The 57,671-nt window shown below is 69.9% G+C and carries 37 protein-coding genes and 2 riboswitches (2 of these 39 only partly in view); of the genes, 26 read left to right on the top strand and 11 right to left on the bottom strand.

Annotated elements, in window-relative coordinates; translation table 11 throughout:
- Window positions 1-443, bottom strand: partial view of a M23 family metallopeptidase gene (locus tag ACTJKF_RS09175; protein ID WP_440623242.1) — the 5' end (the start) only. Its footprint begins 823 nt before the window's first position; the window shows 443 of its 1,266 coding nt (coding positions 1-443); its start codon is at window positions 441-443; the stop codon falls past the left edge of the window.
- 341 nt (window positions 444-784) lie between these two features.
- Complete coding sequence (locus ACTJKF_RS09170; RefSeq protein WP_440623241.1) at window positions 785-1,438, bottom strand: TetR family transcriptional regulator; 654 nt, start codon at window positions 1,436-1,438, stop codon at window positions 785-787.
- Window positions 1,439-1,588: 150 nt separating this feature from the next.
- Here ACTJKF_RS09170 and ACTJKF_RS09165 point away from each other — a divergent pair, with 150 nt between their 5' ends.
- The 7 genes from ACTJKF_RS09165 to ACTJKF_RS09135 all read left to right on the top strand — a co-directional run bounded on the left by ACTJKF_RS09165 (window position 1,589) and on the right by ACTJKF_RS09135 (window position 13,113).
- Complete coding sequence (locus ACTJKF_RS09165; RefSeq protein WP_440623240.1) at window positions 1,589-2,776, top strand: MexX/AxyX family multidrug efflux RND transporter periplasmic adaptor subunit; 1,188 nt, start codon at window positions 1,589-1,591, stop codon at window positions 2,774-2,776.
- 19 nt (window positions 2,777-2,795) lie between these two features.
- Window positions 2,796-5,933: a multidrug efflux RND transporter permease subunit gene (locus ACTJKF_RS09160; RefSeq protein WP_440623239.1), complete on the top strand. Its 3,138-nt coding sequence runs from the start codon at window positions 2,796-2,798 to the stop codon at window positions 5,931-5,933.
- Window positions 5,933-7,402, top strand: a complete 1,470-nt coding sequence (locus tag ACTJKF_RS09155; RefSeq protein WP_440623238.1) for an efflux transporter outer membrane subunit — start codon at window positions 5,933-5,935, stop codon at window positions 7,400-7,402. Before ACTJKF_RS09160 ends, ACTJKF_RS09155 begins: the two co-directional genes overlap by 1 nt.
- A gap of 824 nt (window positions 7,403-8,226) precedes the next feature.
- Window positions 8,227-8,739, top strand: coding sequence for a fimbrial protein (locus ACTJKF_RS09150; protein WP_440623237.1), 513 nt, complete (start codon window positions 8,227-8,229; stop codon window positions 8,737-8,739).
- A gap of 122 nt (window positions 8,740-8,861) precedes the next feature.
- A complete protein-coding gene (locus ACTJKF_RS09145; RefSeq protein WP_440623317.1) occupies window positions 8,862-11,315 on the top strand; it encodes a fimbria/pilus outer membrane usher protein in 2,454 nt (817 codons plus the stop codon).
- Window positions 11,316-11,332: 17 nt separating this feature from the next.
- A complete protein-coding gene (locus tag ACTJKF_RS09140) occupies window positions 11,333-12,085 on the top strand; it encodes a fimbrial biogenesis chaperone (protein WP_440623236.1) in 753 nt (250 codons plus the stop codon).
- The gene (locus ACTJKF_RS09135; protein WP_440623235.1) at window positions 12,082-13,113 is read left to right on the top strand and encodes a fimbrial protein; all 1,032 of its coding nucleotides are present in this window, start codon (window positions 12,082-12,084) and stop codon (window positions 13,111-13,113) included. The genes ACTJKF_RS09140 and ACTJKF_RS09135 overlap by 4 nt, the downstream gene beginning before the upstream one ends.
- 94 nt (window positions 13,114-13,207) lie before the next feature.
- Here the strand turns inward: ACTJKF_RS09135 and ACTJKF_RS09130 are convergent, their stop codons facing one another.
- A complete protein-coding gene (locus ACTJKF_RS09130) occupies window positions 13,208-13,345 on the bottom strand; it encodes an HHHH-motif protein (RefSeq protein ID WP_014897078.1) in 138 nt (45 codons plus the stop codon).
- 46 nt (window positions 13,346-13,391) lie between these two features.
- Window positions 13,392-13,646, bottom strand: a complete 255-nt coding sequence (locus ACTJKF_RS09125; protein ID WP_440623234.1) for a hypothetical protein — start codon at window positions 13,644-13,646, stop codon at window positions 13,392-13,394.
- Between the two features lie 406 nt (window positions 13,647-14,052).
- Here ACTJKF_RS09125 and ACTJKF_RS09120 point away from each other — a divergent pair, with 406 nt between their 5' ends.
- From ACTJKF_RS09120 to ACTJKF_RS09090, 7 genes are all read left to right on the top strand, one after another.
- A complete protein-coding gene (locus ACTJKF_RS09120; RefSeq protein ID WP_440623233.1) occupies window positions 14,053-14,721 on the top strand; it encodes an RNA polymerase factor sigma-70 in 669 nt (222 codons plus the stop codon).
- A gap of 120 nt (window positions 14,722-14,841) precedes the next feature.
- Window positions 14,842-15,084 (top strand): MbtH family protein, encoded by a 243-nt coding sequence (locus tag ACTJKF_RS09115; RefSeq protein WP_440623232.1) that lies wholly within the window; start codon window positions 14,842-14,844, stop codon window positions 15,082-15,084.
- A 45-nt stretch (window positions 15,085-15,129) separates the two neighbouring features.
- Entirely contained in the window at window positions 15,130-16,149 is a 1,020-nt protein-coding gene (locus ACTJKF_RS09110; protein ID WP_440623231.1) for a TauD/TfdA family dioxygenase, read from the top strand.
- Window positions 16,139-17,002, top strand: a complete 864-nt coding sequence (locus tag ACTJKF_RS09105; RefSeq protein ID WP_440623230.1) for an ABC transporter ATP-binding protein — start codon at window positions 16,139-16,141, stop codon at window positions 17,000-17,002. The genes ACTJKF_RS09110 and ACTJKF_RS09105 overlap by 11 nt, the downstream gene beginning before the upstream one ends.
- Window positions 16,999-19,092 carry a Fe(3+)-hydroxamate ABC transporter permease FhuB gene (gene fhuB / locus ACTJKF_RS09100; protein ID WP_440623229.1) on the top strand — a complete coding sequence of 698 codons (2,094 nt, stop codon included), beginning with the start codon at window positions 16,999-17,001 and terminating at the stop codon, window positions 19,090-19,092. The genes ACTJKF_RS09105 and fhuB overlap by 4 nt, the downstream gene beginning before the upstream one ends.
- Window positions 19,089-19,889 carry a siderophore-iron reductase FhuF gene (fhuF, locus tag ACTJKF_RS09095; protein ID WP_440623228.1) on the top strand — a complete coding sequence of 267 codons (801 nt, stop codon included), beginning with the start codon at window positions 19,089-19,091 and terminating at the stop codon, window positions 19,887-19,889. Before fhuB ends, fhuF begins: the two co-directional genes overlap by 4 nt.
- 14 nt (window positions 19,890-19,903) lie before the next feature.
- Window positions 19,904-20,950, top strand: coding sequence for an ABC transporter substrate-binding protein (locus ACTJKF_RS09090; protein ID WP_440623316.1), 1,047 nt, complete (start codon window positions 19,904-19,906; stop codon window positions 20,948-20,950).
- A gap of 35 nt (window positions 20,951-20,985) precedes the next feature.
- On the opposite strand, the gene ACTJKF_RS09085 is transcribed toward ACTJKF_RS09090, so the two are convergent.
- Complete coding sequence (locus ACTJKF_RS09085) at window positions 20,986-22,719, bottom strand: cyclic peptide export ABC transporter (RefSeq protein ID WP_440623227.1); 1,734 nt, start codon at window positions 22,717-22,719, stop codon at window positions 20,986-20,988.
- Between the two features lie 273 nt (window positions 22,720-22,992).
- Between ACTJKF_RS09085 and ACTJKF_RS09080 the strand changes: the two genes are divergently transcribed.
- From ACTJKF_RS09080 to ACTJKF_RS09045, 8 genes are all read left to right on the top strand, one after another.
- Entirely contained in the window at window positions 22,993-32,709 is a 9,717-nt protein-coding gene (locus ACTJKF_RS09080) for an amino acid adenylation domain-containing protein (protein WP_440623226.1), read from the top strand.
- Window positions 32,710-32,718: 9 nt separating this feature from the next.
- Window positions 32,719-37,734 (top strand): amino acid adenylation domain-containing protein, encoded by a 5,016-nt coding sequence (locus ACTJKF_RS09075; RefSeq protein ID WP_440623225.1) that lies wholly within the window; start codon window positions 32,719-32,721, stop codon window positions 37,732-37,734.
- 205 nt (window positions 37,735-37,939) lie between these two features.
- The gene (locus tag ACTJKF_RS09070) at window positions 37,940-39,316 is read left to right on the top strand and encodes a lysine N(6)-hydroxylase/L-ornithine N(5)-oxygenase family protein (protein WP_440623224.1); all 1,377 of its coding nucleotides are present in this window, start codon (window positions 37,940-37,942) and stop codon (window positions 39,314-39,316) included.
- A gap of 46 nt (window positions 39,317-39,362) precedes the next feature.
- The gene (locus ACTJKF_RS09065) at window positions 39,363-41,615 is read left to right on the top strand and encodes a TonB-dependent siderophore receptor (RefSeq protein ID WP_440623223.1); all 2,253 of its coding nucleotides are present in this window, start codon (window positions 39,363-39,365) and stop codon (window positions 41,613-41,615) included.
- An 87-nt stretch (window positions 41,616-41,702) separates the two neighbouring features.
- Window positions 41,703-42,542, top strand: coding sequence for a formyltransferase family protein (locus ACTJKF_RS09060; protein ID WP_440623222.1), 840 nt, complete (start codon window positions 41,703-41,705; stop codon window positions 42,540-42,542).
- Entirely contained in the window at window positions 42,542-43,570 is a 1,029-nt protein-coding gene (locus ACTJKF_RS09055; protein ID WP_440623221.1) for a GNAT family N-acetyltransferase, read from the top strand. Before ACTJKF_RS09060 ends, ACTJKF_RS09055 begins: the two co-directional genes overlap by 1 nt.
- A 270-nt stretch (window positions 43,571-43,840) precedes the next feature.
- The gene (gene vapB / locus ACTJKF_RS09050; protein ID WP_440623220.1) at window positions 43,841-44,107 is read left to right on the top strand and encodes a type II toxin-antitoxin system VapB family antitoxin; all 267 of its coding nucleotides are present in this window, start codon (window positions 43,841-43,843) and stop codon (window positions 44,105-44,107) included.
- The gene (locus ACTJKF_RS09045) at window positions 44,104-44,526 is read left to right on the top strand and encodes a PIN domain-containing protein (protein ID WP_440623219.1); all 423 of its coding nucleotides are present in this window, start codon (window positions 44,104-44,106) and stop codon (window positions 44,524-44,526) included. Before vapB ends, ACTJKF_RS09045 begins: the two co-directional genes overlap by 4 nt.
- A 42-nt stretch (window positions 44,527-44,568) precedes the next feature.
- On the opposite strand, the gene ACTJKF_RS09040 is transcribed toward ACTJKF_RS09045, so the two are convergent.
- Window positions 44,569-45,474 (bottom strand): nucleotidyl transferase AbiEii/AbiGii toxin family protein, encoded by a 906-nt coding sequence (locus ACTJKF_RS09040; protein WP_440623218.1) that lies wholly within the window; start codon window positions 45,472-45,474, stop codon window positions 44,569-44,571.
- Complete coding sequence (locus ACTJKF_RS09035; RefSeq protein WP_440623217.1) at window positions 45,443-46,513, bottom strand: type IV toxin-antitoxin system AbiEi family antitoxin; 1,071 nt, start codon at window positions 46,511-46,513, stop codon at window positions 45,443-45,445. Before ACTJKF_RS09035 ends, ACTJKF_RS09040 begins: the two co-directional genes overlap by 32 nt.
- Window positions 46,514-46,869: 356 nt before the next feature.
- Here ACTJKF_RS09035 and ACTJKF_RS09030 point away from each other — a divergent pair, with 356 nt between their 5' ends.
- Window positions 46,870-48,033 carry a M20 aminoacylase family protein gene (locus ACTJKF_RS09030; RefSeq protein WP_440623216.1) on the top strand — a complete coding sequence of 388 codons (1,164 nt, stop codon included), beginning with the start codon at window positions 46,870-46,872 and terminating at the stop codon, window positions 48,031-48,033.
- 57 nt (window positions 48,034-48,090) lie between these two features.
- Here ACTJKF_RS09030 and ACTJKF_RS09025 read toward each other — a convergent pair whose 3' ends face one another.
- The 4 genes from ACTJKF_RS09025 to cobA are packed head-to-tail and all read right to left on the bottom strand — an operon-like array spanning window position 48,091 to window position 51,219.
- On the bottom strand, window positions 48,091-49,395 hold the full coding sequence (locus tag ACTJKF_RS09025) for a cobyrinate a,c-diamide synthase (protein ID WP_440623215.1): 1,305 nt from the start codon (window positions 49,393-49,395) through the stop codon (window positions 48,091-48,093).
- A 3-nt stretch (window positions 49,396-49,398) separates the two neighbouring features.
- Complete coding sequence (gene cobO, locus ACTJKF_RS09020; protein ID WP_440623214.1) at window positions 49,399-50,001, bottom strand: cob(I)yrinic acid a,c-diamide adenosyltransferase; 603 nt, start codon at window positions 49,999-50,001, stop codon at window positions 49,399-49,401.
- A gap of 34 nt (window positions 50,002-50,035) precedes the next feature.
- Window positions 50,036-50,410 (bottom strand): cobalamin biosynthesis protein, encoded by a 375-nt coding sequence (locus tag ACTJKF_RS09015; protein ID WP_440623213.1) that lies wholly within the window; start codon window positions 50,408-50,410, stop codon window positions 50,036-50,038.
- Window positions 50,410-51,219: a uroporphyrinogen-III C-methyltransferase gene (cobA, locus tag ACTJKF_RS09010; RefSeq protein WP_440623212.1), complete on the bottom strand. Its 810-nt coding sequence runs from the start codon at window positions 51,217-51,219 to the stop codon at window positions 50,410-50,412. Before cobA ends, ACTJKF_RS09015 begins: the two co-directional genes overlap by 1 nt.
- Before the next feature lie 110 nt (window positions 51,220-51,329).
- Window positions 51,330-51,565, bottom strand: a riboswitch (cobalamin riboswitch).
- Between the two features lie 125 nt (window positions 51,566-51,690).
- Window positions 51,691-51,954: riboswitch (cobalamin riboswitch) on the top strand.
- 185 nt (window positions 51,955-52,139) lie between these two features.
- Between cobA and ACTJKF_RS09005 the strand changes: the two genes are divergently transcribed.
- The 3 genes in view from ACTJKF_RS09005 to cobN are tightly spaced (at most 25 nt apart) and all read left to right on the top strand, a layout consistent with a single transcriptional unit that may run on beyond the window.
- A complete protein-coding gene (locus ACTJKF_RS09005; RefSeq protein ID WP_440623211.1) occupies window positions 52,140-53,198 on the top strand; it encodes a HoxN/HupN/NixA family nickel/cobalt transporter in 1,059 nt (352 codons plus the stop codon).
- 25 nt (window positions 53,199-53,223) lie between these two features.
- Complete coding sequence (cobW, locus tag ACTJKF_RS09000; RefSeq protein ID WP_440623210.1) at window positions 53,224-54,312, top strand: cobalamin biosynthesis protein CobW; 1,089 nt, start codon at window positions 53,224-53,226, stop codon at window positions 54,310-54,312.
- A gap of 6 nt (window positions 54,313-54,318) precedes the next feature.
- Window positions 54,319-57,671, top strand: the 5' portion of a protein-coding gene (cobN, locus tag ACTJKF_RS08995; RefSeq protein ID WP_440623209.1) for a cobaltochelatase subunit CobN. The gene runs 466 nt beyond the window's last position; the window shows 3,353 of its 3,819 coding nt (coding positions 1-3,353); it begins with the start codon at window positions 54,319-54,321; its stop codon lies off the right edge, out of view.

Raw genomic sequence — 57,671 nt, 5'->3', positions numbered from 1 at the left:
ACGTCGAGACGGTTCAGCGTATCGGACAGCGTGAGCTCGATGTCGCCCGCGCGCATCCCGTGCTGGTGTTCGGGCGCAGCGAACTGGAACAGGCTCGCGTAGCCCAGCATGTCGTTGCGGTGCGCGCTGAGCGGCGCGAACAGGCCCGGCTGCGGGTTGCGATCGCCGCGCTCATTGAGTTCGTTGCGCTCGCCGAGCGTGCGCGCGAGTTCGCTCGTCACGAAATGCTGCGCGGTGGGAAACGGCGTATCGGACAGCACGCGCTGCGGCAGCGCGGCCGTGCCCGAATCGACGGCGCCCGGCAGTTGCGACACGGCCGGCAGCGCGGCGGCCAGACCGAAGGCGGCGAGGGCGCCGAGCACGGCGGCCGGCACGAGCGCGCGCACGAGGCGCTGCGCGCGGCCGGGCGCGAAAGCATCAGGGGTTGCGGCAGACTTGACCAAAGGTGTCCACATCCAGGAAAGCGGTTCAAAGAGGTGTGGGCAGGAGCCATCGGCGGCACATCCGTCGAGGAGCGACGGGGCGGGCGACGGGCGTGCAACAAAACAGGCCCCGCCAGGGGCCTGTGTCGTTTCCGTTCGACCCAACTCGCGGGCAGGCCCGCTTCGAACGGCGGCGTGAACTTGCCGGGTCGAACCCGGATTATCACGAAGACGCTAAAGAAAGATGACAGCGTCAGTCTACCGATGTTCCGCGAAACGTTAAAAATTTTAAAGAGGGTCGGCGCACTCGTTTCGCACTGCGGTAAATCGGGTTAAATCAGCATTTATTGCGCGACATTTCGTCAGACAGGCAATTTTTGCGCACGTCCGCGCGCACGCAACGCAGGGGAAGTTCTGACCGCGTCGAACCCGGCGTCGAGCATCGCTTCCGCGTCGTTCCACCGATTGCCGCGCAAGCGGTTGGTCCAGATCATCGACGCGAACACGCCTTCGAGCAGCGACACGAGATACACCGCGGCGAGGTGCACGTCGAGCTCGGCGGCGAGTTCGCCGGCCGCGATAGCGCGGCGCAGCAGTGCCTTCGTGATGCGCAGCATCTGCAGCTCCAGCAGCATCCGGCGCCGTTGCAGCGCGCCGTTCTCCTCGCTCTGCTCGCACTTCGTATAGAGGATCACGAGCACGCGCTGCATCGCGCCCGGCTCGCCGCATTGCTGCAGGTAGTGTGACGCCGCGCGGCGCAGCGTCGCGAACGCGGGCAGGTGGTCGACCGCGTCGAACCCTTCCGACGTGCGCGCGAACGCACGGTCACACAGCGCGAGACACACTTCCATCTTGTTGCGGTAGTGGCCGTACACGGCGCCTCGCGACATCCCGGCGGCCTCGGCGAGGTCCGCCATCGCGGTTTGCGCGACGCCTTTTTCGAGCAGCACGAGCTCGGCGGCGTCGAGGATCCGGTGCTTGATGGCGAGCGATTCTTCCCGGGTCTTGCGGGCCATGACGTGAATTTCCTTACAGTTCGCTGTCGCTTTATTGAGACAGTATGACGGGCAGCTTGCAAACGCATTTAATTAATCAGTCGTGACTGATTATAATCGGCCACCCTGAGCCGCCGCATTGTATCGGCGGCGAACGATCCGAGGTCACACATGAATAACAAACGCTCCCTGGGGCGCCGCCTTCGGCTGGCGCCGTTCGCGCTCGCGGCCGTGCTGGCCGTGACCGGATGCGGAAAGGGCGAACAAGACAAGGCGCCGGAGGCCGTTCAGAACGCGACGGTCGTGACGGTGCGGCCGACGGCCGTGCCGATGACCGTCGAATTGCCGGGCCGGCTCGACGCGTACCGGCAGGCGGAAGTGCGCGCGCGGGTCGCGGGCATCGTGACCGCGCGGACTTACGACGAAGGGCAGGAAGTGAAGCAGGGCGCGGTGCTGTTCCGCATCGATCCCGCACCGCTGAAGGCCGCGCGCGACGCCGCGCAGGGCGCGCTCGCGAAGGCGCAGGCCGCCGCGCTCGCGGCGAGCGACAAGCGCCGCCGTTACGACGACCTGGTGCGCGATCGCGCGGTCAGCGAGCGCGATCACACCGAGGCCGTCGCCGGCGACACGCAGGCGAAGGCCGACGTCGCGTCCGCGAAGGCCGAACTCGCCCGCGCACAACTGCAGCTCGACTATGCGACCGTCACCGCACCGATCGCGGGGCGCGCGCGGCGGGCGCTCGTCACCGAAGGCGCACTCGTCGGCCAGGACCAGGCGACGCCGCTCACGACCGTCGAGCAGCTCGATCCGATCTACGTGAATTTCTCGCAGCCGGCGGCCGACGTCGACGCGTTGCGCCGCGCGGTGAAGAGCGGGCGCGCGACGGGCATCGCGCAGCACGACGTCACGGTGACGCTGCTGCGCGCCGACGGCACCGCGTATCCGCTGAAGGGCAAGCTGCTGTTCAGCGATCTCGCGGTCGACCCGACCACCGACACGGTCGCGATGCGCGCGCTGTTTCCGAACCCCGAGCGCGAGCTGCTGCCCGGCGCGTATGTGCGGATCGCGCTCGACGCGGCGGTCGACCAGCGCGCGATCCTCGTGCCGCGCGATGCGCTGCTGCGCACCGCCGATCGCACGTCGGTGCGCGTGGTCGGCACGAACGGCAAGGTGAAGGACGTCGAAGTCGTCGCCGACCGGATGAGCGGCCGCGACTGGCGCATCACGCGCGGCCTCGCCGGCGGCGAGCGCGTGATCGTCGACAACGCCGCGCAGTTCGCGCCCGATACCGCCGTCAAGCCCGTCGAGCAGGCAACGCCGACGAAGGCCGCGTCACCGGCGGCCGCCCGTCAAACCTGACCGGTTCACCTAGACCAACATGGCACGCTTCTTCATCGATCGCCCCGTCTTCGCGTGGGTGATCGCACTCTTCATCATGCTCGGCGGCGCGTTCGCGATTCGCGCGCTGCCGGTTGCGCAGTACCCGGACATCGCACCGCCCGTCGTCAGCATCTATGCGACCTATCCGGGCGCGTCCGCGCAGGTCGTCGAGGAATCGGTGACCGCGCTGATCGAGCGCGAGATGAACGGCGCGCCGGGGCTGCTGTATACGTCCGCGACGAGCAGCGCCGGGATGGCATCGCTCTACCTGACGTTCAAGCAGGGCGTCAACGCCGATCTCGCGGCCGTCGAAGTGCAGAACCGGCTGAAGACGGTCGAGGCGCGGCTGCCCGAACCGGTGCGGCGCGACGGCATCCAGGTCGAGAAGGCCGCGGACAATATCCAGCTCGTCGTGTCGCTGACGTCGGACGACGGCCGGATGAGCGCCGTGCAGCTCGGCGAATATGCGTCGGCGAACGTGGTGCAGGCGCTGCGCCGCGTCGACGGGGTCGGCCGGGTGCAGTTCTGGGGCGCCGAGTATGCGATGCGGATCTGGCCCGACCCGGTGAAGATGGCCGGGCATGGCCTCACCGCATCGGACATCGCGACGGCCGTGCGCGCGCATAACGCGCGCGTGACGGTCGGCGACATCGGTCGCGGCGCGGTGCCGGACAGCGCGCCGATCGCGGCGACGGTGTTCGCCGATGCGCCGCTGAAAACGCCGGCCGATTTCGGCGCGATCGCGCTGCGCACGCAGCCGGACGGCGCCGCGCTCTATCTGCGCGATGTCGCGCGCGTCGAATTCGGCGGCAACGACTACAACTATCCGTCGTACGTGAACGGCAAGATCGCGACCGGCATGGGCATCAAGCTCGCGCCGGGCTCGAACGCGGTAGCCACCGAGATGCGCGTGCGCGCGGCGATGGACGAGCTGTCCGCGTATTTCCCGCCCGGCGTGAAGTATCAGATTCCGTACGAGACGTCGTCGTTCGTGCGCGTATCGATGAACAAGGTCGTCACGACGCTGATCGAGGCCGGCGTGCTGGTGTTCCTCGTGATGTTCCTGTTCATGCAGAACCTGCGCGCGACGCTGATTCCCACGCTCGTCGTGCCGGTCGCGCTCGCGGGCACGTTCGGCGTGATGTACGCGGCCGGCTTCTCGATCAACGTGCTGACGATGTTCGGGATGGTGCTCGCGATCGGCATCCTGGTCGACGATGCGATCGTCGTCGTCGAGAACGTCGAGCGGCTGATGGTCGAGGAGGGGCTCGGGCCCTACGATGCGACCGTCAAGGCGATGACGCAGATCAGCGGCGCGATCGTCGGCATCACGGTCGTGCTGACGTCGGTGTTCGTGCCGATGGCGTTCTTCGGCGGCGCGGTGGGCAACATCTACCGGCAGTTCGCGCTGGCGCTCGCGGTGTCGATCGGCTTCTCGGCGTTCCTCGCATTGTCGCTGACGCCCGCGCTGTGCGCGACGCTGCTCAAGCCGGTGTCCGGCGACCATCACGAGAAGCGTGGCTTTTTCGGCGGGTTCAACCGCTTCGTCGCGCGTTCGACACAGCGGTATGCGACGCGCGTCGGCGCGATGCTGAAGAAACCGCTGCGCTGGCTCGTCGTGTACGGCGTGCTGACCGCGGCCGCCGCGCTGATGCTCACGCAACTGCCGACCGCGTTCCTGCCCGACGAGGACCAGGGCAACTTCATGGTGATGGTGATCCGGCCGCAGGGCACGCCGCTCGCGGAAACGATGCAGAGCGTGCGGGAGGTCGAATCGACTATTCGGCACGACGAGCCGGCCGCGTACACGTTCGCGCTCGGCGGCTTCAACCTGTACGGCGAAGGGCCGAATGGCGGGATGATCTTCGTCACGCTGAAGAACTGGAAGGAACGCAAGGCCGAGCGGGACCACGTGCAGTCGATCGTCGCGCGCATCAACGCACACTTTGCGGGCACGGCGAACACCACGGTGTTCGCGATGAACTCGCCGGCGCTGCCCGATCTCGGCTCGACGAGCGGCTTCGACTTCCGGCTGCAGAACCGCGGCGGGCTCGACTACGCGGCATTCAGCGCCGCGCGCGAGCAGCTGCTTGCCGCAGGCGGCAAGGATCCGGCACTGACCGACGTGATGTTCGCCGGCACGCAGGACGCGCCGCAGCTGAAGCTCGACATCGATCGCGCGAAGGCGTCGGCGCTCGGCGTGTCGATGGACGAGATCAACACGACGCTCGCGGTGATGTTCGGCTCCGACTATCTCGGCGACTTCATGCACGGCACGCAGGTGCGCCGCGTGGTCGTGCAGGCCGACGGGCCGCACCGGCTCGATCCGGACGACGTAAAGAAGCTGCGCGTGCGCAACGCGCGCGGCGAGATGGTGCCGCTCGCGGCGTTCGCGACGCTGCACTGGACGCTCGGGCCGCCGCAGCTCACGCGCTACAACGGCTATCCGTCGTTCACGATCAACGGCTCGGCCGCGCCGGGGCACAGCAGCGGCGAAGCGATGACCGCGATCGAGCGGCTCGCCGCGAAGCTGCCGGCCGGCATCGGCCATTCGTGGTCGGGGCAGTCGTTCGAGGAGCGGCTGTCGGGCGCGCAGGCGCCGATGCTGTTCGCGCTGTCGGTGCTCGTCGTGTTCCTCGCGCTCGCGGCGCTGTACGAAAGCTGGTCGATCCCGTTCGCGGTGATGCTGGTGGTGCCGCTCGGCGTAATCGGTGCGGTGCTCGGCGTCACGCTGCGCGCGATGCCGAACGACATCTATTTCAAGGTGGGGCTGATCGCGACGATCGGGTTGTCCGCGAAAAACGCGATCCTGATCGTCGAAGTCGCGAAGGACCTGGTCGCGCAGCGCATGCCGCTCGTCGACGCCGCGCTCGAGGCCGCGCGGCTGCGGCTGCGGCCGATCGTGATGACGTCGCTCGCGTTCGGCGTCGGCGTGCTGCCGCTCGCGTTCGCGTCGGGCGCCGCGTCCGGCGCGCAGATGGCGATCGGCACCGGCGTGCTCGGCGGCGTGATCACGGCGACGGTGCTCGCGGTGTTCCTCGTCCCGCTGTTTTTCGTGATCGTCGACCGCCTGTTCGACGTCGGCCCGCGCCGGCGCGGCGGCACGCGGCCGGCGACGATGGAGGGTTCGCAGTGATGTTTGCGTTGAATGCACGCGCCGTGCCGAGGGGTCGAATCGCGCTGGCCGCCGCACTCGGGTTCGCGCTTGCGGGCTGCTCGCTCGCGCCGCGTTACGAGCGGCCGGCGGCGCCGGTGCCGGCCAGCTATGCGCCGGTCGATGGCGGGACGGAGCAGGGTGTCGAACCGGCTGCGTTTGCGTCCGCCGATGCCGCGCGGCTCGACGACTGGCGCACGTATTTCACCGATCCGGCGCTGCAGGCATGGATCGACGCGGCGCTCGCGAACAACCGCGACCTGCGGATCGCGGCCGGCCGGCTCGACGAAGCGCGCGCGCTGTACGGCGTGCAGCGTGCGGACCTGATGCCGGCGGTCGACGCGAACCTCGGCTACGAGCGCACCCGCCAGTACGATCCGGTCGTGCGCGAAAGCGCGGTGAGCGGGCTGTATCGCGCGGGCGCCGGCATCAGCGCATACGAGCTCGATCTGTTCGGCCGCGTGCGCAACCTGTCCGATGCGGCGCTCGCCGAATATTTCGCGACGTCAGACGCGCAGCGCACGGTGCGCATCGGCGTGATTGCCGAAGTGGCCGGCGCGTACGTGTCGGAGCGTTCGTTGCACGCGCAACTGGCGCTCGCTCAGCGCACGCTCGATGCGCGCGAGCGCATCGCGTCGCTCACGCAGCGCCGCCATGCGGCCGGCACGAGCGATGCGATCGAGCTGCGCTCGGCCGAGATGCTCGTTGCATCGGCGCGGGCATCGCAGGCCGCGCTGCAGCGCGAACATGCGCAGGCGGTGCGCGCGCTGCAATTGCTCGCCGGCGATTTCGCGCGCACCGTGCCGGCCGACGGCACCGCGCTCGACATGCTCGCGATCGCGCCGGTGGCGCCCGGCGCGCCGAGCGCGTTGCTCGAACGGCGGCCGGACATCCGGCAGGCCGAGTCGCGGCTCAAGGCCGCGAACGCGCAGATCGGCGCCGCGCGTGCGGCGTTTTTCCCGCGCATCGCGCTGACGACCGACTACGGTTCGGTCAGCGACGCGTTTTCGACCCTGTTCGCAAGCGGCACGAGCGTGTGGACGTTCGCGCCGCGCATCACGCTGCCGCTCTTCGCGGGCGGCCGCAATCGCGCGAACCTCGACGTCGCGAACGCGCGCAAGCACATCGCGGTCGCCGAATATGAGAAGGCCGTGCAGACCGCGTTCCGCGAAGTGGCCGACGCATTCGCGGCGCGCGACTGGATCGAGCGCCAGCTCGCCGCACAGCAGGACGTGTACGCGGCCGACGGCGCGCGGCTGAAGCTCGCCGAGCGTCGCTATGCGGGCGGCGTCGCGACCTATCTCGAACTGCTCGACGCGCAGCGCAGCACGTACGAGTCGGGGCAGGAACTGATCCGTCTCAAGGCGCTGAAGCTCGCGAACGCGATTGCGCTGTATCGCGCGCTCGGCGGAGGCTGGACGCCGGCTGCGGCGGGGGAGGCTGCAGCGTGATGGCTTAGCCGGGCCCCGCTACGTGGTGGCGNCCACCCCGGTCGGCATGGCTTCTGCCGGGCCGCTGGCCGTGCTGGACGATGCGTGCATGTGCGCGTCGTCGCCCCCCTGTTTTTCCTCCCGCTGTCGAGCCGAAGGGCCAGCTTCTACGCTTCGACCCGACACGCATCCCGGCGACCAATCGCGTCGCCGATGGCCGCGGAGCCGGCCTGGTTTCCTCCTTGTTCGATTCGATCCCGTGCGCCGGATGTCGCACGGGCGTGCGGCTTTTGCACGCGGCTTTTAAACCTGGATTGACGATTCGATTAATTCCCGTATCGGAAATAATAAGAGGCGACAAAGTGTCGCGGTAAAACGTTTGTGTGTATCGCGCAATCGTTTGCGCGAGAAATTCGATGCGTCTGAAATTGCTCGTTAATTTCCTCCCAGTTGAAAATCATTGAATGCTTTCGTTGCGGTCGGACAACGATGGCGGGATCGAGCAGAATTTTGTCTTTTCCAATGGGTGATCCGGCAAAGCCAATCCCACCAAGGAGGTGGCCGGATTATGGCAATCATGGAAAGGAAAATATCTTTAATTTTCAGTTGGTTCCATGGAAGGGAAAGGGATTGCCAATGAAAATATCCGGATTGGAAATTCTCTGGAAAGAGTGGATTTGAAAGTGCGTAAAAAATGAATTGTCATTGCCGATTTGACAATGCTTTACAGAATTCTTTCATTCCTATCTCGATAATGCGGCCTCGTGACGGACGGAAGCCAACCACACGCTGCTTTTGTATCCGCCACGTCCGCCATTCCCATTGCAATTCTCACGGAAAACGTCATGAAGAAATCCCTCCTGACCGCTGTCGCACTCGCAGCCCTGTCCACCTCGGCCTTCGCAGAGGGCACGGGCACGATCAACTTCACGGGCGAGATCGTCGCGGGCGCATGCGGCATCGATTCGGGCTCGGTCAACCAGACCGTGAACCTCGGCAAGGTGCCGACGCACACGTTCAAGCAGGCGGGCGACAAGTCCACGCCGGCCAACTTCGACATCAAGCTGACCGACTGCGACACGAGCATCGCGCAGAACGCGTACTTCACGTTCACGGGCACGTCGAGCGCCGGCCAGCCGAAGCTGCTCGCGACGATCGGCTCGGCGACCAACGTCGGCATCCGCCTGCAGGCAGCGTCGGGCGAGTACCTCGACAACGGCGCCGAGCAGAAGGCACCGACCGTGCTGCAGAACGGCACGAACGTCGCCCGCTTCGCGGCCATGTACGAAGCGACGGCAGCCGGCGTGACGCCGGGTACCGCCGACGGCGTCGCGAACTTCACGGTCCGCTACCAGTAAGCGTCCCTGCCGGAGAAGGGGTGCGCGCACCCTTTCTCCCGCCTCGTTTCCTTCCCGCTCCTTCTTCCCTGGATTTCCGGTAGCGCCGCGTGCGAATCAGACATTCCTTCCTTTGTGCCTCCGTGCTGGTCGTCGGCAGCCCGAGCCATGCGACGGAATTCAATGCGTCGTTCCTCGATATCGACGGCACGCGCAACGTCGACCTGTCGCAGTTCTCGCAGGCCGACTTCACGCTGCCGGGCGAGTACATGCTCGACGTGCAGGTCAACGACCTGTTCTACGGGCTGCAGGCCATCCAGTTCATCGCGCTCGACGCATCCGGCGCGGGCATGCCGTGCCTGCCACCGGAACTCGTCGCGCAGTTCGGGCTGAAGCCGTCGCTCGCGAAGGATTTGCCGCGCTTCCAGGGCGGACGTTGCGTCGACCTCGGCGCGATCGAGGGCGCGACCGTGCGTTACCTGAAGAGCGACGGGCGGCTCAAGATCACGATTCCGCAGGCCGCGCTCGAATTCACCGATGCGACCTACTTGCCGCCGGAGCGCTGGTCCGAGGGGATTCCGGGCGCGCTGCTCGACTATCGCGTGATTGCCAACACGAACCGCAACTTCGGTGCGGGCGGCGGGCAGACGAATTCGATCCAGGCCTACGGCACGATCGGCGCGAACTGGGACGCATGGCGCCTGCGCGGCGACTACCAGGCGCAATCGAACGTGGGCAACACGGCGTACGCGGACCGCACGTTCCGCTTCAGCCGGCTCTACGCGTTTCGCGCGTTGCCGTCGATCCAGTCGACGGTGACGTTCGGCGACGATTACCTGAGCTCGGACATTTTCGACACGTTCGCGCTGACGGGCGCGTCGATCCGCAGCGACGACCGCATGTTGCCACCGTCGCTGCGCGGCTACGCGCCGCTGATCTCGGGCGTCGCGCGCAGCAACGCGACCGTGACCGTGTCGCAGGCGGGCCGCGTGCTGTACGTGACGCGCGTGTCGCCGGGCGCATTCGCGCTGCAGAACATCAACACGAGCGTGCAGGGCACGCTCGACGTCGCGGTCGAGGAAGAGGACGGCAGCGTGCAGCGCTTCCAGGTGACGACGGCCGCCGTGCCGTTCCTCGCGCGCACCGGACAGTTCCGCTACAAGGCCGCCGTCGGCAAGCCGCGGCAGTTCGGCGGCGCCGGCATCACGCCGTTCTTCGGCTTCGGCGAAGCCGCGTATGGCTTGCCGTTCGACATCACGATTTACGGCGGCTTCATCGCCGCGTCGGGCTATACGTCGATCGCACTGGGCGTCGGCCGCGATTTCGGCACATTCGGCGCGGTATCGGCCGACGTCACGCATGCGCGCGCACGCCTGTGGTGGAACGGCACGACGCGCAACGGCAATTCGTATCGCATCAACTATTCGAAGCACTTCGACGGGCTCGACGCGGACGTGCGCTTCTTCGGCTATCGCTTCTCCGAGCGCGAGTACACCAACTTCGCGCAGTTCTCGGGCGATCCCACCGCGTATGGCCTCGCCAACAGCAAGCAGCGCTACTCGGCGACGATGTCCAAGCGCTTCGGCGACACGTCGACGTATTTTTCGTACGACCAGACGACCTACTGGGCCCGTGCGTCGGAACAGCGTGTCGGCCTCACGCTGACGCGCGCGTTCTCGATCGGCGCGCTGCGCAACCTGAACGTCAGCGTGTCGGCCTTCCGCACGCAGAGCGCGGGCGCGAGCGGCAACCAGTTCTCGGTGACCGCGACGCTGCCGATCGGCGGCCGCCACACCGTCACGTCGAACCTGACGACGGGCAGCGGCAGCACGAGCGTGAACGCGGGCTACATCTATGACGAACCGGCCGGCCGCACCTATCAGGTCAATGCGGGCGCGACCGACGGCCGCCCATCGGCGAACGCGAGCTTCCGCCAGCGCACGTCGACGTACCAGCTGACCGCGCAGGCCTCGACGCTCGCCAACGCGTATGCGGCCGCGTCGCTCGAAGTCGACGGCTCGTTCGTCGCGACGCAGTACGGCGTATCCGCGCACGCGAACGGCAACGCGGGCGATACGCGCCTGCTGGTGTCGACCGACGGCGTGCCCGACGTGCCGCTGTCCGGCACGCTCACGCATACCGACTCGCGCGGCTATGCGGTGCTCGACGGCCTCTCGCCGTACAACGTGTACGACGCCACCGTCAACGTCGAGAAGCTGCCGCTCGAAGTGCAAGTGTCGAACCCGATCCAGCGCATGGTGCTGACCGACGGTGCGATCGGCTTCGCGACGTTCTCCGCCGCGCGCGGCAGCAACCTGTACCTGACGCTGACCGACGCGGCCGGCAAGCCGCTGCCGTTCGGCGCCTCGGTGCAGGACGCGGCGAACGGCAAGGCGCTCGGCATCGTCGGCGAGGGCGGTGCGGCGTTCCTGACCCAGGTGCAGCCGAAATCGGCGCTCGCGGTGCGGGCGGGCGAACGCACGCTGTGCACGGTGGACGCACTGCCGAACCCGCTTCAACTCGAAGGCACGCCGATTCCGGTGACGTGCCAGGCGCCGGGCGAGTCGCATGCAGCGGCCGCTCGCGTCGAACGATGACTCTCACGGATCCAGCGATGAACCCAGCTTTCTCCCTTTCCTTCTTGCGTCGCACGTCGTGCGTGCTGACCGCGGCAGGCGCGTTGCTTGCCGGCGCCGGCGCCGCGCACGCGGCGATCGTGCCGGACCGCACGCGCGTGATCTTCAACGAAGGCGAACAGGCCGCGATCGTCACGATCACCAACAAGAGCACGACGTACCCGTATCTCGTGCAGTCGTGGCTCGAGGACACGCACGGCAACAAGATCACGTCGCCGCTGATGGTCGTGCCGCCGCTGCAGCGCATCGAGGCGAACGAGCGCAACGTGCTGCGGATCGCGAAGCTGCCCGGCGCCGCGCTGCCGGCCGATCGCGAATCGGTGTTCTACCTGAACATCCGCGAAGTGCCGCCGAAGACCGACACGCCGAACACGCTGCAGATCGCGTTGCATACGCAGATGAAGCTGTTCTACCGGCCGAAGGGCGTGCAGCCGGCGCGCGACGAGGACTGGACGCTGCCGATGACGCTGCGCGTCGACGCGGCCGCGCACAAGCTCGTGTTCGACAACCCGACGCCGTATCACGTGACGGTGGTCGACGTGAGCGCGGGCGCGCGGAAGACCCCGGTGCCGATCGAGCCGGTGATGGTGAACCCGATGGGCACGGCCGACGTGCCGTTCAAGGCCGCGGCGCCGTCGACGCTGTTCGTCACGCATATCGACGATTACGGCGGCCAGGTGGCGGTCGAGTATGCGTGCGACGCGGGTGCGTGCAAGAGCGTGAAGCCATGAGCGGCGCGCGACGAAATGAAAGCGCGGCAAGGATGCCCGCGTGGCTCAAGTGGTGCGTGCTCGGGCTGTTCGTCGTGCTGGCGCAACCGGTCTGGGCCGTGCGCTGCGTCGCGAATGGCGGCGGCACGATGCTGACGGAAGCGATCGGCAACGTCGCGTCCTATCCGACCGACGCACCGGACGGCTACGTGATCTGGGTGTCGCCGCCGCGCACGACGACGGGGTACTGCTACAAGGATCTCGGCGGCGACATGAAGACGTTCGGCGAGTGGATCTATTTCTACGCGAACCCCGAAAAGCAGAATCCCGCCGCATGGGGGCTCGAGATCGGCATCCGTTACCAGGGGCAGGATTATTTCGGCCGCAGCAGCCAGCCGGGCGACGGCGTGCAGACGAATACGTATGTGCAGCCTTGTGCGTTGAGCGACGCCGCGGTCAAGGCCGGACGTTGCGAGAAATTTCCGCTGAGCATCACCTATCAGGTCGTGATTCGCAAGCGCGGCAACTGGGTGCAGCCCCCGTCCGACATTTACGCCGTGTTCCAGTTCGACGGCAAGGGCGGGCTGAACTACATCAACCCCAGCTTTCGCTACAAGCTGAGCGGCCTGCGCAACCTGAAGCCGACGCCATGCTTCGTCGACGTGCTGGTGACGCCCGAACCCGGCGTCGTCAACTTCGGCCAGGTGCAGGCGGTGGCTAACGGCTTCATGCCGGCGGTGCCGCGCAAGCGCTTCTCGTTGTCGTTGACCAAGAAATGCAGCGTCGCGGTGCGGGTCGACGGCTATTTCGAAACGAGTTTTCCGGTCCGGAACGGCTTGCTGGTACCGGCGAAGGACAGCAATTTCGGGATCGGCATCGAGGACAGCCAGGGCAAGGCGATTCCGTTCAACCAGCAGTTCGCGCTCGCGCAGCTTGCGCCCAGCGTGATGAATCAAAGCGTGTTGATGGATGCGGTGCTGAAGTCGTTCGGCTCGCCCAGGATCGGGCGTTTCGATGCGACCGCAACGATCCGGTTGTTCATCTATTGACGTGACGCGCGCGTGCGCAACCGGGCGCACCGCACGCAGGACATGAAAAAAGCGCCGACATGCCGGCGCTTGTCTTCCTGACTCGCCGCGATGCTCAACGCACCCAGCGACAGACCTTGTGATGATGGTGCTCGAAGTGGCACACGCGGTGCGGATGCGCTTCGGCGATGGCCGGCACGAGCACGGCGGCGGCGACGGCGGCCGCGGTGAGGGTTTTCAGTAGCGTCTTCATGTCGAGGTCCTGTCGTTCAGTATCGGGTCACGGGAAGGGAAAGGCATTACCACTGCGGCCGTTGGTCGTCGCGGCGATCGTCGCGATGGTCGTCGCGATGGTCATCCCGGCGATCGTCATGCCCGCCGGAATGCCGAGCCTCCCAGTCGCGACGTTCCCAGTAGCGATTACCGTCCCAGTAGCGATCGCCATGCCAGCCGATCGTGACCTGGGCCGGGCCCGCCGGATACGCGACACACCCGGTCAGCATCACGCTCGACAGCGCGCCGATCATGACAGCGGATAACACGATGGATTTCATGGTTGTTCTCCCTTGGAAACAGCAACCCGATCGTACGAGCCCCCAAAATTTCACGTGGTAAGAAGTTGCTACGGCACATGACGGCCGTACGCATTTCGTCAGGTGTCTGAAAGATCATGCCGTCGCGACGCAAGCCGTGTGCGTCGCTCCAACACGCCGGGCGGCCGCCACGGTGGCGCTTCAACGCTGAATCCGAGGCCGCTTTCCGCGCTCGATGGTTTTCTTTCATGTGGAAAGCTTTGCGCACATCACGGAGCCGCCGCATCCGGCCCCGTCCGCCAAAACATCGATTCCAGCGATTAATCAGACAAATCCTGATGGTCGGAAGGGGTATCACGTAATCGTATTGAGAATGATTTGCGTTTACGTTAGATTGCGCTATCTCGGAATTGGACGGAGCAGATCGATGGCAATGGCGGAAGTGCTCGAACGACCGGCAGCAGCAACGGCAAACCCGTTCCCCGGCCGCTATCCGGACCTGCCGTCGCGCCCCGCGCCGCGTGCGCATCGCGCCGCGGAGGCCCGCGCGCAGGGCGCACTGCTCGACGTGCTGATCGCCCATCGCGCGATGCTCGTCAACGTCGCGCGCGGCTTCGTCGGCTGCGCGAGCCGCGCCGAGGACGTCGTGCACGACGTGTTCGTGAAGCTCGTCGAATTCCCGAACCAGGATGCGGTGCGCCAGCCGGTCGCGTACGTGACGCGGATGGTGCGCAACGCCTCGATCGACGCGTGCCGCCGGCAAAGCCTCGAGAACGTCTATCACACGGAAGAGGACGACGGCTTCGACGTGCCGTCGCCGGAGCCGACGCCCGAGGCCGCGCTGCTGACGCGCGACACGTTGCGCCGCGTGTGGGCCGCGCTCGACGATCTGCCGGCGCGCAGCCGCGCGGCGTTCGAGATGGTGCGGCTGCGCGAGGAGACGCTGCAGACCGCCGCGCGCGCGCTGAACGTGTCGCAAACGCTGGTGCATTTCATGGTGCGCGACGCGGAGCGGCACTGCGCGGAATGTCTCGACGCGTGCCAGCGCGGCGTCGCGTGCCCGGTGTTTCTCGGCGGCCGCGCGCGACGGCGGTAAAAAAACGCGCCGGCCAATCGTCTTCAAGACAGGAGTGGCCCATTCACCGGTTCGCCGGTTCAACCGTTGAGTCATTCGCCGCTTCGCCTCCTTCAACCGTCTCCCGCCTTTTTTCCGATCATGACGCAAGCCACGACGCCTTCCGCCGACACCGACGACCTGGTCTACACGGTCGTCATCAACGACGAAGAACAGTATTCGATCTGGCCGACGTTCCGGCCCGTGCCGGCCGGCTGGCGCGAGATCGGCGTGCGCGGCCCGAAGGCCGGCTGCCTCGCGCACATCGAGACCGTCTGGACCGACATGCGCCCGGCGAGCCTGCGCCGCGCGATGGACGGCGAGCGCGCATCCCGCGCGTCGTGATCCGCTGCGCCGCGTGTTCGGCGCGCCACCTGAAGAGGACGTTGCATGACCCTGCTTTCGTTGCCGACGCTCGACGACCTGCGGATCGAGCCGGGGCTGCCCACCGTCGTGTCGCCGCGCAGCGCCGACGGCCTGTCGATCGACGCGATCGCGCCGCTCGCACATGCAATCGCGGCCGACACGCTCGAACGAGCGGGCGGTGTGCTGTTCACGGGCTTTCACGTGCCGTCGATCGATGCGTTCCAGCAGTTCGCGGCCTCGTTCGGCGATCCGCTGATCGGTTATGAATACGCGTCGACGCCGCGCAGCCAGGTCGAAGGCGCCGTCTATACGTCGACCGAATACCCGCCGCACCGCGCGATTCCGCTGCACAACGAGCAGTCGTACACGCGCGAGTGGCCGCTGCGGATCTGGTTCCATTGCGCGCTCGCGGCACCGCAGGGCGGCGCGACGCCGATCGCGGACAGCCGCGCCGTCTATCGCGCGCTCGATCCGGCGCTGATCGCGCGCTTCGAGCAGCGCGAGCTGCTGTACGTGCGCAATTTCGGGCAGGGGCTCGACCTGCCGTGGCAACAGTCGTTCGGCACCGGCGAGCCGGCCGAGGTCGAGCGGATGTGCGCGGCGCGCGGCATCGAATGCGCATGGCGCACCGACGACGACGGCGAGCTGCTGTTGCGCACGCGCGAACGGTGTCAGGCCGTCGCGCGCCATCCGCGCACGGGCGAGTGTGTATGGTTCAACCAGGCGAACCTGTTTCACCTGTCCGCGCTCGACGACGACATGCAGGACGCGCTGGTCGACGCGGTCGGGCTCGAGAACGTGCCGCGCAACGTGTACTACGGCGACGGCGCGCCGCTCGAAGCCGACGCGCTCGCGGAAATCCGCGGCGTGCTCGATCGCCAGCGCATCGTGTTCCCGTGGCGGACGGGCGACGTGCTGATGCTCGACAACATGCTGACCGCGCATGCACGCGACCCGTTCGCCGGGCCGCGCAAGGTGGTGGTCGCGATGGCGCAGAGTTACACGGTCCCGCGCGCGACCGGACGGAGGACCGATGACGCGTAGTCCCGCCGCGCTGGCCGCGCGCGGGTTGACGGTGGGTTATCGCGACCATGTCGTGATCGACGGGCTGGACCTGTCGATCGCGGCCGGCCGCGTCACCGCGCTGTGCGGCCCGAACGGCTGCGGCAAGAGCACGCTGCTGCGCACGCTCGCGGGCCTGCAGCCCGCGCGTGCGGGCCACGTCGACGTGAACGGCCAGCCGCTCGCGTCGTTTCGCCGTCGCGCGCTCGCGCGCGAGCTCACGATGCTCGCGCAGTTCAACCAGATTCCGGCGGGGCTGACGGTGCGCGAGCTGGTCGCGTACGGGCGCTACGCGTATGGCGGCTTCCTGCGCGGGCTGTCGCGCGCCGATCATGCGGCGATCGACGAAGCGCTCGACACGAGCGGCCTCGCCGGCGACGCCGAGCGCGACGTCGGCGCGCTGTCGGGCGGCGAGCGCCAGCGCGCGTGGATCGCGATGGCGCTCGCGCAGCAGGCGCCGATCGTGCTGCTCGACGAGCCGACGACCTATCTCGACATCCATCACCAGCTCGACATCCTCGATGCGCTGCGCGCGCTGAATCGTTCGCGCGGGCTGACGATCGTCTGGGTGCTGCATGACCTGAACCAGGCGGCCGCGTACAGCGACGACATCGTGCTGATGCGTGCGGGCCGCCTCGTCGCGCAGGGCTCGCCCGACGCGATGCTGGAGCCGGCGCGGCTGCGCGCGGCGTTCGGCGTCGACATGCTGAAGCTCGCGCATCCGCAGACGGGCGCGCCGATGTGCGTGCCGGCCTACGGGCCGCCGGGCACCGGCACGGTGGATGCGTTCGAGCATGTCGTTGACCGCGCCGTTGACCCGGATATCGCCGTATGACGACGTTCGCGATGCGCAAGCGGCTCGCGGCGAGCGGGCAGGGTGCCGGCGCCGGCCGCCGTGCCGGTGCGATCGCGCTCGGCCTCGTCGTGCTGATCGCGTCGCTGGCGGTGCTGCGCGTCGCACCGGACCTGCGCGTGTGGTGGAACGCCGTGCCGGGCAGCGACGCGGCCGCGCTCGCCGGCGTGTTCCTGTTCGACCTCAACCTGCCGCGCGTCGCGGCCGCGCTCGTCGCGGGCGGCTGTCTCGGCATCGCGGGCGCGCTGTTCCAGTCGCTCACGCGTAATCCGCTCGCGTCGCCCGACCTGCTTGGCGTGACGGGCGGCGCCCAGCTTGGCCTGCTCGCGGCGATGCTGGTGCCGGCGTTGGCCGGTGTCGCGCCGGTGCCGCTGCTGTTCGTGTGCGGGCTGATCGCCGCCGCGCTCGCGCTCGTCGCGGCCGGCGGCTGGCGCGCGACGCCGCTGCGGCTCGTGCTCGCGGGCAGCGTCTGCATGCTGTTGTTCGCGGCGCTGTCGACGCTCGTGCTCGCGTTCTTCGAGCAGAACATCGCGGGCGCCGCGCTGTGGAGCAACGGCAGCCTCTATCAACCGGGCGCGACTGGGCTCACGCTCGCCGCGCGCTGGCTCGTCGCGCCGCTGGTCGCGTTGCCGTTCGTGATCCGGCCGCTGAATCCGCTCGCGCTCGGCGACGACGCGGCGGCCGCGGCCGGCGTGCGCGTCGACGCGGCGCGGCTCGCCGCGACGATCGTCGCGGTCGCGTTCACGAGCGTGGCCGTCAGCATCGCGGGCCCGCTGTCCTATGTCGGGCTCGTCGCGCCGAACCTGCTGCGCCAGGTGCGCGGCGCGCGCGCGGCTCGGCTCGGCGTGCTGGTGCCGCTGTCGGCGCTCGCGGGCGGGGCGCTCGTGCTGGTGACCGACAGCGCGGTGCTCGCGTCGGGTCTCGACGCGACGCTGTCGACCGGCGTGGCGATCGCGCTCGTCGGCACGCCGCTGATGCTCGCGATGATCCGGCGCGGCGCGGCGTGGTCGGGCGTGCTGCATGCGCAAGCCGAACGCGCGACGGGCGGCGGCTCGACACGCATCGTCGGCTGGCTCGAACGGCTCGGCTGGCCGCGGCGCATCGCGCTGTTCGTCGCGGGCGGCGTGCTCGCGGTGTTCGTCGGCGTATCGGCCGGCCCCGAATGGCTGTCGCCCGCGCGCTGGCTCGCGGCGCTGTCGGGCCACGATGCGCTCGGCCGGATGCTGATCGACCTGCGCATGCCGCGGCTCGTGTGCGCGCTCCTCGCGGGCGCGCTGCTGGCCGTGAGCGGCGTCGCGATGCAGAGTGTGGTGCGCAATCCGCTCGCGGGCCCCGAAGTGCTCGGTGTCACGCAGGGCGCGGGGCTCGTCACGTTGTTCGCGTTGTCGACGTGGCCGCTGATGGGCCACGTGACGCTCGCGGCGGCCGCCTTGATCGGCGGTGCGGTGTCGCTCGCGATCACGCTCGCGCTGAATCACCGGCATCGCTACGCACCGCTCGCGGTCGCGCTGACGGGCATCGTGATCGGCGCGCTGTGGACCACGCTCGCGCAGTGGCTGATCACGCAGGAAAGCGTGCAGCCCGCGCGCTTCGTCGTGTGGCTCGTCGGCGGCACTTACGGTCGCAGCTGGGGCGAGGTGTCGATGCTGTTGCCCTGGTGCGTGCTCGCGGTGCCCGTATTCGGATGGCTCGCGCGGCCGCTCGACATGCTCGCGCTCGGCGACGACCAGGCGGCCGCGCTGGGCCTGCCGGTCGCCGCGCTACGGCCGCTCGCGCTGACGATCGCGACGCTCGCCGCGTGCGCGGCCGTCGCGGCGGTCGGCCCGGTCGGCTTCATCGGGCTGATGGCGCCGCACGTCGCGACGATGCTCGGCGCGCGCCGGCATCGCACGCGGCTGTGGCTCGCGGCCGCATGCGGCGCGCTGATTCTCGGTGTTGCCGACCTGGCGGCCCGCACCGTCGTCGCGCCGCGCGAAGTGCCGGCCGGCGTGTTGACCGCGTTGATCGGCGCGCCATACCTGCTCGGGTTGCTGATCCTCGAGGGGCGCCGCGCCCGGCGCGCCGGGCGATGACGCCGATGCTCGACGGCGCATGCGCCACGCGTTTCTCGACGTTCGCGCCCGAGCCGTTGGCCGGGCATCTCGACGTCGTGTGGCTCGGGATGCCGGACGATGCGCCCGCGCCGGAGCGGATCGTCGTGCCGGTCAGCGCGCTGCGCGATCATCGCGCGGCCATGCTCGATGCGATGGTCCGCCACTATGGCGGCGATCCGGATCAGCATGCGCGCGCGCTGATGTCGCAATGGAGCAAGTACTACTTCGGCCGCGCGGCGCCCGCCGGCGTGGTTGCCGCACTGACGCTCGGCCGGCCGCTCGACATGGCGCCCGAGCGCACGTTCGTCGCACTCGACGACGGGATGCCGGCCGCGCTGTATTTCGCGCCGGACGCGCTCGACGCGCCGTGCGATGCACCCGCGCGCCGCTATGCGGGGCTCGTCGCGCATCTCGGCGCGGTGATCGATCTGCTCGCGGCGACGGGCCGCGTCACGCCGCGCGTGCTGTGGAGCAACGCCGGCAACCTGCTCGACTATCTGCTCGACACGTACCGCACGCTACCGTGCGCGGCCGATCCCGTGCGCGATGCGGACTGGCTGTTCGGCGCGTCCTGCGTGCAGGGCGAACCGAACCCGCTGCGCGTGCCGGTGCGCGATGCCGTGCCGCGCTCGCCGCTGCTGCCGACGCCGTTTCGCGCGCGTCGCGTGTGCTGCCTGCGCTATGAAATTCCTGGAGAAACGCAACTGTGTGGAAGCTGCCCCCTGCTATTGACGATGGACGACGCGGCGCTGGCCGGGCAGGACGCGATCCGGTGACGTCGATGACCGCGGTGACGCATGCCGGCCGCCGTCAGGCGCTCGGTGCCCTGGCCGCGCTCGGCGCGGCGTGCTGCGGCGCGTTCGTCGCGCCGGCGGCCGCCATCGCTGCCGCTGCTGCCGACGATGCGCGCGGCGGGCAGGGCAACCCGGCACCGCGGCCGGGCCGCTCACTCGCCGGCAACCCCGTCGTATCGCAGGCGAGCGCGACGATGCCCGCGTGGCCGCGGCGCGTGGTCGCGCTCGACTTCATGTTCGCGGAAAGCGTGATCGCGCTCGACATCGTGCCGGTCGGCATGGCCGATACCGCGTTCTATCCGGGCTGGCTCGGCTATGCGAGCGACCGGCTCGCGCACGTGACCGACATCGGCTCGCGGCAGGAGCCCGGGCTCGAGGCGATCGCCGCGGTGAAGCCCGATCTGATCATCGGCGTCGGCTTCCGCCATGCGCCGATCTTCGCCGCGCTCGACCGGATCGCGCCGACGATCCTGTTCCAGTTCAGCCCGAACGTGTCGGAGGATGGCGTGCCGGTCACGCAGTTCGACTGGATGCGGCAGATCTTCCGGACAATCGGTAGCGTGACCGGACGCGAGGCTCGCGCGCAAGCGGTCGAAGCCCGGCTCGATGCGGGCGTCGCACGCAATGCGCAGCGACTCAGGGCGGCCGGGCGCAGCGGCGAGCGCATCGCGCTGCTGCAGGATCTCGGGCTCCCCGATCGTTACTGGGCCTATACGGGCAACAGCACGTCGGCAGGCCTCGCGCGTGCGCTCGGGCTCGATCCGTGGCCGAAGAAGCCGACGCGGGAAGGCACGGTTTACGTGACGTCCGCCGACTTGCTCCGGCAACGCGATCTTGCCGTGCTGTTCGTCACCGCGACGGGGATGGACACGCCGCTGTCGTCGAAACTCGATTCGCCGGTGTGGCGCTTCGTGCCCGCGCGGCGCGAGCACCGGATCGCGCTCGTCGAGCGGAATATCTGGGGGTTCGGCGGGCCGATGTCGGCGTTGAAACTGGCCGACGTAATGACCGAGACGCTACTGACGCTGCCGGCCGCGCGCTGAACGCGCGAAGGGGCGGCGACGGTGTTCCACCGTGCTTACGCGCTCAGCGCGTCGATCCCGTCCCGCGCGGGCGTCGTATCGCTGACGATCTGCCCGTTGTCGAGCTTCAGCAGGCGATCGGCGAGACCGAAGTAGCGGTCGTCGTGCGTGATCACGATCACGGCCTTGCCGCGTGCGCGCAGCTCCGGCAGCAACTGCTCGTAGAACACGGCCTTGAACGACGGATCCTGGTCGGCCGCCCATTCGTCGAACAGATAGAACGGCCGGTCCTCCAGGTACGCGACGACGAGCGCGAGCCGCTTGCGCTGGCCGGTCGACAGCGCGCGATTCGAGAACGCGCCATCGACGACCTTCACCTTGTGATCCAGCGCGAGCTTCGCGACCAGCGCGTTCGCGCGCGCATCGGCCTGCGCGCGCGCCGGATCGTCCGGATCGACGATGCCGAGCAGCGCATCGAACAGGTGGAAGTCGTTGAACACCGCGCTGAAACGCTGCCGGTAGGCGGCGCGCTCGCGCCAGCCGATCGTGCGGCCGTCGACCTCGATCGTGCCTTCCTCCGGCTCGTAGAGCCCCGTCAACACCTTCGCGAGCGTCGTCTTGCCGCTGCCGTTGCCGCCGACGATGAACACGAGCTCGCCTGGACGGATCGTCAGGTCGACCGGCCCGATCCGGAACATCCGTTCGTCGCGCTCGTGGAAATACGCGTGCGTGACGCCGCGCAGCGTGACGGCGCCGGCCGGCGGCACGTCGGGCGCGTCGCTCGCGGGCGGCACCGTGCGCAGCGCGCCGAATTCGGCCATCACGCCTTCGATGCGCCCGAGCGACACGCGCGCCGCGTTGACGGTCGGCAGGTTGTTCAGCAGTCCGTCGAGCGGCACCAGCATGAACAGGAACACGACGACGTAGCCGGCCGCCGTGCCCGCATCGGCATGCACGCCGAGCCGCGGCCAGAACGCGGCGGCGCCGAGGAACACGTAGAACAGGAAGATGATCCAGCCGACGCCGACCGCATACGCGCTGAACGCGCGGCGGCGGTGATCGCGCACCTCGCCGATCGCGGCGCCCAGCTGGCCGTCGACGAATTGCCGTGCGCGCGCATCGTGCAGCTTCAGTTCCTTGGCGCCGGAGAACAGCGAGCCGAGATAGCCGAACAGGCGGTCCTGCGCGTGGCCGGCCGCCTCGAGCGACGCGATCGCGCGGCGGTCGCCGGTGTGATACCCGAGCGAGCCCGCGACGATCGCGCCCAGCGCGAGCACGCACACGGGCCACGACAGCCACGCGAGATAGCCGAGGCAGCCGAACACGATCGAGCCGTGCATCACCAGGTTCGGCAACGCGAAGAACAGCATCGACACGTTGGTCGCGTCATCCGTCAGCACCGACTGCACGGGTGCCGCGCCGATCCGCTCGATGTCGCGCAGCTCGGCCGCGCCGACGCGCCGTGCGAGATGCACGCGCAAGCGCGCCATCGTGTCCTGCGACAGCCGCGCGAACAGCGTGCCCGACACGATTCGCGTGACGAGCGCGATCACCGCGCACAGCGCGAAGCGCCACGCGAGCGACGCATCGGCCGCGCCGGGCTGCGCGAGCGCGCGGTTCAGCGTCGCGACGAGCAGCACGCTCGCGACGCCGTTGAGCACGCAGGCGACGAGCGCCAGCGCGAGCGACGCGCGGCTTTCGCGCAGCAGCGCGAGGATCAGGCGGGCCGCGGGGCGGCCGGGGGAGGCGTCGAGGGGCGGCGGGGAAGCAGGCTCGTGGGCGGCGGTCATCGGCAACGTCGGTAAATGAAGGGCAGGCAAACCATGCGAAAAGCGGCAAGGCTGACGCGAAAGCAGCGTGTGGGCCGGGCCCGGTCGCGGCTTTCCTGCCTGATAGACGAACGGGCCGCGCAAATATTTAGCGGTGCCGTCAAAAACCGCATCCGTTCCGGCCTTGCACGCAAAACGGTAAAAAATCGGCCGCGCCGTTCGTCACACCAGTGAAGCCGCCCGAAGCGGCCCCGAGACTTGGCCGAAGCGGCCGGACCGAAGGACTTCACGCACATGACGAGTTTCCCGACTGCGCTGCATCACCGAATCCGCGCACTGGCGCGCCTGGCGCCCGACGCACCCGCGCTCGCCGCGCCTTTCCAGAACGACGTGCGCGTGTCGCGCGGCGCGCTCGACACGCGTGCATCACATCTTGCACGGCAACTGCGTGCGGCCGGTGTCGGTGCGGAAGTGCGCGTTGGCGTCTGCGTCGAACGCTCGTGCGAGCTGTTCGTCGCGCTGCTGGCCGTGCTGAAGGCGGGCGGCGTGTTCGTGCCGCTCGATCCGCGCCATCCGGCCGCGCGCCTCGACTGGATCGTCCGGGATGCGCAACTGCGCCATGGGATCGTCGACGCGGCGGGCCGCGCGGCGCTCGGCGCGCCGTTCGAGCACGCGTTCGATGCGACGCCGGCAGAAGGTGACGGCACGCACGCCAGCGCTTTCGTCGACGATGAAGACGTGCTGGTGCATCCGCGCTCGGCCGCCTACATGATCTATACGTCCGGCTCGACCGGCACGCCGAAGGCGGTGGTCGTCGAGCACGGGCCGCTCGCCGCGCATTGCGATGCGCTCGCGGCCGCGCTGCCGATCGCGGGTGGCGATCGCCTGCTGCATTTCGCGTCGGTCAATTTCGATGCCGCGCACGAATGCTGGCTCGCGCCGCTCGCGGTCGGCGCGAGCGTGACGATTGCGCCGCCGCAGCCGTTCGCGCCGGATGCCGCCCATGCGCTGATGGTGCGCGAATCGGTCAGCGTCGCCGCGTTTCCGCCGGCGTATCTGCGCGAATTCGCGACCGTGGCCGCCCGGGAAGGCGTGCCGCCGGCGTTGCGCGTCCTCGCGTTCGGTGGCGAAGCGCTGCCGCAGCAGGCATTCGAATTCGTGCGCCGCACGTTTCCGTCGGTACGCCTGATCAACGGTTACGGGCCGACCGAGGCCGTGATCTCGCCGATGCTGTGGCCGGTCGAGCCGGGCGACACGCCCGTGCTGGCCGCGGATGATGCGTATGCATCGCTGCCGATCGGTCGCGTGATCGGCCCGCGCGTCGCGCGTATCGATGGCGACGCGGCCGGCGCATCGAACGCATCGAACGCATCGAACGAATCGGGTGAGGGCGGCGAGCTGCTGCTCGGTGGCGCGTGCCTGGCGCGCGGCTATCACGGCCGCCCGGCGCTGACCGCCGAACGCTTCATTCCCGATGCGCACGGCGAGCCCGGTGCGCGCGTGTATCGCACCGGCGACCTCGCGCGACTGCGCGCCGATCGCGCATTCGATTATCTCGGCCGGCTCGACGATCAGGTGCAGGTGCGTGGCGTGCGGGTGGAACCCGCGGAAATCGCCGCGTGCCTGCGCTCGCATCCGGCGGTGGCCGATGCGGCCGTGATCGCCGAAACCGGCAGCGGGCCGACACGGCTGGTCGCATGCGTCGCGCTGCGCGCGGCTGCCGACGACGCGGTGCTGAAGGCGCACGTGGGCGCGCAGTTGCCCGCCGCGTGGCAGCCGCACCGGTTCGTGCGCTGCGATGCGTTGCCGTACACGCCGAACGGCAAGCTCGACCGCACCGCGCTGCGCGAGCGACTCGCCGCCGCGCGCGACACCGAACAACCGGCGGGCGATGCACCGTGCACGCCGACCGAACAGCAGATCGCCGGCTTCTGGCAGACGCTGCTCGGCCTCGATGCGCTGCCTTCGCGCGACGCCCGTTTCTTCGCGCTCGGCGCCGATTCGCTCGCCGCGATGCAACTGCAGGCCGCGCTCCGTGCCGCACTGCACGTGAACCTTCGCCTCGACACGCTGTTCGCCGATCCGGCGCTGGCCGAACTGGCCGCGCAGGTCGATCGCGCGGAACGCGAGACGGGCGAGCCGCTGGCCGCGATTGCCGCGCGCCGCGCCTCCGTATCCGTATCCGTCGATACCGTCGATGCCGCCGCAGCCGACGCACCGTATGTCGAGCGCGCGGCGTCGCTCGCGCAGCAGCGTTTCTGGGTGCTCGCGCAAACGCGCGACGCCAGCGCCGCGTATCACATCGCCGCACACTGGACGATCGACGGCGCGCTCGACCGCGCCGCGCTGCAACGCGCGCTCGATCACGTGATCGCTCGGCACGACGCATGGCGCACGACGCTCGTCGACAACGACGACGGCATCGTGATGCAGCGTATCCACGCACACCTGCCGGTTTCGATCACGACGTTCGACCTTCGCGAGCAACCGCCGGCCGCACGCGACGCGGAAGCCGCGCGCCTGGCCGAACGCGATGCGCGCGCGCCGTTCGATCTTTCGGCCGGGCCGCTGTTGCGCGCGACGCTCGTCGTGCTCGCCGACCATCGCCACCGGCTGCTGCTGACCGCGCATCACGCGATCACCGACGGCTGGAGCTCGCGCTGCGCGTTCGACGAACTGTCGGCCGCGTACCGCGCCCATGCGAAAGGCCGCGAGCCGTCGTTGCCGGCACTGCCGATCCAGTACGCCGACTACGCGGACTGGCAGCGCGACATGCTTGCCGGCGGCGAAGGCGAGCGCCAGCTCGACTACTGGCGCGGCGCGCTGCGCGACGTGCCGGGCCCGCTCGCGTTGCCGGTCGACCGTCAGCCGGGCGCGACCCGCACGCTGCGTGGCGCGCGCGTGGCGGTGCGCCTGCCCGACGCGGTCGCGGCCGACGTGCGGCGTCTCGCACGCGACGCGCAGGCCACGGTGTTCACGGTGCTGCTGGCCGCCTTCGACGCGTGGCTGTCGCGCCTGACCGGCGAGACGGACGTCGTCGTCGCGGTGCCGGTCGCCCATCGCCAGCGTCCGGAAACCCGCGCGCTACTCGGCCTGTTCCTGAATACGGTCGCGCTGCGCGTGCGCGTGGCGCCGACGCTGCCGTTCCGCGCGCTGGTCGACGCGACACGCACTGCGGCCCTCGACGCGGTCGCGCATCAGGACGTGCCGTTCGAGCGTGTCGTCGATGCGGTGAAACCGCCCGTCAAGCGCGGCGACGAATGGCTGCGCGTGAAATTCGCGCAGCAGTTCGATGCGCGGCACGACAGCGTGCTGCCGGGCGCGACCGCGGTGGCGACGCCGGGCCCCGATCTCGCCGCGCGTTTCGACTTCGCGCTGGACTTCACCGACGACGCGAGCGGTATCGAACTGGTTGCGGCTTATGCGACCGACTGCGTCGATGCCGACACGGCGTGCGCCTGGCTCGACAGCTATGCGGCGCTGGTCGCGTCCGCCGCACATGAACCGCACGCGACGACGGCCGCGCTGCCGTGCGATGCGTCGCCGGCGTCGCGCCAGCCGCGCGACGGCCGTGCATTGAGGATCGAACACGCCGACATCGTCGCCGCGTTCGCGCGGCAGGCGGCCACCTATCCGCATCGCGTCGCGCTTGCCGATGCGTCGACGTCGCTGACGTTCGCCGAACTCGACGACGCATCGAACCGCGTCGCGCACGCGCTGACACTGCGCGGCGCGACGGCCGAAGCGCCCGTCATCGTCTGTCTCGAGCGTTCGGCTCACTTCGTCGTCGGCCTGCTCGGCGCGCTGAAGGCCGGCGCGCTGGCCGTGCTGCTCGATCCGGCGCAGCCGGCCGCACGTCTCACGGCCGCCGCCATCGATTGCGGCGCACGCTGGGCGCTCGTCGCGAAGGCGGCCGCCTGGCCGGCCGATAGCGCCGCGCAGCCGCTCGACGTCGACACGCTTGCGCAGGACGCGACGCTCGCGCACGCAGCGGGCATCCGCGCCGCGCCGTATTCCGAACAAGGCGCGTATCTGATCTATACGTCGGGCTCGACCGGCACGCCGAAGGGCGTCGTCGTGTCGCACGGCGCACTGGCCGACTACGTGCAGGGGATGCTCGACGAACTCGCGTTCGCGCCGGACGCGTCGTTCGCGATGGTGTCGACCGTCGCCGCCGACCTCGGCCACACGACGCTGTTCGGCGCACTGTGCGCGGGCCGCACGCTGCATCTGCTGCCGGCTGCATGCGCGTTCGATCCGGACCTGTTCGCGGACGAGATGCGCCGCCGCGACGTCGGCGTGCTGAAGATCGTGCCGAGCCACCTGCAGGCGCTGCTCGACGCACGCGTGCCGGCCGACGTGCTGCCGCGTCACGCGCTCGTGACCGGCGGTGAAACGCTGACGTGGGCGCTCGTCGCGCGCGTGGCCGCACTCGCGCCGGCCTGCCGCGTGATCAACCATTACGGGCCGACCGAAGCGACCGTCGGCGCGATCGCGTGCGACACCGCGTCGATCGCCGCCGATGCGCGCGATCCCGCGAGCGGCGTGCCGCTTGGCGTGCCGCTGCCGAATGCGCGTGCGCTGGTGCTCGACGCGTTCGGCGCATGTGTGCCGGCCGGTGCGACGGGCGAGCTGTATCTGGGCGGGCCGGGCGTCGCGCGCGGCTACCTGAACCGGCCGGCGCAGACCGCCGAGCGCTTCGTGCCCGATCCGTTCACGCCTGGTGCGCGGCTGTATCGCACCGGCGACCGCGTGCGCCTGCGCGCCGACGGTCGGCTCGCGTTCGTCGGCCGCATCGACGACCAGGTGAAGATGCGCGGCTATCGCGTCGAACCGGGCGAGGTGAGCGCGGCGGTCCGTGCGGCCGGCCCGATTGCGCAGGCCGAGACGCTTGCGATCGAGCACGACGGCCGCATGCGGCTCGCGACGTTCGTCGTGATGCGCGACGGCGCGGCCTTCGACGAAGCCGCCGTGCGCACGGCGCTCGGCGCGACGCTGCCCGACTACCTGGTGCCCGCGCAGTTCGTCGCGCTCGCGCGCCTGCCGGTGACGGCGAACGGCAAGATCGATCGCGCCGCGCTGCGTGAACGGGCCGCCGCGCCGGTGGCCGTTGCGTCCGGCGACGCGCCGCAAGGCCCGGTCGAAGCGGCGCTCGCCGACGTGTGGCAAGCGGTGCTGAAGGCGCCGCACGTCGGCCGCGACGACAATTTCTTCGAACTCGGCGGCGATTCGATTCTGGTGCTGCAGGTCATCGCACGCGCCCGCAAGCGCGGCGTGCGCTTCACGCCGAAGCAGCTGTTCGACGGCCCGACGGTCGCCGAACTCGCGCGCATCGCGAAGACCGAGGACGTCGCCGCTGCCACGCAGGCAACGACATCGGCCGCGCCGGTTGCCGAAGCGATCCTGACACCCGCGCAACACCGCTTCTTCGCGCTCGACGTGCCGCATCGGGGCCACTGGAACCAGTCGGTCGCATTCGACGTGCGCGGCCCGTTCGACGCCGGCGCATTCGCGCATGCCTTCGATACGGTGCTGACGCATCACGACGCATTCCGCCAGCGTTTCGCGCGCGGCGCGGACGGCCAGTGGCACGCGAGCGACGCGGCGAAGCCGTATGACGCGCTGCCGTTCGTCGACGTCGCCGCCCGCGACGAAGCCGACGCGCTCGCGCGCTTCGACGCGTTGCAGCGCCGCCTCGATCTTGGCCGCGGGCCGCTCGCCTGCGCGTGCGCGGCGCGGCTGCCGGACGGCTCGACGCAGCTGTATCTGGCGATTCACCACGCTGTCGTCGACGGCGTGTCGTGGCGCATCCTGCTCGACGACCTGGACGCCGCGTATCGCGCCGCATGCGAGCGCATGTCGGTTCGCCTGTCGCCGCCGGGCCTGCGCGCGGGCGCCTGGGCCGCCCGCCTCGCGCGCGCCGCGACCGGGCCGGCCTCGCCGTTTGCCGCGGAAGTCGCGTACTGGGCCGGCATGGCACGGGGCGACGACCTCGCGCCGGATCGTCCCGGCGCAGCCGCGACCAACGCCGACGCGGCCACCGTCGTGCAGACGATCGATGCGGCCCTGACGCGCGCCGCGCTGACCGACGCGCACGGCGCGTATCGCACGCAGCCGATCGAGCTGCTGGGCGCGGCACTCGCGCTCGCGCTGGCCGGCACCGGCGGCAGCGCTGCATGCCGCGTCGAGCTCGAAGGGCATGGCCGCGAGGCGCTGTTCGACGATGCGGACGCCAGCCGCACGATCGGCTGGCTGACGAGCCACTATCCGGTCACGCTGCCGGTCGAAGCCACCGCGCGCGACACGCTCTGCGCCGTCAAGGACACGCTGCGCGCGGTGCCGCACAAGGGGCTCGGCTTCGGCGTGCTCGCGCACTACGGCGATGCGGCGACGCGTGCGGCGCTGGCCGCCGTGCCGCGTCCGCGCGTCACGTTCAACTATCTCGGCCAGTTCGACGCACCGCGCGACGCGATGCTCGTGCCGCGCGTCGGCGGCACCGGCATCGAGCGTGACCCGCACGGGCCGCTCGGCAACACGCTCGCGATCCATGCGTACCTGGAGGCCGGCCGCGACGGCGCGCGCACGCTGAAGGTCCACTGGGTATACGGCACGCCGCAGTTCGAGCGCGCGACGATCGATGCCTTCGCACGACGCTTCGCCGCGGCGCTGCGCGAACTCGCCGATGCCTGCGCGTCCCGGGTCGCGCATCGCGGCGGTGGCGCGACGCCGGGCGATTTCCCGCTCGCACGGGCCGCCGGGCTCACGCAGGCCGCGATCGATCGCGCGCCGCTCGACTGGCGCGCGATCGACGATGTGTATCCGCTGTCGCCGATGCAGCAGGGGATCCTGTTCCATGCGTTGTTCGCGCCGGGCCATGCCAGCTACGTGAACCAGCTCGTCGCGACCGTGACGGCGCTCGACGCCGACCGGCTCGCGGCCGCGTTCGCCGCGTCGGTCGAACGCCACGACATCCTGCGCACCAGCGTGCTGCCGGACGAAGCCGCGCCGCTGCAATGCGTGCACCGCCATGCGCGGATGCCCGTCGAACAACTCGACTGGCGCACGCGCGGCGACGCGCTCGACACCGATTTCGACGCATGGCTCGCGGCCGACCGCGCACGCGGCTTCGATTGGCGCGCGCCGCCGCTGATGCGGCTCACGCTGATCCGCGTGACGGACGACGCATGGCGCGTCGTGTGGACGCGCCACCACGTGCTGCTGGACGGCTGGAGCACCGCGCGCCTGCTTGCGGACGTGCTGCGCGACTATCGCGACCCCGATGCGGTGTCGCCGTTCGCGAGCCGCCCGGCGCTGCGCTATCGCGACTTCATCGCATGGCTCGGCACGCGCGATCGCGACGCGGATGAGCGCTTCTGGACCCAACGGCTGGCGCGCCTCGACGCGCCGACGCTGATCGCCGGGCGCGTCGCCGACCGTGCGGACGCCGAGATGGTCACGTGGCGCGCGACGATCGATGCGGAGGCGATGACGCGTGTCGCGCAAACGGCGCGGGCGTTGAAGCTGACCGTCAACACGCTGGTGCAGGGCGCGTGGGCGCTCGCGCTGCAGCGCATGACGCACCAGCCGGCCGTCGCGTTCGGCGCGACCGTCGCGGGTCGCCCCGATGCGTTCGCGGACGTCGATACCGTGCTCGGTCTCTTCATCAATACGCTGCCGGTCATCACCGCGCCGGCGCCGCAACAACGCGCGGCCGACTGGCTGCACGCGCTGCAGCGCGAGAACGCGGCCGCCGCCGAGCATGCGCATGCGTCGCTCGCCGACATCCAGCGCTGGGCGCGCGGCGCCGGCGGGGCGTTGTTCGACACGCTGGTGGTGTTCGAGAACTATCCGGTCGACGCTACGGCGCGTGACGCCGATCCGCGTGCGCTCGTGCTGACCGGCGTGCGCAGCATCGAAGCGACCGATTTCGCGCTGACGCTCGTGATCGAAAGCGGCGTCGAGCTGACGATCGACTACGGCTACGACACCGCGCGCGTCGATGCGCGCCAGGTCGAGACCTGGCATCGCGCGTTCGCATGCGCGCTCGATGCGCTGGCCCGCACGCCGGACGCGCTGCTCGGCTCGCTGTCGATCGCCGACGCAGCGACGCGCGACGCACTGGCCCGCGCGCAGGGCACCGCGCGGACGTGGCCCGACATGCAGCGGCAGCCGCTGCATCGGCAGTTCGCGCAAGCCGCACGAACGACGCCCGATGCGATCGCGCTGGAGTACGCGGACGCACACGGCAACGTGCAGCGCGCGACCTATCGCGAACTCGACCTGAACACGACGCGCGTCGCCGCCGCATTGCGCCGGCGCGGCGTGCGCCCCGACACGCCGGTCGCGTTGTGCGTCGAGCGCTCGTTCGACATGGTGACGGCGCTCGTCGGCGTGCTGAAGGCCGGCGCCGCGTATCTGCCGGTCGATCCCGACTATCCGGCCGAGCGCATCGCGTACCTGCTGCGCGACGCGCGGCCCGCGGTCGCGATCACGCAAGCCCATCTGCGCGAGCAGGTCGAGGCCGCGCTCGGCGACGACACGGCGACGCAACTGCTGACGGTGGCCGAGTTGCTCGCCGACGCAGCAGGCGATGCGGATGAAGCGAACGAAGCCGCCGACGTCGACGCCGCCCAGCTCGCGTACCTGATCTACACGTCCGGCTCGACCGGCAAGCCGAAAGGCGCCGGCAACGCGCACGGCGCGCTCGCGAACCGGATCGCATGGATGCAGCACGCGTACCGGCTGACACGCGACGACGTGGTGCTGCACAAGACGCCGTTCGGCTTCGACGTGTCGGTGTGGGAATTCGCGTGGCCGCTCGCGATCGGCGCGAAGCTCGCGATCGCCGCGCCCGGCGACCACCGCGATCCTGCCCGCCTCGCGGCCGCGATCCATGCGCATGGCGTGACGGTGCTGCATTTCGTGCCGTCGATGCTGGCCGCGTTCGCCGCGTATCTCGACGATTTCGCGGCAGCCGCGCAATGCGACAGCGTGCGCCTGATCGTCGCGAGCGGCGAGGCGCTCGCACCCGAACTCGTCGCGAAGGTCGCGCGGCTGGTGCCGAACGCGACGCTCGTGAACCTGTACGGGCCGACCGAAGCCGCGATCGACGTCTCGCACTGGACCTGCGGCCCCGACGACGCGCGCGCCGTCGCGGTGCCGATCGGTCATCCGATCGCGAACCTGCAGCTGCACGTGCTCGACGTGGCCTGGCAGCCGGTGCCAGCCGGCGCGACCGGCGAACTGTATCTGGCGGGCGCGGGCCTCGCACGCGGCTATCTCGGCCGCCCGGGGCTCACCGCCGAGCGTTTCGTCCCCGATCCGTTCGTGCCGGGCGCGCGCATGTATCGCACCGGCGACCTCGCACGGCGCCGCGCCGACGGCGCGCTCGACTATCTCGGCCGCGTCGACACGCAGGTGAAGCTGCGCGGCCAGCGAATCGAGCCGGGCGAAATCGAGGCGCTGCTGCGCACGGCGCCGGGCGTGCACGACGCGGTCGTGATCGTGCGCGACGAGCAGCTGATCGGCTATGTCGCGCGCGGCGACGCAGGTCCGCTCGACCGTGCGGCACTGCTCGATGCACTGCGCGCACAGTTGCCGGCGTACATGGTGCCGTCGCAACTGATCGAGCTCGACGCGTTGCCGGTCACGCCGAACGGCAAGTGCGACCGCCATGCGTTGCCCGCGCCGGTGCGCGAGGCAGCGACGGCCGTCGAACTCGCGACCGACACGGAGCGCGCGCTCGCGGCGATCTGGCAGCGCGTGCTGCGTATCGATGCGATCGGCCGCGACGACGATTTCTTCGTGCTCGGCGGCCACTCGCTGCTCGCGACGCAGGCCCATGCGCAGGCAAACCTGCACTGGGGCCTCGCGCTGCCGCTGCGCACGCTGTTCGACACCCGCACGCTGGCGCGCTGCGCGCAAGCGATCGACGCGGCGTGCGCGGCCCGCGGCGAGACCGACGCGGCGAGCGCGATCGACGCGCTGCTCGGCGAACTGGAAACCCGATAAGGACGACGGATGACGAAGGCTCAACCCGACTGGCTCGCGCTCGCGACGCGTTTCGCGCAGCTGCCCGATGCGCAGCGCGCGGTGTTCATCGACAAGCTCGGCGCGGCCGGCATCGACTTCCGCGTGCTGCCGATCCCGCCGCGCACGCCGCGCGGCGACCGTGTGCCGGCCTCGTTCGCGCAGACGCGGCTGTGGTTGCATGCACGACTGATCGACGCGCCGGACGCATATCACATCACCGAGCGGCTCGCGCTGACGGGCCCGCTCGACCCGCATGCGCTGCGGCTCGCGTGCGATGCGCTGATCGCGCGTCATGAAGCGCTGCGCACGACGTTCGATGAAGCGGAGGACGGCGTCGCGCAGACGATCCATCCGCCGCTGCGTTGCCCGTGGCGCGAGACCGATGTTGAAACGCTGCCCGACGACGCGCGCGTCGCGCGCGCCGAAGGCATCGCGACGGCCGACGAAGCCGATGCGTTCGATCTCGGCGCGGCGCCGCTGGTGCGTGCGCACCTGATCCGCTTCGACGCGACGCATCACTGGCTCGCGCTGACCGTTCACCACATCGTGTCGGACGGCTGGTCGTCGGGCGTGATGCTGGATGAGCTCGCGGCGTTCTATCGCGCGTATGCGTCGGGCGTGCCGGTGCCGCTCGCGCCGCTGCCGATCCAGTACGCGGACTATGCGCTGTGGCAGCGCCGCTGGCTCGATGCCGGCGAGCGCGATCGGCAACTGGCGTTCTGGCGCGAGCGGCTCGATCCGCAGCGCGGCGTGCTGACGCTGCCGGGCGCGAGCGCACGGCCCGCACGCCGCGGCGCACGCGGTGCACGTCACGGGTTTGCGCTCGACGCACGCACCGGTGCGCAACTGCGCGCCTTCGCGGCCGCGTCGGGCGCGACGCCGTTCGCGGTGCTGCTCGCGGCGCTCGACGCGCTGCTCGCGCGCGCCACCGGCGATGCGCGGATCTGCGTCGGCGTGCCGGCCGCGAACCGCGAACGCGCGGAAACGGCGGGCCTGATCGGCTTCTTCGTCAACACGCTCGCGATCGACGTCGACGTGCCGGCGCACGGCGATTTCGCGTCGCTGGTCGCCCGCACGCAGCGCGCGCTCGTCGATGCGCAGATGCATCAGGACGTGCCGTTCGAGCAGGTCGTCGAGGCGCTCGGCGTGCCGCGCAGCGCCAGCCACCATCCGCTGTTCCAGGTGATGGCCGCATACGGCGAGCGACGCGCGCTGCCGGCGCTCGGCGCGGCGTCGGCGGCACTGTTGCCGTCCGGCACGCCGTCCGCGAAATTCGACCTGACGCTCGCCGTCGAAGCGACCTCCGACGGCACGTTCGATGCCGCGTTCATTTACGCGCTGGACCTGTTCGACGCCGACGCGATCGCATCGCTCGCCGCACGCTTCGTCACGCTGCTCGGCGATGCGCTCGCGCGCCCCGACAGGCCGATCGGCGATCTCGACTGGCTGCCGGCCGACGAACTCGCGCAACTCCTTGCATGGAACGCACCGGCGGGCGTGGCCGAGGGCGAACCGTTCGTCCCGGTGCATGCACGCATCGCCGCGCATGCGCAGGCACGGCCCGACGCACGCGGTATCGCCGACCTCGATCGTGCGCTGACGCGCGGCGAGGTCGACGCACGCGCGGCACGCCTCGCGCGCCATCTCGTCGCGGCCGGCGTGCGGCCCGAGATGCGCGTCGGCGTCGCGCTGCAGCGCTCGGTCGACCTGCTGGTCGCGCTGATCGCGGTGCTGAAGTCGGGCGCCGCGTTCGTGCCGCTCGATCCGGCCCATCCGCGCGAACGGCTCGCGCAGATCGTCGGCGACGCGGGCATCGCGCATGTGCTGACCGACGGCGCGAGCGCCGCATCGCTGCCCGAGCTGCCGGCGCTGCGCATCTGGCGTGCGGACGCGGTCGACGTGCTCGACGAAGCGGCAGACATCGAACTGCCCAGCGTATTGCCGGGCCATGCGGCGTACGCGATCTACACGTCGGGCTCGACCGGCAAGCCGAAGGGCGTGATCGTCGATCACGCCGCGTTCGCGCGGCATTGCGTGGCGATCGCCGAGCGCTACGGCGTGACCGAGAACGACGTGTTCCTGCTGTTCCAGTCGGTCAACTTCGACGGCGCGCACGAAGGCTGGTTTTCGCAATACCTGTCGGGCGCCGCCGTGTCGGTGACGGCCGACGTGCTGTGGTCGCCCGCGCAGACCTGCGCGATGATGGTTCGCGACGGCGTGACGATGACCTACGTGCCGCCCGGCTGCGCCGCGCAGCTCGCCGAATGGACGCTCGCGCACGGCGCGCCGCCGACGCTGCGTTCGCTGACCGTCGGCGGCGAAGCGACGTCGCGCGAGGCGTTCGCGATGCTGCGCCGCGCGATGCCGAACGTGCGGGTGGTCAACGGCTACGGCCCGACCGAAACCGTGATCACGCCGACGCTGTGGATGTTCCGTCCCGGCGACGATCTCGCGACACTCGGCGATGCCGCCTATCTGCCGATCGGCACGCTGGTCGGCGCGCGTACCGCGCACGTGCTCGACGCGCGCCTGCATCCGCTGCCGGTGGGCGTGATCGGCGAGCTGTACCTCGGCGGCGAGGGGATCGGCGTCGCGCGCGGCTACCTCGATCGTCCCGCGCTGACGGCCGAGCGCTTCGTGCCCGATCCGTACGGCGCGCCGGGCGCACGCCTGTATCGCACCGGCGACCTCGTGCGGCGTCGCGCGGACGGTGTATTCGACTTCATCGGCCGCGTGGATCACCAGGTGAAGCTGCGCGGGCTGCGCATCGAACTCGGCGAGATCGAGGCCCAGCTTGCCGCGCACGATGCGGTGCGCGAAGCGTGCGCGGTCGTGCATGGGCAGGGCGCACAGGTGCGGCTCGTCGCGTATGTCGAACTGACCGCCGACGCGCACGCGGCCGCGCAACCGGTCGAAGCCGCGACACTCGACGCGCATCTGCGCCGTACGCTGCCCGACTACATGGTGCCCGCGCAGCTGATCGTGCTCGACGCGCTGCCGCGTAACGCAAACAGCAAGGTCGATCGCGCGCGGCTGCCGGCGCCGGTGCGCGTCGAGCGTGGGTACGAAGCGCCGCACGACGGCGCTGAAACCGCGCTCGCGGCGATCTGGCGCGAGGTGCTGAACGTCGAACGCATCGGCCGCGGCGATCACTTCTTCGAACTCGGCGGCCATTCGCTGGCTGCGGTGCGCGTTGCGACGCGCGTCGCCGAGCGGTTCGGCCGCGACGTGCCGGTGCGCGCGCTGTTCGAGGCGCCGGCGCTTGCGCAATACGCGCGCCAGGTGGCCGATGCGCCGCGTGCCGCGCTTGCCGGTGTGGCAGCGCCAAGTGTCGCGGCGGTCAAACCCGATGCGCAAGGCGTATGGCCGCTGTCGCCCGCACAGCTCGGGCTGTGGTTCCTGTGGCGCGCGCAGCCGGACAGCGCCGCCTACAACATCCCGGTCGCGCTGCGCGTGCGCGGCCCGCTCGACGTCGACGCGCTGCGCGCGGCGTTTTCGGCTGCCGCGGCCGCGCACCCGGCGCTGCGCGCACGGCTCGTCGCGCGTGAAGACAGGCTGCCGGGCCAGCGGATCGATGCCGCGGTGCCCGTCGCGCTGCCGCTCGTCGACCTGTCCGCGCGGCCTGACGCGCTCGTCCGCGCGGCGACGCTGACCGATGCCGATGCGCTCGCGCCGTTCGATCTCGCGGCCGATGCGCCGCTGTGGCGCGCGCGCGTCCTGCGGCTCGGCGCGGACGATCACGTGCTGTCGGTGACGGTCCATCACATCGTGTCGGACGGCGAATCGATCGAGCTGTGGCTCGACGCGGTGCGCGCACACTATGTCGCGCGGGTGCGCGGCGAAGCGCCGTCTCCGTCTGCATCTGCATCTGCATCGGCAGCGACACCCGCGGCGGCAAGCCCGTCTCTCGTGCTGCCCGCGCCGTGCGATCCGGCCCGCGTCGAATACTGGCGCGACGCGCTGTCCAGTCTGCCGTCGTCCGTGCTGCCGCAGCGCGCGGATGCGCCGGCCGTCCCGCAATGGCACGCGGCGCGCATCGCGTTCGCGTTCGACGCGTCGCTGATCCGCGCGGCGCGCGACGCCGCGTCGGCCGCGCATGCCACGTTGCCGATGCTGCTGCACGCGGCGCTCAACGTCGCGCTGTTCCGCATGACGGGCGCGGCCGACCAGCCGGTCGGCGTGCTCGCGTCGACGCGCGAGCTCACGGGCGAAGCGGCACGCGCCGCGCTGGGTCTCTTCATCAATTCGGTGGTCGTGCGCACGCGGCTCGATGCGACGGCCTGCCGCGCGGACGTGCTCGCGCAGGTGCGCGACACGGCACTCGCCGCGTATGCGCATGCCGACGTGCCGTTCGCCGACGTCGTCGCGGCGCTGCGCGCGCCCCGTGCCGCACAGGCCAATCCGCTGTTCCAGGTGATGTTCAACTACTTGCGCCCGGCCGGCGCCGCCGCGCGCGACTGGGCCGGCCTGTCACTCGCCGACTTCGGCGACGTGCGGCATCGCGTGGTGTTCACGCTGGAACTGGACGTCGTCGAGCATCCGGACGGGCGCGTGAGCGCCGCATTCTCGTATGCGGACGAATTGCTCGACGGCGGCTTCGTCGACGCACTCGTCAAGCGCTATCACGACGAAGTCGCGCGTTTCGCCGCTACGCCGGAAGCCGCGCTCGGCGCGCCCGATGCGTTGTTCGCGGAGCAGGCGAGGGCATGCGCACCGGCCCGCACCGGCACGCACGCCACCGGGTCGCCGCACGCGCCGAACGTCGCGGCCGCGCTTGCCGCGCTGTGGTCCGACACGTTCGCGACGGCCGCGCCAGCGCCCGGTGCCGACCTGTTCGAGGCCGGCGCGACGTCGTTCGACGTCGTGCGCTTCGTCGACGCGGCCAATCGCGCCGGTCATGCGCTGACGGTGGCCGACGTATTCGCAGCGCCGACGCTCGCGGCGCTCGGCGCGCGCATCGATGCGTCGGCCGAAATCGGGCAGGCGATGCGCGATGCCGGCTGAAGTGCGCCCGTACGGATTCACGATGCCCGATACCTGCCGTCTCGCGTTCGCGGACGGCCTGGTCGCCTTGCGCGACGCCGCCGGGATCCGCGTCGCGCTGGCGCGGCCCGCATTGCGTGGCGGGCTGGCTGCACGCGGCGCGAGACGTTCTTCTCCGGCCGTCACGTATGACGGGCCGGTTTCACCGACAAGGGAGCTGAGAGACATGCAGAGAGAAACCGTATTCGACCTGATCGGCGTCGGCTTCGGGCCGTCGAACCTGGCGCTGGCCGTGCGCGTCGCGGAACGCAACGGCGCGCGGCCGTTCGCGCATTGCTTCGTCGAACGCCAACCGGTGTTCGGCTGGCATCGCGGGATGCTGCTCGACGACTGCCGGATGCAGATCTCGTTTCTGAAGGATCTCGTCACGATGCGCGATCCGACGAGCCGTTACACGTTCATCAACTACCTGTTCGAACGCGGCCGGCTGAACGAATTCGTGAACCTGAAGAACTTCTATCCGACCCGCGTCGAATTCCACGACTACCTGAGCTGGGTCGCGCAAGCGTTCGACGAGCACGTCCACTACGGCGAGACCGTCACGGCGATCGAGCCCGTGCGCGGCGACGGCGAACGCATCGACGCGCTGCGCGTGCTGTCGCGCGACGCGGCCGGCCACGAGCGCCAGCGCGTGACGCGCGCGCTGTCGGTCGGCGTCGGCGGCACGCCGGCGGTGCCGGACGCATTCGCCGCGCTCGGCCGCGATCGCGTGATCCATTCGTCATCCTACCTGACCGACATCGACCGGCTGGTCGCATCGCCGGACGGCGAGCGCCGCCGCGTCGCGGTGATCGGCGCGGGGCAGAGCGCGGCCGAGGTGTTCATCGATCTCGCGCGCCGCTTCCCGCACGTCGATGCGAGCCTCGTGATGCGCGCGGGCGCGCTGAAACCGGCCGACGACAGCCCGTTCGTCAACGAGATCTTCAGCCCCGAGTTCACCGACGTCGTCTACGCGCAGCCGCACGCCGCGCGCCGCGCGCTGCTCGCGTGCTATCGCGACACCAACTACGCGGTGGTCGACCGGCCGCTGATCGAGCAGATCTACGAAATGCTGTACCTGCAACGCATCGACGGCACGCCGCGCCATGCGTTGCTCGCGAACCGCGCGGTCGAGGCCGCGGTGCGCACTGCCGACGGCCGCATCGAGCTGACGCTGCGCGACCGGATGAACGGCGCGACGCGCGTCGAGCGCTTCGACGCGCTGGTGCTCGCGACCGGCTATCGGCGCGACACGCATTCGGCGCTGCTCGAAGGGCTCGCGCCGCATCTCGGCGACGCGCTCACGCGCGGCGACGTCACGCGCGACTACCTGCTCGCGACGCCCGGGCATTTCGCGCCGCGCATCTACCTGCAAGGCTGCTGCGAAGACAGCCACGGCCTGTCCGACACGCTGCTGTCGGTGCTGGCGCGCCGCGCGGACGAGATCTGCGCGTCGCTCGAGGAAGGGATCCCGCCCGCCCATGACGATGGCGCGGCCCGGGCAGTGCACGAACAACGACATCAACACGGGGCGAGCGCGGGCCGCATGGCTTTCGCTCTTTGACAAAGGCGCGGTCGGAGACCGCATCAAGAAAGTGGAGCAGAAGAAGATGGAGTGGGCAACAGGCACGCGTGTGCGTGCGATCGCAGCCGCGGCCAGCGTGGCGTTCGGGATGGCGGCAGGGCACGCCGGTGCGCAGACGGCGCCGGCCGCGAACGCGGGCGTCGCGGCACCGGCCGGCAGTGCGAAGAACGGTGCGGCGGTGAATGCGGCGGCTGGCGCGCGGAACGGCTCGACGTCCGGCACGCTGCCGGCGATCAACGTCAACGCGGGCGCGGAAGGCGACGGGACGGTCGGGCTCGTCGCGAAGCGCAGCCGGACCGGCACTAAGACCGAGACGTCGATCGATGAAATCCCGCAGACGATCAACGTGGTCACCGCGCAGCAGATCGAGATGACGGGCGCGACCGACGTGAACGCGGCGCTGCGCTACGTGCCGGGCTTCTCGTCGTACGGCTCGGACAATCGCTCCGACTGGTACGCGGCGCTGCGCGGCTTCACGCCGACGGCGTACGTGAACGGCCTGCAGGTGCCGAACACGCTGAACCTGTCGAGCTGGCGCGTCGATCCCTACATGATCGACAGCATCACCGTGCTGCGCGGGCCGACCTCGGTGCTGTACGGCGCCGGCGACCCGGGCGCGATCATCGACGTGCAGACCAAGACGGCCGACGGCGAGCGCGTGCGCGAAGCCGGCGTGCAGTTCGGCAACTATGCGCGCAAGCAGTTCATGATCGACGTCGGCGACAGGCTCGATGCGGACGGCAAGGTTGCGTACCGGTTCGTCGGCGTCGCGCGCGACGGCAACGCGCTGACGGGCCCGAACAACGACCAGCGCGTCGCGCTCGCGCCGACGTTCCGCTGGCGCCCGGACGCGGATACGTCGCTGACGCTGTCCGCCACGTATCTGCAGGACTGGGGCGACATCTCGTCGAACTTCCTGCCGGCGCAAGGCACGGTGCTGCCGAACCCGAACGGGCAGCTCGGCAAGGATGTGTATGGCGGCGATCCGGGCTTCAACGACTACCGCAAGAAGCAGTGGTCGCTCGGCTATCAGTTCGAGCGGAACCTGAATTCAATGTGGACGTTCCGCCAGAACGTGCGCTGGATGCACCTGTCGCTCGACAACGGCTCGGTGTTCGGCGCGGGTTTCGCCGACGGCAGCCTGACCGACATCAACCGCTGGGCCGGCGTGTTCCAGACGAACTACAGCCGCTTCGACATCGACAACAACCTGCAGGGCCGCTTCGGCACCGGGCCGCTCGAGCACACGCTGCTGCTCGGCTTCCAGTACAACCGGCAGACCGCGACCGACAGCGAATGGCTGGCCGCCGCGCCGACGCTGAACCTCTACAACCCGGTCTACACGCCGGTCACGCTGTCCGTGTTCTCGCCGCCGAACACCACGTACCGCACCAACACGTACACGACGATGAACACGTTCGGGCTGTACGTGCAGGACCAGGTCAGGTGGAACCGCTGGACGCTGACGCTCGGCGGCCGCGAGGACTGGGTCAACCAGCGGATGGACGACCGCGAGGGCGGCACGCGGTCGAAGGCCGACGTCACGGCGTTCACCGGCCGCGTGGGCCTCACGTACCAGGGCGACTACGGGCTGTCGCCGTACATCAGCTACGCGACGTCGTTCAACCCGCTGATCGGCGTGAACCTGTACGGCGGCGGGCTGCCGCAGCCGACGCGCGGCAAGCAGATCGAGGCCGGCCTGCGCTGGCAGCCGCCCGGCCGGAACCTGATGCTGAACGCGGCGATCTACCAGATCAACCAGACCAACGTGCTCACGGCGACGCCGACGAATCTCGATCCGTCCGGCACGACGTCGGTGCAGACCGGCGAGGTGCGTTCGCGCGGGATCGAGCTGAGCGCGACCGGCAAGCTCACGCGCAACCTGTCGCTGATCGCGTCCTACGTCTACCAGGACGTGAAGAACGTGAAGGCCAACGACGCGTCGTTGAACAACTGGCCGGTCGACATTCCGCGGCCGCGCCAGATGGCGTCGCTGTGGGCGGACTGGACCTGGCACACGGGGCCGCTCACGGGCTTCGGCCTGGGCGGCGGCGTGCGCTACCAGAGCGCGTCGGCCGGGGCGGCGGACAACTCGCTGAGCGTATCGAGCTACACGCTGTTCGACGCGGGCGTGCACTACGACACGCGTCACTGGCGCTTTGCCGTGAACGGCACGAACCTGTTCAACCGGCACTACATCAGCGGTTGCCAGTCGATGAACGTCTGCATCTTCGGGACCGACCGCACGGTCATCGCCTCCGCGAAATACAACTGGTGACGCCGCGCGCCGCGGCGCGCCGGCCGGCCTGCGGGCCGGTGCGGGCGGGCCGCGGTGCCGTCGTCCGCTTTTTTCCACGACGCCTCCATGCCGAAGAAAAATCTCGTCTACATCCAGTCGCTGCGCAACGGCGCGGCCGATCGCGCCGGCCAGCCGGTCGCTTACCAGGGCGGCACGCGCTACATGAAGGCGCCGCTCGAATTCGTCATCGAGCGCCTGAACGATTCGCCGCTCGGCGAGCGCTATACGCTGCAGGGCGTGATCGTCGACGACGACGAAGGCTCGCCGGCCGACCGCGCGAAAGTCGCCGACTACGGGTTCGCGCGCACGCCGGGCCGCCCGTGGATCCTCCCCGACGGGCTGGCCGTGCAGGGGCGGCCGGTCGACGAACTGTTCTGCACGATTGCGTCGACGTACCGCCGGCTGCCGCGCGATGCCCGCGAGCGCGTGACGGGCAAGCAGGCGTTCGAGCGCCGCCTGCTCGAACGCCTGCTCGAACTCGACGCCGACGTGGTCGTGCTCGACGGGCTGCTCGTGATCCTCGACGAGCTGGTGCGCCCCGGCGCGCGCTTTCACCGCCGCATCGCCAACATTCATCCCGGCATCACGGCCGATACTTCGCCGTACCAGCGGCGCGGCGCGTGGGCGACGCTCGACGCGCTGCACGGCGCGCGCGGCGAACGGGTCGACTGGGCGAGCGGCACGACCTCGCGCGTCGAACCCGTGACGATGACGGGCGCGTCGTTCCACTATGTCGACACCGGCATCGATTCCGGCGAGGTGATCTGCGACGTGCTCGACACGCCGATCTCGCCGGACGACACGATTCTCGAACTGCGCTGGAACAACTTCCAGCGCAGCCTGTTTCCGGCGCTCGAGCGGGGGCTGCACGTCCTCGCCGACCGCCACGATGCGGGAGCACTGTGATGAACGACACGCTGACGAAACCGGCCGGTGCGGCAGACGCGGTCGAAGGCGAGGTGGCCGCGGCACTCGACGGCGCCGCGCACGCGCAGACGCCGGCTCGGCCGACGCCTTGCGTCGAGCGCACGCTCGACGCGTGGCGGCCCGACGATCCGCCGGCCGCGCTGCTCGCGGAATTCGTCGCGCTGTTCAACACGGACACGCGGCACGACGCAGCGACGGTGGCGGTGCCGCTCGGCGGTGCCGATCCGGCGGCCGTCGCATCGTACGTCGCCCGCGCGGTGCGCGACGGCGTGATCGACGGCGCGCGGGTCGCGGGCGACCGGCTGTGCCTGAGCGTGTCGCGCGCGACGTTCTGGCAGAACCCGCGGCCGTGGCTGAAGGCGAGCGCATCGGCCGGGATGCCGCTGCGCTATGCGATCACGAACGGCCACCGCCATCCGGTGCGGCCGCCGTCGCCGGCTGGCGAGATCTATGCGCGCCACATGCCGCAAGTCGGGATGACGTTCAGCCTGCGCACCGTCGACATCGACACGCATGCGCAGCGATTCAGCGACTGGATGAACCTCGATCGCGTCGCGCATTTCTGGGATCAGCGCGGCACGCGCGACGAGCACGCCGCGTATCTCGCGGAGCGGCTGGCCGATCCGCACATGCATCCGATGATCGGCTATTTCGACGATACGCCGTTCGGCTATTTCGAGTTCTACTGGGCGAAGGAGGACCGCCTCGCGCCGTTCTACGACGCGCACGACTACGATCGCGGGCTGCACCTGCTGATCGGCGACTCGCGCTTCCAGAGCGCGGGCAAGCTGCATGCGTGGTGGAGCGGGGTGCTGCACTACATGTTCGTCGACGAACCGCGCACGCAGCGGCTCGTCGGCGAGCCGCGCGTCGATCACGTGCGGCATATCGCGTACATGCACCGGCTCGGGTTCTACACGCTGAAGGAGTTCGACTTCCCGCACAAGCGCGCGGCGCTGACCGTGATGGAGCGCGAGACATTCTTCGACACTTTCCGGTTGCCGTGACGGGAAGGGTGCGCGAAGCGTCGCCGGGTCGCTTTGAACGCGTCGACGTTTCGCACGCGGCTTGAAGGCGGCGGGCATCGGTCGTTCGGGATATGGCTCAGGCGAGCGGCATGAGGAAGAATGGACCACTCTCTCATCGCAGACAGGTCGTGACGACATGGCAAGCACACCCGCACAGCATCGGGCGCGATCCCCGATCCGCGTTCACCGACATTGACATATGCCGGCATATGCATAGAATGGGCGCATCGTACTTCCGTGGAGTGGTTCATGCGCACCGTTTCCATTTTCAAGAACGCCCGTAACCAGGCAATCCGCATCCCGAAGGACATGGAATTCGAGGGTGTGACGGAACTCGAGATCCGGCGCGAGGGCGACACGCTGCTGCTGCGTCCGGTGCGGCCGACGTGGTTGTCGTTCTCGAGTGAACCGCTGGCCGATGCCGACTTCCTCGTCGAGCGCCCGGCGGTCGTCGAATCCGGTCGTTTCGACCTGTCCGGCGCCGATGACGATGCACCGACGGAGCCGGGCCGGTGACCACGCTCTACATGCTCGATACGAACATCTGTTCGTTCATCATGCGCGAGCGGCCGCCCGTGGTGTTGTCCCGACTGCAGTCGTGCGTCAATGCGCAGCACCGGATCGTCGTGTCGGCGGTCACTTATGCCGAAATGCGGTTCGGTGCAGTCGGCAGAAAGGCTTCGCCGAAGCATGCTGAACTCGTGACGGCCTTTGTCGCGCGGCTGGACGGCGTGCTGTCGTGGGATGCCGCGGCGGTCGATGCGACGGCCGCGATTCGCGTCGATCTCGCCGCACGTGGCACGCCGATCGGCGCGAACGACGCGTCGATCGCCGGTCACGCGATCGCGGCCGGTGCCGTGCTTGTCACGAACAACAGTCGCGAATTCAGCCGTGTCGCGGGGTTGTCGCTCGAGGACTGGGCAGCCTCGGCCTAGGGCGGGGAATGCACGATGGCGTTGCTCTCGCGCGGCAGCACATCACCTGGGAGGAACGGGTGGATCCGCGAGAAAGGCACCACGGAACGCATCGAGATACCGGTCGGCGTCGTCATTGAATTCCCCCGGCAACAACGCGAACGCGCGGGCCTGCAGGTCCTGCGCAAGCGTCGCGTAAATCGCTTCGTCGGCTAACAGCGTGCGGATCGCGTTGTGGGTCTGCGGCGCGGCAATTCGCTTCGCATCGCGCGCGAGCAATCCGGCCGCCGCCAGTTCCGGCTGGAAATCGTGCCGTTCGAGCAGATCGGGCGCAACGTCCCAGATGCGCTCGCGATTGCCCGCGTCGTGAAAATGCGTGAGCAGGAACAGCAGGTCGTACGCATCGCTGTTCTGGCGCGCGCGGCGGTCGTGCCACGCGAGCAGCTTCAACAGCGCAAGCGCGGGCAGGCTCGCCACCGGCACCGCGATGCCGGCCCCGATCGACACGGCCAGCGCCGTGTCGACCGCCTCCTGAAAGCCCAGCACGTTCAGCACGAAATCGCCACCCGGCGGCCACGCAATTTCGCCCGGCGGCGTTTCGAGCGGCCCGAACGGCACGAGATCGAGTTCCGTGCGAAAGCCGTGCGTCCCGCTGTCGAACAGCAGTTTCTGCCGATGCTTCGGCGCGCGCGTGAATTGGCCGGTCGCGACGAGTGCATCGACGAGTTGCTCGTGAAACGGCCAGCTCACCGCGCACACCGCGACGTCGACGTCGCGCGTCGCACGCACCGGCCGGATGCCGTGGACGTGCCACATCAGGATGTCGCGCGCGGTTGCACCGGCGACGACGAATGCCGCGTCGAGCTGCGCGCAGGCCGAACCGACGGCCTGCAGCAGCGCGAGCGCCGCCGGTTCGAGCGGCCGGCGCGCGTCGACCTCAAGCGGGCGGATGGGCGAGGTATCGGTCATGGATGTGTTCGGCGGCGGCAAGGTTGCGGCTGTCTCCGGACGAGACGAGATCCGCGTAGATCAGGAGCGGCGGCACGAGCGGCACGTCCTGCTCGCGCCAGTCGAGTGCGGGCGAGCGCGGCCAGAATGCTTCGAGCAATTCGACGTCGCCGCGCTCGTCCGGGCGCAAGCGCGCCTGGAGCAGCAGGCGGTTCGACACGGCGCCGTGCGTATAGACGGTGATCGTGGCCGGCTTCAGGTCGTGCGTGAGCAGATCGGCCGCTGGCTCGCCGCTGAGCCGCGCATCGTGTGCGGCGAAATCGAAACCGCGCCACCAGTCGGGCGCGACGGCGGCAAACCGCCGGGCCGGCAGTTTCGCGCGCAGGCGGCTCGGGTACAGTGCAACCCATTCCTGCACGAAGCGCGGCCAGTCGGGCATCAGGCGCTCGCCGTTGCGGCGCTGCGCGACGAGGCCGCGCGCGAGCAGGTCGTCCATCGCGAGATTGACCGTGCCGAGCGCGACGCCCGACGCGGCGGCGATCGCCCGATACGGCTGCGCGACGAGGCTTGGCTGCGTCGCGAGCGCGAACATCACGGCGAGCCCCTTGGGTGTCGTCGCGCGCGACGCTTGCCGGCGCGGCGTGCGCGCGGGCTTCGGCCGGCCGGAGATCAGCACGGTCGCCTCCGGCTGGATCACGCTCGCGTTGCCGGCGGTATCGAGGAACGGAATGCCTTGATCGGTCAGGCGGGCGGCCAGTTCGGCCGATACGTACGGCGCAACCAGCATCAGCGGCCGCTCGCCGGATGCCGGCGCGGCACCGCGACGCCGCAGCGCCGCGAGCGCGTCCTGCAGCGATTCGATGCCGACGCTCACGGCCGCGGGCATCTCGAGGGTCTGCCCGGCGATGACGAAACGGATCATCGCGTCGGCGCACGCGGTGTACGCAGCCGGCACGCGAACGGGCCGCGCATCGAAGTGCCGGGTCACGCGTGCGAACGCGGCGCAGGCCTCGTCGAGCACGTGCTGCTCCGATATCGGGAGAGGGGCGTTCTCGGGCATCAGGAAGGCTCGGTTGTTCACTTTTTCATCAGCGTACACAAAAAATGTACATTCGTCAAAAAGTGAACAAAAGCCCCTAACCCGTTGATGAAAAGGCATTGTTCCGGAACGCGGAGCCGCAATCAATGACCACCTCCACGTGAAAAATCGAGACCGAACACGGAGTGTCATGGGTTCCAATCGCCGCCGCCAGTCAGCCGGATGGCCAGTTGCCGCGAACCATGCCCGTCGCTTGGCACCGCTGCGATCATCCGGCAACTGCAGGTTGCCGCCATGACGACTTTTCGTCTATCCGGTTGCTGCTCGACGGACTATCCTTGCCTGCACATTCCCCACCGGACACAGGAGACGACACCGTGACGCACAGCGTGATCCCAGCAGGCCTCGCCGACGAAATGATCGAGATCCGGCACCGTATTCATGCCCACCCCGAGCTGGGCTTCGAGGAATTCGCGACGAGCGACCTCGTCGCCGGGCAGTTGCAGGCGTGGGGTTACACGGTGCATCGCGGGCTCGGCGGCACGGGCGTCGTCGCGCAGCTGAAGGTCGGCGACGGCACGCAGCGCCTCGGCCTGCGCGCCGACATGGACGCGCTGCCGATCCACGAGTCGACCGGCCTGCCGTACCAGAGCACGATCCCCGGCAAGATGCACGCGTGCGGCCACGACGGCCACACGGCGATGCTGCTCGCGGCCGCGAAGCACCTCGCGCGCGAGCGCCGCTTTTCCGGCACGCTGAACCTGATTTTCCAGCCGGCCGAGGAAGGGCTCGGCGGCGCGAAGAAAATGCTCGACGACGGGCTGTTCGAACAGTTCCCGTGCGACGCGATCTTCGCGATGCACAACATGCCGGGCTTCCCTACGGCCAAGTTCGGCTTCCTGCCGGGGCCGTTCATGGCATCGTCGGATACCGTGATCGTCGACGTGCAGGGGCGCGGCGGCCACGGCGCGGTGCCGCACAAGGCGATCGACTCGGTGGTCGTGTGCGCACAGATCGTCATCGCGCTGCAGACGATCGTGTCGCGCAACGTGTCGCCGCTCGACATGGCGATCGTCACGGTCGGCGCGATCCACGCGGGCGACGCGCCGAACGTGATTCCCGATCGCGCGCAGATGCGCCTGTCGGTGCGCGCGCTGAAGCCCGAGGTGCGCGACCTGCTCGAGACGCGCATCAAGGAAGTCGTTCATGCGCAGGCGGCCGTGTTCGGCGCGAGCGCGACGATCGACTACCAGCGCCGCTACCCGGTGCTCGTCAACGATGCGGAGATGACGGCATTCGCACGCGGCGTCGCGCGCGAGTGGGTCGGCGAAGCGAACCTGATCGACGGGATGGTGCCGCTCACCGGCAGCGAGGATTTCGCGTTCCTGCTCGAGAAGCGGCCGGGCTGCTACCTGATCATCGGCAATGGCGACGGGGAGGGCGGCTGCATGGTGCACAACCCCGGCTACGACTTCAACGACGCGGTACTGCCGACGGGCGCGTCGTACTGGGTCAAGCTGGCCGAGACATTCCTGGTGTGATGGAGCACGCGGCGTGAGGTCGGCGGCCGCGCATCGGCGAGTCGACCCGGCGGCCGACTAGAACGCTTCCCCACCGAACAACGCCGCCGCCGCATCCGGATTCGACGGCCAGTACATGTGCATGTACGTCGCGACGACCGAACCCGCGCGATACACGGCTTCGCCGCTGCCGGGCTCGCCATCGGGCCGGACGGCAGTCGCCACCGGCGCCAGCGGGGTGTCGAGCCGCGAATAGTGAAACGTATGACCGCGCATCGGCCCGGTGCGCGTGTCCAGCTGCTGCATCCCGAGCGCCGCGAACCGGCGCTGCATCGTCGCACGGCCCGACAGCAACCCGAGCATCGGCGTCGTCACGCCATCCACGTCGGTCAGCGACTCGCTCAGATACACCATCCCCCCGCATTCCGCGACGATCGGCCGGCCAGCCGCCGCGTGCGCGCGAATCGTCAGCGCCGCCACGGCATTCACCGCGAGCGTCGCCGCATGCAGCTCCGGATACCCGCCCGGCAGGAACAGCGCATCGCACGCGTCGGGCACGGGTTCGTCCGCCAGCGGTGAAAAGAACCGCAGTTCCGCGCCGAGCGCCTCGAGCAGCGCGAGGTTCGCCGGATAGATGAACGAGAACGCCGGGTCGCGCGCGATCGCGATCCGCTGGCCGGCAAGCGCGCGCGGCAGCGGCGCGGCAACGTCGGGCTCGGCGAACGCAATGGCGGCCGGCAATTCGGCCAGCGCGGTTTGTGCGAGCACGTCGGCCGCGCGATCGAGCCGCGCATCGAGATCGTCGATATCGGCCGGCTGGTGCAGGCCGAGATGCCGTTCCGGCAGCGCGATGCCCGCATCGGCCGGCACGTGGCCGAGCCAGCGCAAGTCGTCCGGTAGCGCCTGCCGCAGCAGTTGCGCGTGTCGCGGCGAGCCGACGCGGTTCGCCAGCACGCCGTGAAACGGCACCGCCGGCCGGAACCGCGCGAGCCCGAACGCGATCGCCGCGAAGGTCTGCGCCATCGCCTTCGCCGCAATCACCGCGACGACCGGCACGTCGAACGCGATCGCGAGATCGGCGCTGCTCGGCGTGCCGTCGAACAGGCCCATCACGCCTTCGATCAGGATCAGGTCCGCGTCGCGCGCGGCCTCGGCGAGCAGCGCGCGGCAGCCGGCTTCACCGACCATCCCGAGATCGAGCGCATGCACGGGTGCGCCGCTCGCGCGTTCGAGCAGCATCGGATCGAGAAAGTCCGGCCCGGTCTTGAACACGCGCACGCGCCGGCCGAGCCGCCGGTGCAGCCGCGCAAGGCCGGCCGTCACCGAGGTCTTGCCCTGGCCGGACGCGGGCGCGCTGACGAACAGCGCGGGGCAGGCCGGCATCGGTCAGAACTCCACGCCGCGCTGCGCCTTCACGCCTTGCTCCTTGTACGGGTGCTTGACGAGCCGCATTTCGGTGACGAGGTCGGCCGCCTCGACCAGCGCATCGGGCGCATGCCGCCCCGTGACGACGACGTGCACCGCATCCGGCCGCGCGGCGAGCGTCGCGAGCACTTCGTCGAGCGGCAGGTATTCGTACTTCAGCACGGTGTTCAGCTCGTCGAGGATCACCATCCGGTACTCGCCGCTTTCGATCATTCGGCGTGCCTCGTCCCAGCCCTTGCGCGCGGTCGCGATGTCGGCGTCGCGGTCCTGCGTGTTCCACGTGTAGCCGTCGCCCATCGTCACGAAGTCGCATTGCGCGACCGCGCCGAGGAAATCGCGCTCGGACGTATGCAGCGCGCCCTTGATGAACTGCACGACGCCGAGCCGCATGCCGTGGCCGAGCACGCGCACGGCCATGCCGAACGCGGCCGTGCTCTTGCCCTTGCCGTTGCCGGTGTTGACGATCAGCAGGCCCTTTTCCTGCGTGGCGGCAGCCTGCTTCTTTTCATGGCCGGCGCGACGGCGTTCGGTCATCCGTTGATGGGATTCGGCATCGGTTTTCATCGGGAGTCGTCCTGTCGAAAGCGGAACAAAGGATTCAGAGCGGGCCGGCGAGCGCGACCGTCACGCCGCCCAGGATGGATTTGGGGCCGAGCAGCCGGCCGTTGGGTGCCGCCAGCCGCGCGCACGGCTCGGCCACGCCCGCGACGCCGAAACGCGCCAGCGCGACAGTCGACGGGCCGCTCAATGCCGGTTCGGCGCATTGCGCGAGCTGCGCCGCGTCGAATGCGACGAGCGGCCAGCCGCGTCGCGCGCACAGCGTGCGCAGCGGTCGGGCCCGTGCCTTGTCGGCGAGCGTCGCGATAACGGCCGGCGCGGCGCCCGGGTAGTGCGCGAGCGCCGCGCGGATCGCGGCGTCGAGTTGCGCGGCGCTCACGCCCGCGCGGAACCCGACGCCGAGCGCGACGCGCATCAGCCGCGGCCGCCGAGCGCCGCGCGCACCGCGGGATCGTCGGCGAGCGCCGCGACGCGGCCGATCACGACGATCGCGGGCGAACCGATCGCGGTCGCGGCCACGCGCTCGACGACCGTGTCGAGCGTGGCCAGCACGTGCCGCTGTGCGTCGCGCGTCGCGTTTTCGATCGCCGCGCACGGCGTGTCGCCGGGCAGGCCGCCGTCAAGCAGCGCGGCCGCGATCGCGGCGAGCCGACGAATGCCCATGTAGACGACGATCGTCATGCGCGTCGCGGCCAGCGCGCGCCAGTCGGGTTCGTCGGCGCCCGCGCCGTGGCCCGTGACGAAGATCACGCCCTGCGCGTCGCCGCGATGCGTGACCGGAATGCCGAGCGCGGCCGGCGCGGCGATCCCGGCCGTGATGCCGTTCACGACCTCGACCGGGAAACCCGCCGCGCCGACCGCGAGCAACTCCTCGCCGCCGCGGCCGAACACGAACGGATCGCCGCCCTTGAGCCGCGCGACGCTGCGGCCCGCGCGCAGGTGCGCGAGCATCGCGGCGACGATCGTTTCCTGCGGGGTCGACGCATGGCCGCCGCGCTTGCCGACGTGCTCGATGCGCGCGTCGGCGCGCGCATGGCGCAGCACGTCGGGGTTCACGAGATCGTCGACGAGCAGCACGTCGGCCGCGGCGATCGCGCGCACGGCCTTCAGCGTGAGCAGATCGGCGTCGCCGGGGCCGGCGCCGACGAGCCAGGCGCGGCTCATCGGACGCGGCACGGCGCGCACCGTGTCGTGGCAGTGGAAAGGGGACAGCGAGCGGCACATCGGCGGCCGGCGGACAGGCAGTGCATGACGGATCGGGCGAAGCCCGCGCGAGCGCGGGCGAAATGCGCACCCCATCCGTCCCCCGCGGATCGGGCGTTCGGCGAGCCGCAGGCTCGCCCCTTGCGTCGGCCGGTATCCGGGCTGGCCGCTTGCCAGGCCGCAGCCTTCCCGCCCGCTGAAGGGCAGTGGCATCGCGGGCGGCCTGGGCGCGTGCGGGGGAATCGCGGCGCGCGGGCGGCGTACCGTTGCGGGGACAGCACAGGCCGGGCGGATGTCCGCCTCCTGTTTCCCGTTTAACTGCATGCACGGAATGCGCATGCGAGCACCGAACGCGGCGCATACGATAGCACAGCGGCCGGCCCGCGCGAACCTGCCGCGCAAGGGCCGGATACGGCTTCCGGCATCATGCCGGGCGCCGGCCGAATGCCCCCGGACGGCCCGTCCCGCCTTGACGCTCCCCGCACCGCCGCCTACACTCGCACGCGTTTTGGTGCTCGCGCGTGCCGCTCCGGCGCGCGCAGTTAAACGGGAAACAGGGAGCCTGCCTGCGCCGCAGTCGAGCCAACCTGTGCTGCCCCCGCAACGGTAAGCGAACGCGTCGCGCGCAAGCGCGACGCAGCGCCGCTTCGCCGCATGCCTGTCGCATGCGGACGACCGCCACTGGATGCCGCGCATCCGGGAAGGCGAAGCGGCGTGTTCGTCAGCCCGGATACCGGCCGAAACGTTGGGTTCAGCGCCGCGGGGAGGCGGCGCATCGTCCACGGCCGCAGTACGCCCGGACGTCCGAGCGTTTCCCGCTTCCTCCGCCGATCCGTCCGCAGCATGCGCGCGGGCCGGCGCGGCGAGCGGCAGGCGGCGCGGGCAGGGCACGCGGCAGCCGTGTTGGCATTCATCATGTCGACCGTTCGCAAGGGAGCATCATGCTCGACTCGTTCTTCCGCCTGTTCAACGACAGTCCGTCCGGGCTGCGCGGCAAAATCGTCGCGATCTACTCATTGCTCGTCGCATTCAACGTCGCCGCGTGGATCTGGGCCTTCGTCGCGTTTCGCGACCAGCCCGTGCTGCTGGGCACCGCGCTGCTCGCGTACGTGTTCGGGCTGCGCCACGCGGTCGATGCCGACCATATCGCCGCGATCGACAACGTCACGCGCAAGCTGATGCAGGAAGGCCGCAGCCCGCTCGGCGCGGGCCTGTTCTTCTCGCTCGGGCATTCGACCGTGGTGATCGTGATGTCGGTGGCCGTCGCGCTGACCGCGGCGTCGCTCGCGCGCTTCGAGAGCATGAAGACCTGGGGCGGCGTGATCAGCACGAGCGTGTCCGCGTTCTTCCTGCTGGTGCTCGCGGCCGCGAACCTGCTGATCCTGATCTCCGTGTACCGGACGTTTCGCGCGGCCCGCCGCGGCGAGGCGATCGTCGATGCCGATCTCGACATGCTGATGAACCAGCGCGGCGTGCTCGCGCGCCTGTTCCGGCCGCTGTTCCGCCTCGTGTCGCGCAGCTGGCACCTGTATCCGGTCGGCTTCCTGTTCGGCTTCGGCTTCGATACCGCGACCGAGATCGCGCTGTTCGGCATTTCGGCGACGCAGGTGCAGGGCGGCATGTCGTTCTGGTCGGTGATGGCGCTGCCGGCGCTGTTTACCGCAGGCATGACGCTCGTCGACACGACCGACGGCATCCTGATGATGGGCGCATACCGCTGGGCATACGTGCGGCCGATCCGCAAGATTTACTACAACATGACGATCACGTTCGTGTCGGTGCTGGTTGCCGCGCTGATCGGCGGCATCGAGGTGCTTGCGCTGCTCGCGGATAAACTCTCGCTGCAGGGCCCGGTGTGGCGTTTCTCGACGATGGTCGCCTCGCATTTCGGGATGCTCGGCTACGTCGTGATCGGCCTGTTCCTCGCGTGCTGGATCGTATCGGCCGCAATCTACCGCCTCAAACGCTACGACGAGATCGACGTGACGCTCTCGGCCTGACTCCCTTTTCTCCACAGGACCCACCATGACCCTACGCAAGCTTCCCGTCACGATCGTCACGGGCTTTCTCGGCAGCGGCAAGACCACGCTGATGCGGCACATCCTGCAGCACGCCGAAGGCCGCCGCATCGCGGTGATCGTCAACGAATTCGGCGAGCTCGGCATCGACGGCGAAATCCTCAAGGGCTGCGGCATCGGCTGCGACGACGCGGACGGCGCGCAGGACGAAGCGGCCGGCCAGCTGTACGAACTCGCGAACGGCTGCCTGTGCTGCACCGTGCAGGAAGAGTTCTACCCGGTGATGGAAGCGCTCGTCGAGCGCCGCGCCGACCTCGACCACGTGCTGATCGAGACGTCGGGCCTCGCGTTGCCGAAGCCGCTCGTCCAGGCCTTCAACTGGCCGACCATCCGCAACAGCTTCACGGTCGACGCGGTCGTGACCGTCGTCGACGGGCCGGCCGCCGCGAGCGGCCAGTTCGCGGAGAACCCGCAGGCCGTCGACGCGCAGCGCCGCGCCGATCCGAACCTCGACCACGAATCGCCGCTGCACGAACTGTTCGCCGATCAGCTGTCGTCGGCCGATCTCGTGATCGTGAACAAGGCCGACCTGGTCGGCGATGCGCCGTTCGCCGAAGTCGAAGCCGCGATCCGCGAGGAAATCCCGCCGCAGGTGAAGATCGTGCGCGCGACGCGCGGCGAACTCGATCTCGCGATGCTGCTCGGGCTCGAGTCGGCGTCGGAGGACACGATCCACCTGCGCCACGACCATCACGGCTCGGCCGACGACGGCGATCACGACCATCATCACGACGATTTCGATTCGGTGGTGGTGGCGGGCGACGCCGGCTCGCGCGAAGCGACGATCGCCGCGCTGCAGCGCGTGGTCGAGACCCACACGATCTATCGCGCAAAAGGCTTCGCGGCGCTGCCCGATGCGCCGATGCGGCTCGTGATCCAGGGCGTCGGCCGCCGTTTCGACAGCTATTTCGACCGTCGCTGGCAGGACGGCGAAGCGCGCGCGAGCCGCTTCGTGCTGATCGGCGAGGCGCTCGACGCGGCCGCCTTGCAGCGCGCGTTCGACGCGGCCTGCGCCGCCGAAATGCAACAGGCGTAACGCACGATGCATCTGCTGCGCACCACGCCGGGCGGCTTCGTCGACGACACGCAGGGCGTCATCCGGATCGACCAGCAGCCGGCCGACATCGTGATCCTGAGCTCGGCCGACACGACGCTGTCGCTGCTGGCCAGCGTCGTGCCGACGCTGCCGGCCGGTTTTCCGGGCGTGCGGCTCGCGAACGTCACGTTCCTGCGGCAGCCGGCGTCCGTCGATTTCTACGTCGACGACGTGCTGCGTCACGCGAAGACGGTCGTGATCGATCATCTCGGCGGCGAGGCGTACTGGCCGTACGGGATCGAACAGGCGGTGTCGCTCGCGTCGAAACGGCGGCAGCAGCTCGCGATGTTCTCGGGCGACCTGCAGGAAGACCCGAACCTCGTCGCGAAGAGCACCGTCGCGCCCGATCTGTGCCGGCTGTGGTGGCGCTACCTGCGCGAAGGCGGGATGCACAACGCCGAAGCATTGCTGCGCAGCATCGCGTTCCATACGCTCGGGTTCGGCGCCGAACCCGCGTTGCCGCGCCCGCTGCCGGCCGCCGCGCTGTATCACCCGGCGCGCGACCCGGCGAGCGTCGACGACTGGCGCGCGCGCTGGACGCCCGGCGCGCCCGTCGTCGCGATCCTGTTTTATCGCGCGCACTGGCAGGCGGCGAACACGGCCGTGTTCGACGCGCTGGCCGATGCGCTCGTGCACGAAGGGCTCAATCCGCTGCCGATCGCGGTCACGTCGCTGAAGGACGCGGTGAGCCGCGAGGTCATCACGCAGCTGTGCGACACGCATCGCGTCGCGCTCGTGCTGAACACCACGGCGTTCGCGGCCGGCGCGATCGACAGCCCCGAGCCCGACGTGCTCGCCGGCGACGCGCCGGTGCTGCAGGTGATCCTGTCCGGCGGCAATCGCGACGCGTGGGTGGCCGACAACCAGGGGCTGCACGCGCGCGACATCGCGATGCACATCGCGTTGCCCGAAGTCGACGGACGCATCGTCACGCGCGCGGTGAGCTTCAAGGGGCTCGCGTATCGTTGTCCGCACACCGAAGTCGACGTCGTGCGCTATCAGCCGGATGCCGAGCGGATCGCGTTCGTCGCGGCGCTCGCGCGCGGCTGGTGCCGGCTGCGCACGCTCGACCCTGCCGACAAGCGCATCGCGCTGATTCTCGCGAACTATCCGCACAGCGAAGGGCGGATCGGCAACGGCGTCGGGCTCGATACGCCGGCATCCGCGCTGCGCGTGCTGGCGGCGCTGCGCGACGCGGGCTATGCGCTGGCCGACCTGCCGGCCGACGGCGACGCGCTGATCGCGCGGCTCACCGAAGGCGTGACCAACGATCCGGCGGTGCGCGCGTTGCGTCCGGCATTCCAGAGTTACGCGCTGGCCGACTACGTCGCCCGTTTCGCACGGCTGCCGGCCGCCGTGCGCGACGCGTTGAACGCACGCTGGGGCCCGCCCGAAGCCGATCCTACGCTGCGGCAGGCGCGCTTTCCGATCGCCGGCTGGCGCGCGGGCAACGTGTTCGTCGGAATCCAGCCGTCGCGCTCGCGCGACGAGAACGACTACGCGAGCTACCACGACGCGGACCTCGTCCCGCCGCACGCGTATCTCGCGTTCTATTTCTGGTTGCGCGATGCGTTCGGCATCGACGCGGTCATCCACCTCGGCAAGCACGGCAACCTCGAATGGCTGCCGGGCAAGAGCGTCGCGCTGTCCGACGCGTGCTGGCCCGACCTGACGCTCGGGCCGCTACCGCACCTGTATCCGTTCATCGTCAACGATCCGGGCGAGGGCAGCCAGGCGAAGCGCCGTGCGCAGGCGGTGATCATCGATCACCTGATGCCGCCGCTCACGCGTGCGGAAAACTACGGCCCGCTGCAGGATCTCGAGCGGCAGGTCGACGAATACTACGAAGCACTGATGGTCGATGCGCGGCGCGCGAAGCTGCTGCGCAAGACGATCCTCGCGACGATCGCGGAACACCGGCTGCACGACGAACTGAGCGTATCGCCGCCGCGCGATGCGGGCGACGAGGACGCGCTGCTGACGCGCGTCGACGCGTGGCTGTGCGAGCTGAAGGAAGCGCAGATTCGCGACGGGCTGCATGTGTTCGGCGTGTCGCCAGCCGATCGGCAGCGGCGCGATACGTTGCTCGCGCTCGCCCGCTTTCCGGTCGGCGACGGCAAGGGCGCGCGCGCCGGGCTGATCGGCGCGCTCGCGCGCGATCTCGCGCTCGGCGACGCGTTCGATCCGCTCGCGGCCGACTGGGCCGCGCCGTGGACGGGCCCGCGCCCGGCCGTGCTGCAAGCGCTCGACGCATCGCCGTGGCGCCACGCGGGCGATACGCGCGAGCGGCTCGAACGGCTCGCGCAGCAGTGGCTGGACGGGGGCTGCGTGGACGCATCCGGCACGCCGGGCGCCACCGGCATCGACGCCGCGCCACCCGGCGACTGGCCGCACACGCACGCCGTCATCGAACGCGTGCGCGCGACGCTGATACCCGCGCTCGACGCGTGCGGCGGCGAGGAGCTGCGCCAGCTGCTGCGCGGGCTCGACGGCCGCTTCGTGCCGCCGGGGCCGAGCGGCTCGCCGTCGCGCGGCCGGCCCGACGTGCTGCCCACCGGCCGCAACTTCTATTCGGTCGATACGCGCGCGGTGCCGACCCAGGCCGCGTGGACGCTCGGGCTGAAATCCGCGCAGCAGCTGATCGAACGCCATCTGCAGGATCACGGCGACTATCCGCGCGCGATCGGGCTGTCGGTGTGGGGGACGGCGACGATGCGCACCGGCGGCGACGATATCGCGCAGGCGTTCGCGCTCCTCGGCGTGCGGCCGAAGTGGGCGCACGGCAGCCACCGCGTGACCGACTTCGAGATCTTGCCGATCGAGATCTTCGACCGGCCGCGCATCGACGTGACGCTGCGCGTGTCGGGCTTCTTCCGCGACGCGTTCCCGAACCTGATGCACCTGTTCGACGCGGCCGTGCAGGCCGTGGCCGCGCTCGACGAGCCCGAGGCCCTGAACCCGATCCGCGCCCGCATCGAGCGTGAACGCGCGAAGTGGATCGAGCAGGGCGTGGCGCCGGACGAAGCGCGCCGGCGTGCCGGCTGGCGCGTGTTCGGCGCGCGGCCGGGCAGCTACGGCGCGGGCCTGCAGGATCTGATCGACCAGCGCCGCTGGCAGACCGACGCCGATCTCGCCGAGGCTTACCGCCGGTGGGGCGGCCATGCGTACGCGCAGAACAGCGCGGGCGAGGCGGCCCCCGGCGTGTTCGGCGAGCGGCTCGCGACGATCGACGTCGTCGTGCAGAACCAGGACAGCCGCGAGCACGACCTCCTCGACTCGAACGACTACTACCAGTTCCA

Origin of the sequence: Burkholderia sp. 22313 (assembly GCF_052045245.1) — a bacterium.
Taxonomy (GTDB): Bacteria; Pseudomonadota; Gammaproteobacteria; order Burkholderiales; family Burkholderiaceae; genus Burkholderia.
Note: the sequence above shows the minus strand (reverse complement) of the source record. Positions and strands in the feature narration are given on the sequence as shown.

Bases quoted from the DNA above. Each gene is read 5' to 3' on its own strand.
- ACTJKF_RS09170 (WP_440623241.1), bottom strand. From the start codon at position 1,438: ATGGCCCGCAAGACCCGGGAAGAATCGCTCGCCATCAAGCACCGGATC.
- ACTJKF_RS09165 (WP_440623240.1), top strand. From the start codon at position 1,589: ATGAATAACAAACGCTCCCTGGGGCGCCGCCTTCGGCTGGCGCCGTTC.
- ACTJKF_RS09160 (WP_440623239.1), top strand. From the start codon at position 2,796: ATGGCACGCTTCTTCATCGATCGCCCCGTCTTCGCGTGGGTGATCGCA.
- ACTJKF_RS09155 (WP_440623238.1), top strand. From the start codon at position 5,933: ATGTTTGCGTTGAATGCACGCGCCGTGCCGAGGGGTCGAATCGCGCTG.
- ACTJKF_RS09150 (WP_440623237.1), top strand. From the start codon at position 8,227: ATGAAGAAATCCCTCCTGACCGCTGTCGCACTCGCAGCCCTGTCCACC.
- ACTJKF_RS09140 (WP_440623236.1), top strand. From the start codon at position 11,333: ATGAACCCAGCTTTCTCCCTTTCCTTCTTGCGTCGCACGTCGTGCGTG.
- ACTJKF_RS09135 (WP_440623235.1), top strand. From the start codon at position 12,082: ATGAGCGGCGCGCGACGAAATGAAAGCGCGGCAAGGATGCCCGCGTGG.
- ACTJKF_RS09130 (WP_014897078.1), bottom strand. From the start codon at position 13,345: ATGAAGACGCTACTGAAAACCCTCACCGCGGCCGCCGTCGCCGCCGCC.
- ACTJKF_RS09125 (WP_440623234.1), bottom strand. From the start codon at position 13,646: ATGAAATCCATCGTGTTATCCGCTGTCATGATCGGCGCGCTGTCGAGC.
- ACTJKF_RS09120 (WP_440623233.1), top strand. From the start codon at position 14,053: ATGGCAATGGCGGAAGTGCTCGAACGACCGGCAGCAGCAACGGCAAAC.
- ACTJKF_RS09115 (WP_440623232.1), top strand. From the start codon at position 14,842: ATGACGCAAGCCACGACGCCTTCCGCCGACACCGACGACCTGGTCTAC.
- ACTJKF_RS09110 (WP_440623231.1), top strand. From the start codon at position 15,130: ATGACCCTGCTTTCGTTGCCGACGCTCGACGACCTGCGGATCGAGCCG.
- ACTJKF_RS09105 (WP_440623230.1), top strand. From the start codon at position 16,139: ATGACGCGTAGTCCCGCCGCGCTGGCCGCGCGCGGGTTGACGGTGGGT.
- fhuB (WP_440623229.1), top strand. From the start codon at position 16,999: ATGACGACGTTCGCGATGCGCAAGCGGCTCGCGGCGAGCGGGCAGGGT.
- fhuF (WP_440623228.1), top strand. From the start codon at position 19,089: ATGACGCCGATGCTCGACGGCGCATGCGCCACGCGTTTCTCGACGTTC.
- ACTJKF_RS09085 (WP_440623227.1), bottom strand. From the start codon at position 22,719: ATGACCGCCGCCCACGAGCCTGCTTCCCCGCCGCCCCTCGACGCCTCC.
- ACTJKF_RS09080 (WP_440623226.1), top strand. From the start codon at position 22,993: ATGACGAGTTTCCCGACTGCGCTGCATCACCGAATCCGCGCACTGGCG.
- ACTJKF_RS09075 (WP_440623225.1), top strand. From the start codon at position 32,719: ATGACGAAGGCTCAACCCGACTGGCTCGCGCTCGCGACGCGTTTCGCG.
- ACTJKF_RS09070 (WP_440623224.1), top strand. From the start codon at position 37,940: ATGCAGAGAGAAACCGTATTCGACCTGATCGGCGTCGGCTTCGGGCCG.
- ACTJKF_RS09065 (WP_440623223.1), top strand. From the start codon at position 39,363: ATGGAGTGGGCAACAGGCACGCGTGTGCGTGCGATCGCAGCCGCGGCC.
- ACTJKF_RS09060 (WP_440623222.1), top strand. From the start codon at position 41,703: ATGCCGAAGAAAAATCTCGTCTACATCCAGTCGCTGCGCAACGGCGCG.
- ACTJKF_RS09055 (WP_440623221.1), top strand. From the start codon at position 42,542: ATGAACGACACGCTGACGAAACCGGCCGGTGCGGCAGACGCGGTCGAA.
- vapB (WP_440623220.1), top strand. From the start codon at position 43,841: ATGCGCACCGTTTCCATTTTCAAGAACGCCCGTAACCAGGCAATCCGC.
- ACTJKF_RS09040 (WP_440623218.1), bottom strand. From the start codon at position 45,474: ATGACCGATACCTCGCCCATCCGCCCGCTTGAGGTCGACGCGCGCCGG.
- ACTJKF_RS09035 (WP_440623217.1), bottom strand. From the start codon at position 46,513: ATGCCCGAGAACGCCCCTCTCCCGATATCGGAGCAGCACGTGCTCGAC.
- ACTJKF_RS09025 (WP_440623215.1), bottom strand. From the start codon at position 49,395: ATGCCGGCCTGCCCCGCGCTGTTCGTCAGCGCGCCCGCGTCCGGCCAG.
- cobO (WP_440623214.1), bottom strand. From the start codon at position 50,001: ATGAAAACCGATGCCGAATCCCATCAACGGATGACCGAACGCCGTCGC.
- ACTJKF_RS09015 (WP_440623213.1), bottom strand. From the start codon at position 50,410: ATGCGCGTCGCGCTCGGCGTCGGGTTCCGCGCGGGCGTGAGCGCCGCG.
- cobA (WP_440623212.1), bottom strand. From the start codon at position 51,219: ATGTGCCGCTCGCTGTCCCCTTTCCACTGCCACGACACGGTGCGCGCC.
- ACTJKF_RS09005 (WP_440623211.1), top strand. From the start codon at position 52,140: ATGCTCGACTCGTTCTTCCGCCTGTTCAACGACAGTCCGTCCGGGCTG.
- cobW (WP_440623210.1), top strand. From the start codon at position 53,224: ATGACCCTACGCAAGCTTCCCGTCACGATCGTCACGGGCTTTCTCGGC.